The sequence below is a fragment of the Mesorhizobium sp. M0491 genome (genome assembly GCF_040321265.1).
Classification (GTDB): domain Bacteria; phylum Pseudomonadota; class Alphaproteobacteria; order Rhizobiales; family Rhizobiaceae; genus Mesorhizobium.
This window is the reverse complement of sequence record NZ_JAMYRE010000016.1, coordinates 56,897-113,029: the sequence shown is the minus strand read 5'-3', so window position 1 is coordinate 113,029 and position 56,133 is coordinate 56,897. Positions and strand designations below refer to the sequence as shown.

General features: G+C 63.3%; 53 protein-coding genes, 1 other RNA gene and 1 pseudogene (1 of these 55 running past the window's edge). 36 read left to right on the top strand and 19 right to left on the bottom strand.

All coding sequences use genetic code 11. The features are described from left to right. Positions 1-122 precede the first annotated feature (122 nt). Positions 123-1,406 carry a cystathionine gamma-synthase family protein gene (locus tag NKI69_RS21535; protein ID WP_352722496.1) on the top strand — a complete coding sequence of 428 codons (1,284 nt, stop codon included), beginning with the start codon at positions 123-125 and terminating at the stop codon, positions 1,404-1,406. Positions 1,407-1,553: 147 nt separating this feature from the next. Next, a complete protein-coding gene (locus NKI69_RS21530) occupies positions 1,554-1,997 on the top strand; it encodes a CHRD domain-containing protein (RefSeq protein WP_023813180.1) in 444 nt (147 codons plus the stop codon). Between the two features lie 51 nt (positions 1,998-2,048). Here the strand turns inward: NKI69_RS21530 and NKI69_RS21525 are convergent, their stop codons facing one another. The 3 genes from NKI69_RS21525 to NKI69_RS21515 all read right to left on the bottom strand — a co-directional run bounded on the left by NKI69_RS21525 (position 2,049) and on the right by NKI69_RS21515 (position 5,902). Further along, positions 2,049-3,698, bottom strand: coding sequence for a thiamine pyrophosphate-binding protein (locus NKI69_RS21525; RefSeq protein ID WP_352722495.1), 1,650 nt, complete (start codon positions 3,696-3,698; stop codon positions 2,049-2,051). Beyond that, positions 3,695-4,870, bottom strand: coding sequence for a CaiB/BaiF CoA transferase family protein (locus tag NKI69_RS21520; protein ID WP_023813178.1), 1,176 nt, complete (start codon positions 4,868-4,870; stop codon positions 3,695-3,697). Before NKI69_RS21520 ends, NKI69_RS21525 begins: the two co-directional genes overlap by 4 nt. Positions 4,871-4,969: 99 nt before the next feature. Next, the gene (locus NKI69_RS21515; RefSeq protein ID WP_352722494.1) at positions 4,970-5,902 is read right to left on the bottom strand and encodes an alpha/beta fold hydrolase; all 933 of its coding nucleotides are present in this window, start codon (positions 5,900-5,902) and stop codon (positions 4,970-4,972) included. A gap of 182 nt (positions 5,903-6,084) precedes the next feature. Here NKI69_RS21515 and NKI69_RS21510 point away from each other — a divergent pair, with 182 nt between their 5' ends. Further along, positions 6,085-7,092: a ribonuclease T2 family protein gene (locus NKI69_RS21510; RefSeq protein WP_023813176.1), complete on the top strand. Its 1,008-nt coding sequence runs from the start codon at positions 6,085-6,087 to the stop codon at positions 7,090-7,092. Positions 7,093-7,330: 238 nt separating this feature from the next. On the opposite strand, the gene NKI69_RS21505 is transcribed toward NKI69_RS21510, so the two are convergent. Next, a complete protein-coding gene (locus NKI69_RS21505; protein WP_352722493.1) occupies positions 7,331-7,495 on the bottom strand; it encodes a hypothetical protein in 165 nt (54 codons plus the stop codon). Between the two features lie 21 nt (positions 7,496-7,516). Between NKI69_RS21505 and NKI69_RS21500 the strand changes: the two genes are divergently transcribed. After that, positions 7,517-7,783, top strand: a complete 267-nt coding sequence (locus tag NKI69_RS21500) for a hypothetical protein (RefSeq protein WP_352722492.1) — start codon at positions 7,517-7,519, stop codon at positions 7,781-7,783. 4 nt (positions 7,784-7,787) lie between these two features. Here the strand turns inward: NKI69_RS21500 and NKI69_RS21495 are convergent, their stop codons facing one another. Continuing rightward, complete coding sequence (locus tag NKI69_RS21495; RefSeq protein WP_023813174.1) at positions 7,788-9,074, bottom strand: GGDEF domain-containing protein; 1,287 nt, start codon at positions 9,072-9,074, stop codon at positions 7,788-7,790. Positions 9,075-9,349: 275 nt separating this feature from the next. On the opposite strand from NKI69_RS21495, the gene ettA reads away from it, so the two are divergent. From ettA to NKI69_RS21480, 3 genes are all read left to right on the top strand, one after another. Further along, positions 9,350-10,999: an energy-dependent translational throttle protein EttA gene (ettA, locus tag NKI69_RS21490; RefSeq protein ID WP_013530923.1), complete on the top strand. Its 1,650-nt coding sequence runs from the start codon at positions 9,350-9,352 to the stop codon at positions 10,997-10,999. A gap of 46 nt (positions 11,000-11,045) precedes the next feature. After that, complete coding sequence (gene tam, locus NKI69_RS21485) at positions 11,046-11,813, top strand: trans-aconitate 2-methyltransferase (protein ID WP_128303466.1); 768 nt, start codon at positions 11,046-11,048, stop codon at positions 11,811-11,813. Positions 11,814-11,998: 185 nt separating this feature from the next. Then, a complete protein-coding gene (locus NKI69_RS21480; RefSeq protein WP_128303467.1) occupies positions 11,999-13,120 on the top strand; it encodes a beta-ketoacyl-ACP synthase III in 1,122 nt (373 codons plus the stop codon). A 13-nt stretch (positions 13,121-13,133) separates the two neighbouring features. Here the strand turns inward: NKI69_RS21480 and NKI69_RS21475 are convergent, their stop codons facing one another. Next, a complete protein-coding gene (locus NKI69_RS21475) occupies positions 13,134-13,313 on the bottom strand; it encodes a hypothetical protein (RefSeq protein ID WP_245486120.1) in 180 nt (59 codons plus the stop codon). Between the two features lie 260 nt (positions 13,314-13,573). Between NKI69_RS21475 and NKI69_RS21470 the strand changes: the two genes are divergently transcribed. After that, positions 13,574-14,191: an MOSC domain-containing protein gene (locus NKI69_RS21470; protein ID WP_128303468.1), complete on the top strand. Its 618-nt coding sequence runs from the start codon at positions 13,574-13,576 to the stop codon at positions 14,189-14,191. Between the two features lie 46 nt (positions 14,192-14,237). Here the strand turns inward: NKI69_RS21470 and NKI69_RS21465 are convergent, their stop codons facing one another. Both NKI69_RS21465 and NKI69_RS21460 read right to left on the bottom strand, forming a co-directional pair. After that, positions 14,238-15,077 carry an SDR family oxidoreductase gene (locus NKI69_RS21465; RefSeq protein ID WP_128303469.1) on the bottom strand — a complete coding sequence of 280 codons (840 nt, stop codon included), beginning with the start codon at positions 15,075-15,077 and terminating at the stop codon, positions 14,238-14,240. A 132-nt stretch (positions 15,078-15,209) separates the two neighbouring features. Continuing rightward, a complete protein-coding gene (locus NKI69_RS21460) occupies positions 15,210-16,172 on the bottom strand; it encodes a D-amino acid aminotransferase (RefSeq protein ID WP_128303470.1) in 963 nt (320 codons plus the stop codon). A 151-nt stretch (positions 16,173-16,323) separates the two neighbouring features. Here NKI69_RS21460 and NKI69_RS21455 point away from each other — a divergent pair, with 151 nt between their 5' ends. Then, positions 16,324-16,827 (top strand): hypothetical protein, encoded by a 504-nt coding sequence (locus NKI69_RS21455; protein ID WP_128303471.1) that lies wholly within the window; start codon positions 16,324-16,326, stop codon positions 16,825-16,827. A gap of 13 nt (positions 16,828-16,840) precedes the next feature. On the opposite strand, the gene NKI69_RS21450 is transcribed toward NKI69_RS21455, so the two are convergent. Continuing rightward, entirely contained in the window at positions 16,841-17,152 is a 312-nt protein-coding gene (locus NKI69_RS21450; protein WP_128303472.1) for a DUF2293 domain-containing protein, read from the bottom strand. Further along, positions 17,149-17,688: a tRNA (N6-threonylcarbamoyladenosine(37)-N6)-methyltransferase TrmO gene (tsaA, locus tag NKI69_RS21445; RefSeq protein ID WP_128303473.1), complete on the bottom strand. Its 540-nt coding sequence runs from the start codon at positions 17,686-17,688 to the stop codon at positions 17,149-17,151. The genes NKI69_RS21450 and tsaA overlap by 4 nt, the downstream gene beginning before the upstream one ends. Positions 17,689-17,810: 122 nt before the next feature. Between tsaA and NKI69_RS21440 the strand changes: the two genes are divergently transcribed. Together NKI69_RS21440 and metF are read left to right on the top strand one after the other, a co-directional pair. After that, a complete protein-coding gene (locus NKI69_RS21440) occupies positions 17,811-18,833 on the top strand; it encodes an ArsR/SmtB family transcription factor (protein ID WP_128303474.1) in 1,023 nt (340 codons plus the stop codon). After that, complete coding sequence (gene metF, locus NKI69_RS21435; RefSeq protein ID WP_352442219.1) at positions 18,830-19,747, top strand: methylenetetrahydrofolate reductase [NAD(P)H]; 918 nt, start codon at positions 18,830-18,832, stop codon at positions 19,745-19,747. Before NKI69_RS21440 ends, metF begins: the two co-directional genes overlap by 4 nt. Positions 19,748-20,218: 471 nt before the next feature. On the opposite strand, the gene NKI69_RS21430 is transcribed toward metF, so the two are convergent. Further along, the gene (locus NKI69_RS21430; RefSeq protein WP_352442220.1) at positions 20,219-21,136 is read right to left on the bottom strand and encodes a DMT family transporter; all 918 of its coding nucleotides are present in this window, start codon (positions 21,134-21,136) and stop codon (positions 20,219-20,221) included. A 209-nt stretch (positions 21,137-21,345) separates the two neighbouring features. Between NKI69_RS21430 and NKI69_RS21425 the strand changes: the two genes are divergently transcribed. Next, positions 21,346-22,566 carry an alanine racemase gene (locus NKI69_RS21425; protein WP_013530936.1) on the top strand — a complete coding sequence of 407 codons (1,221 nt, stop codon included), beginning with the start codon at positions 21,346-21,348 and terminating at the stop codon, positions 22,564-22,566. A gap of 123 nt (positions 22,567-22,689) precedes the next feature. Here the strand turns inward: NKI69_RS21425 and NKI69_RS21420 are convergent, their stop codons facing one another. Then, complete coding sequence (locus NKI69_RS21420; protein WP_128303477.1) at positions 22,690-23,871, bottom strand: lytic murein transglycosylase; 1,182 nt, start codon at positions 23,869-23,871, stop codon at positions 22,690-22,692. 123 nt (positions 23,872-23,994) lie between these two features. Next, positions 23,995-24,795 (bottom strand): glycoside hydrolase family 25 protein, encoded by an 801-nt coding sequence (locus NKI69_RS21415; protein ID WP_352722491.1) that lies wholly within the window; start codon positions 24,793-24,795, stop codon positions 23,995-23,997. Between the two features lie 229 nt (positions 24,796-25,024). On the opposite strand from NKI69_RS21415, the gene NKI69_RS21410 reads away from it, so the two are divergent. Beyond that, positions 25,025-26,404, top strand: a complete 1,380-nt coding sequence (locus NKI69_RS21410) for a serine hydrolase domain-containing protein (RefSeq protein WP_352630882.1) — start codon at positions 25,025-25,027, stop codon at positions 26,402-26,404. A 22-nt stretch (positions 26,405-26,426) separates the two neighbouring features. Here NKI69_RS21410 and NKI69_RS21405 read toward each other — a convergent pair whose 3' ends face one another. The 5 genes from NKI69_RS21405 to NKI69_RS21385 all read right to left on the bottom strand — a co-directional run bounded on the left by NKI69_RS21405 (position 26,427) and on the right by NKI69_RS21385 (position 32,991). Next, on the bottom strand, positions 26,427-26,735 hold the full coding sequence (locus NKI69_RS21405) for a HigA family addiction module antitoxin (RefSeq protein WP_023813159.1): 309 nt from the start codon (positions 26,733-26,735) through the stop codon (positions 26,427-26,429). Positions 26,736-26,744: 9 nt separating this feature from the next. Continuing rightward, on the bottom strand, positions 26,745-27,041 hold the full coding sequence (locus tag NKI69_RS21400; RefSeq protein ID WP_127267190.1) for a type II toxin-antitoxin system RelE/ParE family toxin: 297 nt from the start codon (positions 27,039-27,041) through the stop codon (positions 26,745-26,747). 110 nt (positions 27,042-27,151) lie between these two features. Next, the gene (locus NKI69_RS21395) at positions 27,152-27,835 is read right to left on the bottom strand and encodes a class I SAM-dependent methyltransferase (protein WP_352722490.1); all 684 of its coding nucleotides are present in this window, start codon (positions 27,833-27,835) and stop codon (positions 27,152-27,154) included. After that, positions 27,832-29,130 (bottom strand): BtaA family protein, encoded by a 1,299-nt coding sequence (locus tag NKI69_RS21390; protein WP_352611280.1) that lies wholly within the window; start codon positions 29,128-29,130, stop codon positions 27,832-27,834. Before NKI69_RS21390 ends, NKI69_RS21395 begins: the two co-directional genes overlap by 4 nt. A gap of 33 nt (positions 29,131-29,163) precedes the next feature. Next, a complete protein-coding gene (locus tag NKI69_RS21385; protein ID WP_023813156.1) occupies positions 29,164-32,991 on the bottom strand; it encodes a hydantoinase B/oxoprolinase family protein in 3,828 nt (1,275 codons plus the stop codon). 195 nt (positions 32,992-33,186) lie between these two features. Between NKI69_RS21385 and NKI69_RS21380 the strand changes: the two genes are divergently transcribed. From NKI69_RS21380 to NKI69_RS21350, 7 genes and pseudogenes are all read left to right on the top strand, one after another. Further along, entirely contained in the window at positions 33,187-33,447 is a 261-nt protein-coding gene (locus tag NKI69_RS21380; protein ID WP_081734943.1) for a hypothetical protein, read from the top strand. Between the two features lie 163 nt (positions 33,448-33,610). After that, positions 33,611-34,330 (top strand): J domain-containing protein, encoded by a 720-nt coding sequence (locus NKI69_RS21375; protein WP_023813154.1) that lies wholly within the window; start codon positions 33,611-33,613, stop codon positions 34,328-34,330. Next, positions 34,327-35,082, top strand: a complete 756-nt coding sequence (locus NKI69_RS21370; protein ID WP_128303484.1) for an N-acetylmuramoyl-L-alanine amidase — start codon at positions 34,327-34,329, stop codon at positions 35,080-35,082. Before NKI69_RS21375 ends, NKI69_RS21370 begins: the two co-directional genes overlap by 4 nt. 208 nt (positions 35,083-35,290) lie before the next feature. Further along, positions 35,291-36,016, top strand: a complete 726-nt coding sequence (locus tag NKI69_RS21365) for a lytic transglycosylase domain-containing protein (protein ID WP_023813152.1) — start codon at positions 35,291-35,293, stop codon at positions 36,014-36,016. Positions 36,017-36,066: 50 nt separating this feature from the next. Further along, positions 36,067-36,476: RNase P RNA component class A (gene rnpB / locus NKI69_RS21360), an RNA gene on the top strand. A 177-nt stretch (positions 36,477-36,653) separates the two neighbouring features. After that, positions 36,654-36,929: a type II toxin-antitoxin system ParD family antitoxin gene (locus NKI69_RS21355; RefSeq protein ID WP_023813151.1), complete on the top strand. Its 276-nt coding sequence runs from the start codon at positions 36,654-36,656 to the stop codon at positions 36,927-36,929. Beyond that, positions 36,926-37,226, top strand: a pseudogene (locus NKI69_RS21350) (type II toxin-antitoxin system RelE/ParE family toxin). Before NKI69_RS21355 ends, NKI69_RS21350 begins: the two are co-directional and overlap by 4 nt. Before the next feature lie 8 nt (positions 37,227-37,234). Here NKI69_RS21350 and NKI69_RS21345 read toward each other — a convergent pair. Then, positions 37,235-38,350, bottom strand: coding sequence for a cystathionine gamma-lyase (locus NKI69_RS21345; protein ID WP_023813150.1), 1,116 nt, complete (start codon positions 38,348-38,350; stop codon positions 37,235-37,237). Between the two features lie 410 nt (positions 38,351-38,760). Between NKI69_RS21345 and mraZ the strand changes: the two genes are divergently transcribed. The 16 genes from mraZ to ftsZ form a co-directional block, all read left to right on the top strand. Continuing rightward, complete coding sequence (mraZ, locus tag NKI69_RS21340; RefSeq protein WP_023813149.1) at positions 38,761-39,219, top strand: division/cell wall cluster transcriptional repressor MraZ; 459 nt, start codon at positions 38,761-38,763, stop codon at positions 39,217-39,219. After that, positions 39,216-40,250 (top strand): 16S rRNA (cytosine(1402)-N(4))-methyltransferase RsmH, encoded by a 1,035-nt coding sequence (rsmH, locus tag NKI69_RS21335; protein ID WP_023813148.1) that lies wholly within the window; start codon positions 39,216-39,218, stop codon positions 40,248-40,250. Before mraZ ends, rsmH begins: the two co-directional genes overlap by 4 nt. 3 nt (positions 40,251-40,253) lie before the next feature. Continuing rightward, entirely contained in the window at positions 40,254-40,649 is a 396-nt protein-coding gene (gene ftsL, locus NKI69_RS21330) for a cell division protein FtsL (RefSeq protein WP_023813147.1), read from the top strand. Next, the gene (locus NKI69_RS21325; protein ID WP_023813146.1) at positions 40,646-42,355 is read left to right on the top strand and encodes a peptidoglycan D,D-transpeptidase FtsI family protein; all 1,710 of its coding nucleotides are present in this window, start codon (positions 40,646-40,648) and stop codon (positions 42,353-42,355) included. The genes ftsL and NKI69_RS21325 overlap by 4 nt, the downstream gene beginning before the upstream one ends. 54 nt (positions 42,356-42,409) lie before the next feature. Beyond that, positions 42,410-43,864 (top strand): UDP-N-acetylmuramoyl-L-alanyl-D-glutamate--2,6-diaminopimelate ligase, encoded by a 1,455-nt coding sequence (locus NKI69_RS21320; RefSeq protein WP_352722489.1) that lies wholly within the window; start codon positions 42,410-42,412, stop codon positions 43,862-43,864. Continuing rightward, positions 43,861-45,318 (top strand): UDP-N-acetylmuramoylalanyl-D-glutamyl-2,6-diaminopimelate--D-alanyl-D-alanine ligase, encoded by a 1,458-nt coding sequence (locus NKI69_RS21315; protein ID WP_023813144.1) that lies wholly within the window; start codon positions 43,861-43,863, stop codon positions 45,316-45,318. The genes NKI69_RS21320 and NKI69_RS21315 overlap by 4 nt, the downstream gene beginning before the upstream one ends. A gap of 18 nt (positions 45,319-45,336) precedes the next feature. Beyond that, a complete protein-coding gene (gene mraY / locus NKI69_RS21310) occupies positions 45,337-46,419 on the top strand; it encodes a phospho-N-acetylmuramoyl-pentapeptide-transferase (protein WP_013530954.1) in 1,083 nt (360 codons plus the stop codon). Positions 46,420-46,427: 8 nt separating this feature from the next. Further along, a complete protein-coding gene (murD, locus tag NKI69_RS21305) occupies positions 46,428-47,828 on the top strand; it encodes a UDP-N-acetylmuramoyl-L-alanine--D-glutamate ligase (protein WP_023813143.1) in 1,401 nt (466 codons plus the stop codon). Beyond that, positions 47,828-48,979: a putative lipid II flippase FtsW gene (gene ftsW / locus NKI69_RS21300; protein ID WP_023813142.1), complete on the top strand. Its 1,152-nt coding sequence runs from the start codon at positions 47,828-47,830 to the stop codon at positions 48,977-48,979. Before murD ends, ftsW begins: the two co-directional genes overlap by 1 nt. A gap of 1 nt (position 48,980) precedes the next feature. Continuing rightward, entirely contained in the window at positions 48,981-50,108 is a 1,128-nt protein-coding gene (gene murG, locus NKI69_RS21295) for an undecaprenyldiphospho-muramoylpentapeptide beta-N-acetylglucosaminyltransferase (protein ID WP_023813141.1), read from the top strand. After that, positions 50,105-51,511 carry a UDP-N-acetylmuramate--L-alanine ligase gene (gene murC / locus NKI69_RS21290; RefSeq protein ID WP_023813140.1) on the top strand — a complete coding sequence of 469 codons (1,407 nt, stop codon included), beginning with the start codon at positions 50,105-50,107 and terminating at the stop codon, positions 51,509-51,511. The genes murG and murC overlap by 4 nt, the downstream gene beginning before the upstream one ends. Next, on the top strand, positions 51,508-52,473 hold the full coding sequence (murB, locus tag NKI69_RS21285; RefSeq protein ID WP_031213597.1) for a UDP-N-acetylmuramate dehydrogenase: 966 nt from the start codon (positions 51,508-51,510) through the stop codon (positions 52,471-52,473). The genes murC and murB overlap by 4 nt, the downstream gene beginning before the upstream one ends. A 313-nt stretch (positions 52,474-52,786) precedes the next feature. Then, complete coding sequence (locus NKI69_RS21280) at positions 52,787-53,713, top strand: D-alanine--D-alanine ligase (RefSeq protein WP_023813138.1); 927 nt, start codon at positions 52,787-52,789, stop codon at positions 53,711-53,713. Continuing rightward, positions 53,701-54,642 carry a cell division protein FtsQ/DivIB gene (locus NKI69_RS21275; RefSeq protein WP_023813137.1) on the top strand — a complete coding sequence of 314 codons (942 nt, stop codon included), beginning with the start codon at positions 53,701-53,703 and terminating at the stop codon, positions 54,640-54,642. Before NKI69_RS21280 ends, NKI69_RS21275 begins: the two co-directional genes overlap by 13 nt. Continuing rightward, on the top strand, positions 54,639-55,946 hold the full coding sequence (gene ftsA, locus NKI69_RS21270) for a cell division protein FtsA (protein WP_352722488.1): 1,308 nt from the start codon (positions 54,639-54,641) through the stop codon (positions 55,944-55,946). The genes NKI69_RS21275 and ftsA overlap by 4 nt, the downstream gene beginning before the upstream one ends. Positions 55,947-56,014: 68 nt before the next feature. Next, on the top strand, positions 56,015-56,133 hold the 5' portion of the coding sequence (gene ftsZ / locus NKI69_RS21265) for a cell division protein FtsZ (protein WP_023813135.1). It continues 1,561 nt past the right edge of the window; the window shows 119 of its 1,680 coding nt (coding positions 1-119); its start codon is at positions 56,015-56,017; its stop codon lies beyond the right edge, outside the window.

Below are 56,133 nucleotides of genomic sequence, written 5' to 3'. Positions count from 1 at the left end.
CGGTCTCTCCGGGCAATTTGTTGCGGGAATGCAGCCATGAGAGCCCAAAAATAGCAAGGACTGGTGGAGCAGGATCGCATAAATTGCCGTTCAATATTTCACTCGAACAGGCAGGAAAGATCATGACCGCGCCACGCCCGTCGAAAACCCATATCGGCAACCACAAGCTCCACCCGGAGACGCTGATGCTGAGCTATGGCTTCGATCCGCAGCTTTCGGAGGGCGCGGTCAAGCCGCCGGTGTTCCTGACCTCGACCTTCGTGTTCAAGTCGGCGGAAGAAGGACGCGACTTCTTCGATTACACCTCCGGCCGTAAGGAGCCGCCGAGCGGCACGGCGTCCGGCCTGGTCTATTCGCGCTTTAACCATCCCAACAGCGAGATCGTCGAGGACCGGCTGGCGATCTATGAGGGGACGGATGCCTGCATCCTGTTTTCATCAGGCATGTCGGCGATCGCCACGACACTGCTCGCCTATATCAGGCCGGGCGACGTCATCCTTCATTCGCAGCCGCTTTACGGCGGCACCGAGACGCTTTTGACGCGCACGCTCTCCGGTTTCGGCATCGGTGCTGTCGGTTTCGCGGACGGCGTCGACGAGACGGCGGTGCGCACGGCCTCCGACGCCGCCGTCGCGAAGGGCCGCGTGTCGGTCATCCTGATCGAGACGCCGTCAAATCCGACCAACAGCCTGGTCGATATCGCGCTGATGCGCAAGATCGCCGACGAGATCGGCGCGAGCCAGGGGTCGACGCCGATCGTCGTCTGCGACAACACGCTGCTCGGCCCGGTGTTCCAGCGGCCGATCGAACATGGCGCCGACGTGTCCGTCTATTCGCTGACCAAATATGTCGGCGGCCATTCCGACCTGATCGCGGGGGCCGCCATGGGCGGCAAGGCGGTCACCAAGCCGATCAAGGCGCTGCGCGGCGCGATCGGCACGCAGCTCGACCCGCATTCCTGCTGGATGCTCGGCCGCTCGCTGGAGACGCTGTCGATCCGCATGGAGCGGGCCAACGACAATGCGCGGCTGGTCGCCGAATTCCTGCGCGACCATGCCAAGGTCGAGAAGGTGCATTACCTGCCGTTCCTGGGCGAGGACACGCCGGCTGGTCGCACCTACAGGGCGCAATGCACTGGTGCCGGCTCGACCTTCTCCTTCGATATCAAGGGCAGAGAGAAGGCGGCTTTCGCCTTTCTCAACAACCTGCAGATCTTCAAGCTGGCGGTGAGCCTGGGCGGAACGGAATCCTTGGCCAGCCACCCCGCGGCCATGACGCATTCGGGCATACCCTTCGAGGTGCGCGAGCGCATCGGCGTGCTGGAGACCACGGTCAGGCTGTCGATCGGCGTGGAGCACCCGGACGATCTGATCGCCGACCTGACGCAGGCGCTGGCGGCGGTCTGACGCTCCCCGTATCCGGGGTATCGCGCGGTCCATTAGTTTGCACGTAAGTGTTACTCGCGCGCAGCCATTCGCTCTTATAAGCGTTGTGCCGATACATCCGCGCGCCGGGGAGCCGTGGCTGGATGTCATCAGCAAACGGAGATCCTCATGCGTATCCAATCCTTGGCGCCGATGCTTTCGGCACTGGCCATCTCGGCGTCCTTCCTTACGGCAGCGCCGGCCCTGGCCGAGACGGTGAAGCTGAAAGCGACGCTCGACGGCGCCCAGCAGAACCCGCCGGTGACCACAAAAGGCAAGGGCACCGCAGCTCTTACCTTCGACACGGCCACGAAGAAACTCAGCTGGAACGTCAAATATTCCGGCCTCAGCGGGTCGGCGACCGCCGGGCATATTCACGGCCCAGCCGCGATGGGTGAAAACGCCGGGGTGGCGATCCCGTTCAAGGGCAAGCTCAAGAGCCCGATCAAAGGGTCGGCCGTGCTGACCGACGCGCAGGCCGCCGACCTGATGGGCGGCAAGGACTATGTCAATTTGCACACGGCAGCCAACAAGGACGGCGAAATCCGCGGACAGATCGAGGCCGCGAAATAGCGCAAGCCGCATGACAAAAAGGGGCGGGCGACCGCCTCTTTTTTGTTTGGACTACGCCTTGTCGCGTATCTGCGTCATCGTCTTGGTCGGCGTGATCGCTTCGGGGTCGAGGCGGATTTCCACGATCGCCGGCTTGCCGCTGGCGCGGGCACGTTCGAAGGCGGGAGCGAAATCGGCGGTCTTGTCGACCGTTTCGCCATGGCCGCCATAGGCGCGGGCGAGAGCCGCGAAGTCGGGGTTCTTAAGATCGGTGGCGACGACGCGGCCGGGATATTCGCGCTCCTGATGCATGCGGATGGTGCCGTAGATGCCGTTGTTGACGACGACCACAATGATAGGCAGGTCATACTGCACGGCGGTGGCGAATTCCTGCCCGTTCATCAGGAAGCAGCCGTCGCCGGCAAAAGCGACCACGGTGCGCTCCGGAAACAGCTCTTTGGCAGCGACGGCCGCAGGCGTGCCATAGCCCATCGAGCCCGATGTCGGCGCACCTTGAGTGGCGAAGCGGCGGAAGCGGTGGAAGCGATGCACCCAGGTCGCGTAATTGCCGGCGCCGTTGGTGAGAATGGCGTCGTCGGGCAGCATCTTTTCGAGGTAGTTCATGATCGGGCCCATCTGGACCGAGCCGGGGCCGCCTTCAGGTGGCGTCGACCAGTCGAGATAGGCGGCATGCAGCTTTGGGGTCTCGGCTGCCCAGGTCGGCTCCGAGGCCGGCTTGCGCTTGGCGAAAGCGTCGATGAAGGCGGACGGCGAGGCGTTGATCGCCAGTGTCGGCCTGTAGACGCGGCCGAGCTCGCCTGCGTCGGCATGGACATGGACCAGCGTCTGGTCGGGGTAGGGGCTTTTCAGCAGCGTGTAGTCCGAGGACGGCATTTCGCCCATGCGGCCGCCGATCAGGAGCACGAGATCGGCCTGCTTGATCGCTGTGGCCAGCTTGGGGTTGATGCCGATGCCGACATCGCCGGCATAGTTCGGATGCAGATGATCGAACAGCATCTGCCGGCGGAAGGAACAACCGACCGGCAGCGACCACGCCTCGGCGATCGTGCGCATTTGCGCCACCGCCTCGGCGTTCCAGCGAGTGCCGCCAAGGATGACGAAAGGCCGCTTGGACTTGGCCAACAATTTCTCCAACGCATCGAGTTCGGCTTCGCCCGGCCGTGTCTCAACCGGCGTGTGCGGCAAGGCGATAGGTGCTTCGACGATGCTGGTCAGCATGTCTTCCGGCAGCGAGATCACCACCGGGCCGGGGCGGCCCGACGTCGCCACAGTGAAGGCGCGGGTGACGAATTCGGGGATGCGCGAGGCGTCGTCGATCTCGACCACCCATTTGGCGATATCGCCGAAGAACCTCTTATAATCAACCTCCTGGAACGCTTCACGCTCCTTGGCGTGGCTGGCGACCTGGCCGATGAACAGGATGACGGGTATAGAATCCTGCATGGCGATGTGGATGCCGGCCGAGGCGTTGGTGGCGCCGGGGCCGCGGGTGACGAAGCAGATGCCGGGCTTGCCGGTCAGGCGGCCGTGGCAATCGGCCATCATCGCGGCACCGCCTTCCTGGCGGCAGACGATGGTGCGGATCGCAGAATCGTGCAGCGCGTCGAGCACCGCCAGATAGGATTCACCCGGCACACAATAGATGCGGTCGGTGCCGTTGGCTTCGAGCGCGTCGACGATGAGTTGTCCGCCGGTCTTCATTGTCCAGACTTCTCCAGTTCGGCAAGGATTTCTTGCGTGTGCTCGCCCAGGCGCGGCGAGGGGCGCTCATAGACCAGCGGCGTGCCCGACATCACCATCGGCGCACGCACCGAAGGCAGAAGATTGCCATGGCCGTCGTCGAGATCAAGCCGCATGCCGCGCGCGATCGTCTGCGGATCGGCAAACATCTGGCCGATCGTGTTGATCGGGCTCGCCGGCACGCTGGCCGCTTCCAGCTTGGCCAGCAGCGGATCGCGGTCAAAAACCTTCAGCGCCTCGATCATGCGCTCATGCAATTTCACCCGGTTGGCGACCCGGGCGGGGTTGGTGGCGAAGTCGGGATTGGCAGGCAGGTCGCCCAGTCCGACAGCGGCGCAGAATTTGGCGAACTGGCCGTCATTGCCGACCGCCAGGATGATGTGCCCATCCCGGACCGGCACCACCTCGTAGGGGGCGATGTTCATATGCGCATTGCCCATCTGCACCGGCGATTTGCCGGAGACGAGATAGTTCAAATTCTGGTTGCCGAGCGCCGAGATCTGGGTGTCGAAGAGCGCCATGTCGACGTGCTGGCCTTCGCCGGTTTGTTCGGCATGGCGCAATGCTGCCTGGATGGCGATGACCGAATAGAGGCCGGTGAAGATGTCGGAGATGGCGACGCCCGCTTTTTGCGGCTCGCGGCCGACCTCGCCGGTGATCGACATCATGCCGGCCATGGCCTGGATGATGAAGTCGTAGCCGGCGCGCGGCGCATAGGGTCCGTCCTGGCCGAAGCCGGTGATCGAGCAATAGACGAGGCGCGGGTTGATCTTGCGCAGGCTGTCATAGTCGAGGTCGTATTTCTTCAGACCGCCGAGCTTGAAGTTCTCGATCAGCACGTCCGAGGTGGCGACCAGCCGGCGCACGGTCTCGGCCCCTTCCGGTGTCGAGAAATCGATGGCGATGGAGCGCTTGCCGCGATTGCAGGAATGGTAATAGGCGGCCGACAGGTTCTCGCCGTCCTTGCCCATGACGAAGGGTGGCCCCCATTTGCGGGTGTCGTCGCCGCCATCGGGGCTTTCGACCTTGATGACATCGGCGCCGAGATCGGCAAGCAACTGCCCGGCCCATGGCCCGGCAAGGATGCGGGCGAGTTCGACGACGCGGACGCCTTTCAGCGGGGGCTCAGCCATGGATCACCGTGGTTGCCGCAATCACCGTGACTGCTGCGAAAGCAGAGCCTCTATCAAGCCCTGCAACGGCTGTCACGGCTCTTGCAATGGGCCAATCCGTCACGCTTTGAGGACTTTGTCGGCCCAGGCGGCGAAATCATCCATGATGATGTCGCGATTCACCTCGTTCAGGCTTTCGTGGCGGGTGTCGGCGTAAACCTTTGAAACCAGATTCGAAAAGCCCATCGCGCGCATGCGGCTGGCAAGATGCGTGATCCCTTTGCCATAATCCGAGGCGGGATCTCTTTCGCCGCCGACGATGCTGATGGGCAGGTCGCGCCGGATGCCGGCAAAGCCGGCATCCTTGCCGCCGTTCAGCGCCATCGAGACCACATCGCGCCACATCGATACCGAGGCATCCCAGCCGCAGAGCGGATCGGCGATGTATTTCGCCACTTCCGCCTCGTCGCGCGACAGCCAGTCGAATAATGTGCGGTGATTGGGCACCGCCTTGCCCCAGGCCTGGAAGGTGAGCTTTGGCAGAAGGCGCGACGGCACGTCGGAGCCGAGCCGCATCCGTTCCCAGGCAAGGATGCCCAGCGCCGCCTGCCCGAGCAGGCCTTGCGAAAAATTGCCGTTCCAGATCGCGGCGGCATGAATGCGCGGCGAATGGCGCAACAGGTAGTTCAGCGCGACCGACGCACCCATCGAATGGCCAAACAGGATGACCGGTCTGTTTGGCTGTTCGCTGGCGATGAGATCATGGATGGCGCCGACGTCGGCTATCACCTTGGCCGGGCCGTCGCTGGCGGCGAACCTGCCGAGCGGCGCGTCGGGCGCCTTGGTCGCGCCATGGCCGCGATGATCGTGGACATAGACATCGAAGCCGCGGGAGCCAAGAAAATCGGCAAAGCGGGCATAGCGCGCTGCGTGCTCGGCCAGGCCATGATTGATCTGGACGACGGCGCGTGCCCGGCCATCGGCCTGCCTGACGAAAAGATTGAGCTCGGCACCGGTTGGGGAGCGAACCACGCGCTGCTGGCTGAATGACATGCCGCTCGGTCCCGCCCTTGCATTATCGTCGTTGGCTTTGTTTGCGCCGGCCCACATTATGCGTCAATCCAGCAAACCCGCTTTTCGCGACGATGTTTCTTGCGTTTGGCCAGCAAAATATCGCAATTCTGACATGGAGACAGCTTCAGTCTGTCGCCCACTTGTCCAGCCGAGGATTTTCCATGCGCATTGGTGTCGTTTTCGGATTGGCCATGCTGGCCGCGTCGCTGGCCGGTGCCGCGCGTGCCGACGTCAAGATGAGCGGCTCCTTTGTGGCCGACGCTGCCTGTCCGGCAACGCAAGCCATCAAGAACGGCAAGAACCCCGGCAATGTCTCGACCGATGCCGGGCAGAGCTATCAGCTGCTTGCCGGCAACAAGGATACGCCGACGCATTATCTCATCCTGGTGCCGGGCGCCGATCCGGAGCGCCGCTGGGTGAAGGTCAGCTGCGGCCACGTTTCCGGCAGCAGCGCGGCGACCGTGCCGGCCGCACCTGACGGGCAAGGCAAGCCGGCGGCATCGGGGAAACCCGAATACGTCTTCGCGCTGAGCTGGCAGCCGGCGTTTTGCGAGACAAAGTCGAACAAGACCGAATGCAGGGCGCAGAGTGCTGGTGATTTCGACGCCACGCATTTCACCTTGCACGGTCTCTGGCCGCAGCCGAACGGCAATTTCTATTGCCAGGCGACGGCGAGCGACAAGGCCAACGACAATCCGGCCCACTGGAAAGACCTGCCGCCGGTCAATCTTGACGCCAACACCCGCACGGAACTCGATCAGGTGATGCCTGGCACGGCCTCCCACCTCGATCGGCATGAATGGATCAAGCACGGCACCTGCTACGGCAAGAGCCAGCAGGACTATTTCTCCGATGCGCTCAACCTGATGCGCGCGGTGAACAGCTCGCCGGTGCGCGAACTCTTTGCCAAGAACATCGGCGGCAAGCTGACGGCGGACCAGATCCGCGGCGCTTTCGACACTGCCTTCGGAGCGGGAGCAGGGGATCGCGTGCGCGTTTCCTGCGTCATCGATCCGTCGAGCGGCAGGCGGCTGATCGGCGAACTGACGCTCGGCCTCGCGGGTCCGATCGGGCCCAACAGCTCGCTTAAGGATCTGCTGCTAGCTTCGGTGCCGACCAACAAGGCCGGCTGCCCGACAGGCAATGTCGACGCGATCGGCTTCCAGTAACTCTCAACAGAGATACCGGACTGTCGCGCTGCCGCGCCCTGGTGCTATGCTGCGAGCGCATCATTCTGGCGGGGGCGGCAATGGATGGCATGACGAGCAGCGCGCTGGCGCGGCTGGCTTTCTGGGCCAAGGGCATGGTCTCGATAAACGATGCCCGCATGGAATGGCCGGGCTTTTCGTATACCGACGCCGAGTGGGCACGCATGCGGACGCTCTCCGAACCGATCGGCGTCGGCACCTACCAGCTGTTCACGATCGTCAATGCGGCGATCTTCATCACGATCGCGGCGATCGGCATTTTCGGTGTCTTCCTGCCGCTGGCGACGCTGCTGTTTCCCATAGCGGCGGAAACCAGCGCGCTGAAGTTTTCGCTCCTGCTGGCCGCTTGCGCTTTCCTGATCATCGGCTCGGTCTGCCGATCTCGATGCACCTTTCGGCCATGCTGGTGGGCGGCAAGACGGTGCGGGCGGTGCTGGTTCCAGCACTCGGCGACGAGGCGTTGGCGTCAAAAGTGTCCTGGCAGATCAACCGCATCATGCTGGTCATGTGCGGCTTGCTGGTGCCGGGCATCCTGCTGTTCATTGCCTACGATATCCAGGCCGGGCCGATCATCACGGTGCTGAAATGGCTGGCGATCGCGCTGATGGCGGTTTCGACCGTGACGGGCTTTCGACGGCAGAGGAATTCGTAACGAACTAGATCTGTGCGGATTTGGTCCGCGCAGCGGCTGTGTCGGCTTCTTGGCCGCCCGGCTCGCCGACGACGCGATCGCGGCCGGTCGACTTCGCCTTGTAGAGACGCTGGTCGGCAAGCGCGAACAGGTCGGCAAGGCAGCGCGTGGTTTCGCTGACGCTGGAAACGCCAGCGCTGACGGTGAGCTCGAAGCGACTGGTGGCGGCCGAGCCCTTGACCGCGTGGCGAATGCTTTCGCCGAACAGCCTGGCGACCGAGTGCGGACGCGAACTGAGGATGGCGAATTCCTCGCCGCCGATGCGGAACACCTGGTCCTCGGCGCTTGCCGTCTCGCCAAGCAGGGCCGCGACCGCCTTCAACACCTTGTCGCCTTCGGCATGGCCGAAACGGTCATTGATCGATTTGAAATGGTCGACATCGATGATCAGCAGGCTGAGCGGCCTGGCGGTGCGCAGGCTGGCCTGGACGGCGGCTTCACCGTCGGCGTCGAAGCGCCCGCGGTGCAGCAGGCCGGTCAGGCCGTCCCGCCCGACATGTTCGACCAGCGCTTCGTAGCGTTCGCGATAGGTCAGCGTATCGAAGATATCGGTCAATCCGCGCGGCGCGGTGACTTGGCGCTCCTCGAACCATTTGAGATAGGCGACGAGCATGGTGCTGAACGTCACCGCCGCCGCCATCTTGGCGAACCAGCCGCCGAAAAAGACGGCTATCGGCGCGCCGGCAACGAAATGCAGGGCGGTGAAAAACCCGGCCTGGTCGAATGTCAGCACGCAAGCGACCGAAATCAGGATGCGCGCGAACGGCGCCTTGCGCAGATAACGCCCGAGCTTTTCATAAAGCAGGATGATCAGGATGGCATCGACGAACAGCAGCGTCGTGCCCCACACCATCAGCCAGCCCATCTGGTCGATGAAGCCGATGTCTGGGAGCCTGCCGTCGGGAAGTGCCGCGATGACGTGCAGGCGCAGCAGCAGCACCAGCCCGATCATCAGCGCATTGCCGAGCAGCAGGCCGTAGATCGGCTGACGCACAGTTGCAGCGTCCTCTTTCATATAGAGCAGCAAAAGCATCACCAGCTTGCCGGAAAACAGCACCGCCGAGCCAGGCGAGACCATGCCGAACGGCAAGGCGACATAAAAAACGCTGGCGAGGTAGGTCTCGAGGAAGTGCATGACACCGAGCGCGCAGATGAACACGCCGAGGCCGATGCGCCTCCGGAAGCGGAAAAGCGTCACCATGACGCTGAAATAGACGACCGCTTCGGCAAGGAGCAGGAAACTGTTCAGCAATGCCGTCGACCCGATCTCTTTCTCGAAATCGCGAATAGCGAGCGATTCCACTCCGATCCTGTTTTGACGCCGAAGAGTTAACCGGAGATTTCAGCACGCTTCGTGCTGGTGGAAAACTTCGGCGGTTGGCGGACACTTCCGCGTGTGACCGGGCAGATATGGCAAAAGCGATTGCCGTTCGCCGCCGCATCGCCTACATAGCGGCCAACCTCCACTCAATTCGACAGATCCAGTCAGTTTTCTGGGCCAGTCAGTTTTTTTCAGGGAAAGCGCGCGTGGCACGCCAGTTCATCTATCACATGGCCGGCCTCAACAAGGCCTATGGCACCAAGAAGGTGCTCGAGAATGTCCATCTCTCCTTCTATCCCGACGCCAAGATCGGCATCCTCGGCCCCAACGGTTCGGGCAAGTCGACGATCCTCAAGATCATGGCCGGGCTCGACAAGGAGTGGAACGGCGAAGCCTGGCTGGCCGAAGGCGCAACCGTCGGCTACCTGGCGCAGGAGCCGGCGCTCGATCCGGACAAGACCGTGTTCGAAAACATCATGGAAGGCGTCGCCGCCAAGACCGCGATCATCGAACGCTATAACGAATTGATGATGAACTACTCCGACGAGACGGCCGACGAGTCGGCCAAGCTTCAGGACGAGATGGACCGGCTCAACCTGTGGGATCTCGAACAGCAGGTCGAGATGGCGATGGAAGCGCTGGGCTGCCCGCCCAAGGATTCGGAAGTCACCAAGCTTTCGGGCGGCGAGCGGCGCCGCGTCGCGCTTTGCCAACTCTTGCTGCGCCAGCCCGACCTTTTGCTGCTCGACGAACCGACCAACCATCTCGACGCCGAAACCACGGCGTGGCTGGAAAAGCATTTGCGTGCCTATCCGGGCGCCGTGATGATCATCACCCACGATCGCTACTTCCTCGACAACGTCACCGGCTGGATCCTCGAACTCGATCGCGGCCGCGGCATTCCCTATGAGGGCAACTACACCAAATACCTCGAAGCCAAGGCCAAGCGGCTCAAGCAGGAAGGCCGCGAGGACGATGCCCGCCAGCGCGCCATCGGCCGCGAGCGCGAATGGATCCAGTCGAGCCCGAAGGCCCGCCAGACGAAGTCCAAGGCGCGTATCCAGGCGTTCCAGGATCTTTTGGATGCAGCCGACAAGCGGCGTCCGAGCGATACGCAGATCGTCATCCCGCATGGCGAGCGGCTCGGCAATGTGGTGATCGAGGCGGAAGGCCTGTCGAAGGGCTTTGGCGACACGCTTTTGATCGACGGCCTGGAATTCAAGCTGCCGCCCGGCGGCATCGTCGGCGTCATCGGCCCGAACGGCGCCGGCAAGACGACGCTGTTTCGTATGATCACCGGCCAGGAAAAGCCGGATGCGGGCTCAGTGCGCGTCGGCGAAACGGTGAAGCTCGGCTATGTCGACCAGAGCCGCGATGCGCTCGATCCGTCAAAGACGGTGTGGGAAGAGATTTCCGGCGGCGCCGAAGTGGTCAAGCTCGGCAAGTTCGAGGCCAACACGCGTGCCTATTGCGCGTCGTTCAACTTCCGCGGCGGCGACCAGCAGCAGAAGGTCGGCAATCTGTCCGGCGGTCAGCGCAACCGCGTGCATCTGGCCAAGATGCTGAAGACCGGCGGCAATGTGCTGCTGCTCGACGAACCGACCAACGATCTCGACACCGAAACGCTGGCGGCACTCGAAGACGCGCTGGAAAACTTCGGCGGCTGCGCCGTCATCATCTCGCACGATCGTATGTTCCTCGATCGCCTGGCGACGCACATCCTTGCCTTCGAGGGCGACAGCCATGTTGAATGGTTCGAAGGCAATTTCGAGGATTACGAGCAGGACAAGATCCGCCGCCTCGGGCCGGATGCCGTCAACCCGCACCGCATGACCTACAAGAGGCTGACGCGGTAGGGGGTTTTCCGGGCGGCGAATTCTCAAGAAGACGTGAGGAGTTCACATGGCTGATTGGTCCGCCGCCCAATATCTGAAATTCGAGGACGAGCGCACGCGGCCCGCGCGAGACCTGGTGGCACAGGTGCCAGTGGACTTCCCGCGCCGGGTCGTCGACATCGGCTGCGGGCCGGGCAACTCGACCGAGCTGCTCGTCGAGCGCTGGCCGGATGCGCAGGTGAGCGGCTTCGACACTTCGCCCGACATGATCGAGAAGGCGAGGGCGCGTCTGCCCGAGGTCACCTTTGATCTGGCCGATGCCTCCAAATGGCAGCCGGCGGAGCCGGTCGACGTGATCTTCGCCAATGCGGTGTTCCAGTGGCTGCCCGAGCATCCCGCTGTGTTCCAGCGGCTGATGGGTTTTCTTGCGCCAGGCGGCGCGCTGGCCATCCAGATGCCCGACAATATGGGCGAGGACTCGCACCGCCTGATGCGTGAAACCGCCGCCGAAATGCCGTTTGCCGAAAAGCTCAAGGGCGCGGCACGCGGCCCGCTGCAGCCGGTGTCGTTCTATTATGACCTGCTGTCGCCGCTCAGCGATCGGCTGGATATCTGGCACACCATCTACAACCACCCGCTTGCCGATGCGCAGGCGATCGTCGAATGGGTGAAATCGACGGGCTTGAAACCGTTCCTCGATCCGCTGGGCGCCGACGAGCGGACGATGTTCCTCGACAGCTACACGGCCAGGATCGCCAAGGCCTATCCGAAGACGGCAAGCGGCAAGGTGCTTTTGCGCTTTCCGCGCATTTTCATTGTCGCAAAACGAGCTTGATTATCCGTGTTGCGCGGCGTCTTAGGGCCGCTTGGCTTTGCCTGTGGCCATGTCGAGGATCGGCTTAAGTCGGCCCAGATCTTTGGTTTAAGCCGGCGTAAACCGCCTCGGTGAGAAAACTGTTGCGTCGGAGCATTCCGGCGCCCACATGAAGCCGCAGCGCCTGCGGATGGGACGGACTGGACATGCATCGCGTCATCATCAGCGGCATCGGCGTTGAAATCCCCGAGCCCACAATCACCAATGAAGAACTGGTCGCCAGCTTCAATGCCTGGGTCGACCTGGAAAACGCGCGTCGCCTGGATACTGGCGAGCCGCCGCTGCCGAAATCGGACAGCGACTTCATCGTCCACGCCTCGGGCGTGCGCACCCGCCATGTCATCGAGCGCGAGGGCATTCTCGATCCGACCCGGATGGCGCCGCGCATTCCGGCGCGGCCCGACGACGCGCTGTCGCTGGAGGCGGAGTTCGGCATCGCCTCGGCGAAGAAGGCCCTCGACCACGCCGGGCTGCAGCCGTCGGATATCGACCTGGTGATCTGCTCGGCCTCGCATCACCAGCGGCCCTATCCGGCGATCGCCATTGAAATGCAGGAGGCGTTGGGGACGAAGGGCGCCGGCTTCGACATGGGGCTTGGCTGTTCCTCGGCCGCGGCCGCCTTGCACGTTGCCGTCAACCTGGTGCGGTCGGGCGCGCACAAACGCATCCTGGTGACGACGCCGGAGATCATCACCGGGCATCTCAATTTCCGCGACCGGCAGACGCATTTCATCTTCGGCGACGCTTCGGTGTCGATGGTGGTCGAAGGCCTGGCCAAGGGCGACAAGCGGCCGGGGCGCTTCGAGGTGCTCGACACGCGCGTCTGGACGCAGATGTCGAACAACATCCGCACCAATCTGGGCTATCACACCCGCACCGCCCAGGAAGATCCTTACATGATCAACCTGGAAGGCAATCTGATCAAGCAGGTCGGCAACAAGGTGTTCAAGGAAGTCACCGTCGCCGGGCAAAAATTCATCGTCGAATTCCTCGCCGAGCACGGGCTGACGCCGCAGGCGATCAGGCGCTTCTGGCTGCATCAGGCCAATGCGCGCATGAATGCGATGATCCTGAAACTGTCGTTCGGCCACGAAGTCGACCACGACCGCGCGCCGATGGTGCTGGAGCGGCTGGGCAACACGGCGGGCGCCGGCGCCATCGTCGCGCTGTCGGAGAACCACGCCGACATGAAGCCCGGCGATTTCGGCCTGATCTGCGCCTTTGGCGCGGGGTATTCGATAGGCGGCGCGCTTCTCAGGATGCTGTAGAGAGCTATTCGTGTCAGACCGGTGCGAACGGCACCAGCATCGGCACCCGTCTGATATAGTCGTCATAGGCGCTGCCCAACTCGTCGTGCAGGAAACTCTCTTCCAGTCTTGCCTTCGTCACGATGCCGATGATGAGCGATGCGAGACCTCGATACCGGGCCTCCGCCCTTGAATCCGGCGCGCTGCTGGGCATGGGCGGACCATATGGCGGCGGACCAGACACCATCCAACCAAAGCAACGTGATTGCCGTCACGGGTCGCATGATCGGCCTCCGTGAATTGTCTGGACGTCACCATGAACGGCACGTCGGTAATGCGCCATCACATCGATGACAGGTAAGAAATGCGTGATCGCCATCATATCGATGGTGTTGATCGGACAATCAGTACTTTCGACTGGACGCCTCGAAGTCCGCCCGGCTACTTCGCTGGATGACGAAAGGAAAGGACGCCATGTTGGATCTCTTCCCCGAGGCAGAAAAGCCGGTTGAAATCATCCCCGCGCGAAAGCTTGCCGCCAGGGCGGCAGCGCTTTACGTGGCGCCGGCGGATCATTTTCAGACCCGCCCGGTGGACGAATTGCGGCTGGGTTTCGACGGCATTTCAGGCGACTTCCATGCCGGACCGACACGGCGCTCGGGCGGGCGCGAGCCCTGGTATCCGCGCGGCACGGAAATACGCAACGAACGGCAATTGTCCATCGTGGCGGCGGACGAGCTGGCGGTTGTCGCCGAACGCATGGGCCTGGCCGAGATCAGGCCGGAGTGGATCGGCGCCAATCTTGTGATCGAAGGGGTGCCGAACCTCTCGATGCTGCCGGCCGGCACGCTGCTGTTCTTCAAGGGGGGCGTCACCATCAAGGTCGACGCACAGAACGGCCCGTGCCGCATCGCCGGCCGGTCGATCGCCGAAAACGCCGGATTGGCCGACGTCGAAGCCGGCGCGCTACTGTTCCCAAAAATGGCGAAGCGGCTGCGCGGCGTCGTCGCCTGGGTCGAGAAGCCGGGAACGGTCAAGACCGGCGAAGAGATTTCGGTGCGCGTGCCGGAACAGTGGATCTATAAAGCCTGAGGCGAGCTACGCCGCCCATGGAGCGGCGTAGCAAGAGTGCTGGACTTCAGCCCTTGCGGTTCTTCTTGGCGCCTTGCGCCATGATGGAGACGTCGTCCCACTTCTCCCAGCTGGCGATGCGGTTGGCGTATTCCTGTTTGATCATCGGCAGGCCGCCGTCGCCGAAGAACACCCTGAGCGGCGGCTCGGCGGCATCGACAATGGCCAGCATGGCCGGCCCGGTGGCCTCTGGATCGCCGGCGACTGAATTGGCGCGGCGCTCCGTCATCTTGGCACGGGCCGGTGCATAGGCCTCGATCGGTTGGGACACCTTGGCCGACGGGCCGGCCCAGTCGGTGGAGAAACCGCCGGGTTCGACCAGCGTCACATGGATGCCGAATTCCGCGACCTCGATGCTCAGCGACTGGCTGAAGGCCTCCAGCGCCCATTTCGAGGCGTGGTAGAGGCCGAGCGAGGCAAAGGCATTGACGCCGCCGATCGACGAGATCTGGATGATGTGGCCGAAATGCTGTGCCCGCATGATCGGCAGTGCGGCCTGAGTGACCCACAGCGCGCCGAAGACATTGGTTTCGATCTGGTCGCGTGCTTCCTGTTCGCTGACCTCCTCGATGGCGCCGAAATGGCCGTAGCCGGCATTGTTGATGACGACGTCGAGCCGGCCAAAACGCTTGTGCGCTTCGGCGACAGCGGCATCGACGGCTTTCTTGTCTGTGACGTCGAGCTTTATCGCGGCAATCCTGTCGCCGTATTTCTGGACGAGATCGGCGAGCGTGCCGGCGTCGCGGGCAGTCGCCGCGACGCTGTCGCCACGCGCGAGTGCCGCCTCGGCCCAGACGCGGCCAAAGCCCTTCGACGATCCGGTGATGAACCAAACCTTGTTTGTCATGATCTTGGAGTCCTTGCCCCTGCGGGCGTGATTTTTGGGTGAAAGCGGAGGCTTCTCCGCTTTCGGGCATATACGGTCGATCCTCTGATTTTCCAGAGCCGACGGGAATGTTTTGAAAAGACCCCTGAATTATCAGGGATAATTCACCTGGGACGACCAGGCCGCGTCATCGTGCTTTTGCCAGTAGCGCGCCATCAGCCGGCTGGTGATCGCGCCGACCTTGCCGTCGGCGATCCGAACACCGTCGATCTCCATCACCGGCATGATGCCGCCTGCGGTCGAGGTGATGAAAACCTCGTCTGCCTCGTGCAATGCGGCAACGCTGACATCGGTGGCGGTGGCTGCAAGACCTTCTTCGGCGCACAGATCAAAGACAGTGCGGCGGGTGATGCCGGGCAGCACACCGATGGAAGGCGTCGACAGTTTGCCATCCTTGACGCAGAAGACGTTGAAGCCCGGGCCTTCGGCGACATTGCCGTTGAAGTCCAGAAGCAACGCAGTCTCGGCGCCGCGATCATAGGCATCGTAGAGGCCGCGCACCAGATCGAGCCAGTGGTAGTTCTTGATCGCCGGGTCGATCGAGGCCGGTGGAATGCGCACCTTGTCGCTGATGGCGACACGCAGGCCGCGCTGCAATTGCTCGGCATTGGCGACCGAGCCGAAAGGCACGGCGAACGCCATGAAGCGGTTGACCGCCTGGCGCGGGTCGCGGCTGAAGGTCGGCGAGGCGCCGCGCGTGCACAGCATTTCGACATAGGCGGCGCGATGACCGGACAGCGCCACACAATTGTGCAGGATTTCGGTCACGCCGTCGCGATCGAAGGGGATGGTCATGCGCAGCTTGTCCAGCCCGCCGAAGAAGCGGTCGAGATGCAGGTCGAGGCGGAAGAAGCGACCGTTCCAGACATGCACGGTGTCGTAAGTGGCATCGGAATGCAGAAAACCCCAGTCCAGCACCGAGACCTTGGCTTGCGACATCGGCAGGTATTGGTCGTCGAGGAAAGCGACGCCCTCGGGGTAGGAGTGCGGGTCGACATGGCGGTCGCCAACCAGGGGCAGTTGCTTCTCGTCCTGTGTTGCCATCGTCCGGCTCATTGGGGCCTCCTGTCGCGCAAGGCGAGAGGCTAGCGGCGCCAGACAGAAGGCATAGAGCCACCCGCCCGACGCTGTTCGGCCTCCATCATGATCTGGCCGATACATTCGATCGCAATTGCCCTATCATTCCGGGTCTGAACGGGAGGGGAAGATGGGCAGGCTCGGGGCCGTCATAGCAGCCATGATGATGTTCGCCGCCGCGGGCGAAGCCAGCGCCCAGTGCGCGCGCGAAGGCGAGGAACTGTGCCAGAGCGGCCAGACCTATCGCTGCGGGAAAACCGGCAGCGAATTGACGCCGATCTTCCAGAACTTGCCCTGCGCGGTGAATGTGCCGTCGCTGAGCGGCACCTGGGTCGGCAGCGGCCACCAGAGCCCGGCCGGCGATGCCGGAGCTGATTGGGCGATCGCCATGACGATCAACGATGGCGGTGCGTCGATCGACTATCCGTCGCTCGGCTGCGGCGGATCCCTGTCGCAGACATCAAGGGACGACACATCGGCGGAATACCACGAGAGCATCACTTACGGGCAGGATAAGTGCATCGACGGCGGCAACATCACCGTCAGGTTTTACAAGGGCAATCTGTCCTGGACGTGGGTCGGCCAGGCCGATGGCCAGCCCTACAATGCAGTCGCCGTTCTGAAGCGGCAATAACGGTTCTGCCGCCTCATTCCTCGTCGTCGGCGTCGAGCAGGCGTGTCGCGCGCCAGCGGGTGAGCACGATGTTGGTCTGCTCGATGACGAAGAAACGCGCCGAGTCGCGATCGTAACCTTCACTCAGCAGCTTTTCGTAGTCGGTATGCATGTGGCGGATATGGGCAATGGTCGCCAGCCATACGGCGATGCCCGGCGGCAGGGTCTTCATGTGAACCGCGCCGGCGTCGGTGCGGATCTTCTCCATATCGGCATAGGGCGCCAGCGGCAGAAGTGCGGTCAGCGCCTTGGCGATGGCGCGGCGGCGGCCGGTCGGCGCTGTCATCGCCGGATCCCATTGGGCTCGTCGCGCCCTTCGATGGTCGCCTCTGATATGGCGTCGGTCGAGGCGAAATAGGGTTTTAGGTCGATGACCGGCGTGCCGTCGAGCACGTCGATGGCGTCGAGATCGATGCGGCCGGTTTCGATGTTGACGGCAATCAGCCTGGCGATGTGCAGCCCGATGGGGTTCGGGCGGGCAGGGGAGCGCAGCGCAAATACACCTTTCGCTTCAACAGCATGGCGCGGTTTCTGCACAATCAGAGTCCGCGGCGCATGATGCAGCCAGGATAGGATGATGACGTGGCTGGCGCGCTCCAGCCCCTGCAGGCCCCTTCGGTAGGGCGCGTCGATGGTCAGCACCGCCTTCTGTCCGGTCTCGCGCGCGACGCGCATGTTCTTCGGGCAGGTTTCGCGCGTCGTCCACGGCGAGGCAATGCGGCCGATGAAGACGATGCCGCCATCAGGCGGCATCAGGGCCGGATCGTTTTCCAGCCTCTGCTCCCCTTCGCGCGCCTCGAACATCTCACGCGTTTCAGTCATGGCCCGCGTCTCTTAAAACGCCACACGAGCGGCATTTTCTGGTCCGGAAGCGACATAGCGCTTGCAAGGTTTCGAAAACCGACATAAACATATGTTTATATCTTTTCAAAGAGAATACGCTGATGCATGTCTCGCTCGACACCATGGTTGACACATTGAAGGCGGCGGCCGAATCCAGCCGATTGCGCATACTGGCACTTCTGTCGCGCGGCGACCTCACGGTTTCCGATCTTACCGAAATTCTCGGCCAGTCGCAGCCGCGCGTTTCGCGTCACCTGAAGCTCTTGCTGGAGGCCGGGCTGATCGGCCGCTACCAGGAAGGGTCCTGGGCCTTCTTCCGTCTGTCGGATGCGGATTCAGCGCGTGACTTCGTCATGGGACTGGTTTCCGGCATTCGCGGCGCCGATCCGCAGGTCGAGCGCGATCTTGAGCGTCTGGCCTCGGTCAAGCGCAAGCGGCAGGACCGCGCGGTCGCGTATTTTTCGGTGAATGCGGCAAGCTGGGACCATATCCGCTCGCTGCATGTGCCGGACCGCGCCGTCGAAGCCGCAATGTTGAAGCTGGTGGGCAAGCGGCCGTTCCAGTCGATGCTGGATCTCGGCACCGGCACCGGGCGGCTGCTTGAAATCTTCTCGCCGCTTTATCGGCGCGGTGTCGGCATCGACATGTCGCGCGAGATGCTGACCGTGGCGCGCGCCAATCTCGACAAGGCCGGGGTTTCGAACGCACAGGTTCGGCAGGGCGACATCTTCGCACCGCCGGTCGAGCGCGATGCCTTCGATCTCGTCACCATCCATCAGGTGCTGCACTATCTCGACGATCCCGCCCGCGCCATCCACGAGGCGGCGCGGCTTTTGCGTCCGGCCGGACGCCTTGTCATCGTCGATTTCGCGCCGCATGCGCTGGAATTCCTGCGCGAGGAGCACGCGCATATGCGGCTCGGTTTTTCCGACCGGCAGATCGCCGACTGGTTTTCGGAAGCCGGCCTCGATCTTGAAGACAGTCAGGAATTCGAGCCGCGCGGCGGCAACGAGGCTAGGCTCACCGTAAAACTCTGGCTTGGCCGCGACCGGCGCCTCTTGATCGCCGATCCTTCCAACGACACAAGGCAGGCCAAAGCGAACTCGATAGGGGAAATCGCATGAACCAGTTCCGCTTTTCCCGCCGCCCCGACATTGGCGACAAGGTCAGGGTTTCCTTCGAATTCTTCCCGCCGAAGACGGACGAGATGGAAGCGAGGCTGTGGGAGACGGTAACAAAGTTGGAGCCGCTGAAGCCGAAATTCGTCTCGGTGACCTACGGCGCCGGCGGCTCGACGCGGGAGCGTACCGCGCGCACTGTAAAGCGCATCCTGACGGAAACCGGTATTCCTGCAGCGGCGCATCTGACCTGCGTCGGTGCAACACGCGACGAGGTCGACGCGGTCATCCAGGATTACAGGTCGATCGGCATCAACCGGTTCGTGGCGCTGCGCGGCGACCCGGCCTCCGGCGTCGGCGAACCGTATCGGCCGCATCCCGGTGGCTACGAGAACGGCGCGGAGCTGGTCGCCGGGCTCAAGGCAATCGCGGACTTCGACATCTCCGTCGCGGCTTATCCGGAAAAGCATCCGCAAAGTCCCGATTTCGCCACCGACATCGAGATGCTGAAGCGCAAGGTCGACAATGGCGCGACGCGCGCCATCACCCAGTTCTTCTTCGACAATGATCTCTACGAGCGCTATGTCGAGCGCGTCCGCCGCGCCGGCATCTACATCCCGATCGTGCCGGGAATCCAGCCGGTTCACAGTTTCAGGCAGGTCGCGAACTTTTCCGCCAGGGCGGGCGCGCATGTGCCCGGCTGGCTGGCGGAGCGTTTCGAAGGCCTTGACCGGGACCCGCAGACGCATGCGCTGGTGGCGTCGGCGGTGGCAGCCGAACAGGTGATGGATCTGGTCGAGCGCGGTGTCGGCGATTTCCACTTCTACACCATGAACCGCGCCGATCTGGTCTTTGCCATCTGCCATATGATCGGCATCCGCTCGCACGAGGCGGCGGCGGCCGGATCAGCCGCGGCTTGAGGTCGGGTTCAAACAAAAGGCCGGGAAAAACCCGGCCTTTTGAATTGGTTGGACTATTTGGGTGCTGGTCTTCCCCGCTTTGGCGGTCAGGGAAGGAAGCCCATAATAAGGGCTCCGATAAAGGCGAACGCAGCACAGATCATCAATGCGTTGATAGGCCTCGTAAGTCCCATGACATAGCCTCCTCTTAAAGAGCTATGTCATGGAGTCTAGGTTCATTTGTGCCACAGGCAAGCGGAAAATGTGCTGCATTGCGACGTGATTGTGAAATCCGCGACATGTCTTTTGCCGTTAGGCTTTGAAACTCCTAGGCAAAAACCGGCTTCAGACCTGTGAATAAAATGTGGCCCGCTCGTGTCGCTGCTGTGTCATGGCAGCGCTACCCCCGCGAAAGCCGAATTCGGCTTTCGCGATGCGGGGGCAATTAGGCGGTTAGAGCATTCTTTGCGCGTCCAGTGGACGCGCGGCGCTCTAACGTCGGCCGAACAACCGCCCGTCAATGGTGACGAGGCCGAGCGCGATCAGGACCACGCCGCCGATTTCGAACAGCTCCAGCCGCTCGCCAAGGAACAGGAAGCCGAGCAGCATGGCGCTGGCCGGCACGACAAGCGTGACCAGCGAGGCGTTGGTCGCGCCGGCCGAGGCGACGAGGTTGAAATAGAGGATGTAGGCGAAGGCGGTGGACAGAAGCGCCAGCGCCAGCACCGCCGCCCAGACCGGGGGCGAGGCCGAGAACAGGCCGGATGGACCGTAGGTGAAGAGCACGATCGGGATCATGATGATGGTCGACGCCGTCAACTGTCCGGTGGCGATGACCGGTGAGGGCACGCCCTTGAAGAGGCGGGCGACCATCAGCGCAATACCATAGGACAGCGAAGCACCGATCAGCGCGAACTTGGCCCAGACCGGGCCGCCGAGCCCGGTAAGCAGGCCGGGGCCGATCATGACGGCCGTACCGGCGATGCCGAGCGCAATGCCGGCGAGCTTGTTCCAGGAGAGCTTTTCGTCGGATGTCAGCGCGTTGGCGAGGATCAGCGTCCAGAATGGCGTCGTCGCGTTGAGCACCGAGGCGATGCCGGCGCCAAGCTCCGTCTGGCCGGCGAAGATCAGCGAGAAGGGCACGACATTGTTGGTGAGCGCCAGCAGGAAGAACAGGCCTGCATGCGGAAGCGCGAGGCGGAAGGACGGACCGCGCAGGCCGAGATAGATCTGCAGTGCGATCGCGGCGATGGCGACGCGAAACAGCACCAGCACCAGCGGGGGGAGTTCCGCCACCGCGATGCGCGCAAAGAAGAACGAGCCGCCCCAGATCGCGCCGAGCAGCAGGAGTTGCCCCCAATCCTTGAGCACCATCGGCCCGCGTGGTGCGGATGTCGCGGCCATTGCCATGTGAGTCGCCCTCCCAGACTGCCTGAATGCCAGTCACTCAGGCAGAAGCCATATCGGCGCCAGTGACAAGGGCCACCCGAAACCTGATCGCTGGCAAACGTTGCTGGCAAAGACCTAGCGCCGCTGCGTCAGCCGCACGAGACACAGAATTGTTTTCATTAGCCGCTAGCTTGGATTAATTGTGCGCAGGCTAGGTCAAGGATTCGTCGATGCAGCGATTCGAAAATGCCCGCGAGGCGGCACTGGCGCTTCGTCCGGACGATCCGGTCTATTGCTTCCGCCCGCAAGTGCTGATGGCGGATGCCAGGCAGTTCATGGGCATGTTCCCCGGCAAGACCGCCTATGCGGTCAAGACCAATGGCGAGCAGATCGTGCTGAAGACCCTGGTCGAAGCCGGTGTCAAGGCTTTCGACGTCGCTTCGCCGGGCGAGTTCGCCGCCGTGCGCGCGGTCTCTCCGGATGCCGAGATGCTCTACATGCATCCGGTCAAGGCGCAGTCGGACATCAAGCTGGCGCTGGAGAAATACGCCATCCGCGTCATTTCGCTGGATCACGAGGACGAGATCACCAAGCTGACGCGAGTGGTGCGGGCGCTCGACATCGATCCGGGCTCGATCAGCGTGTTCGTGCGGGTGCAGACCAAGGGGCATGCCGCCTACGAATTGTCGAAGAAGTTCGGCGCCGGGCCGGCCTATGCGGTCGAACTGGCCGAGCGGCTCAACCGCACCGGCTACAAGGTTGGTCTGTGTTTCCATGTCGGCAGTCAGATCGAGGATCCCGACACCTATGAGCGGGCGCTGGCTTCCGCCGATTGGGTGCGCAACCGGCTGACCTTCGATATTGCAGGGCTCGACGTCGGCGGCGGTTTCCCCGCCGAATACGGCCACGATCCCAACCGCAAGCAGATCGAGATGCCGTCGCTCGGCCAGATCATGTCGCGGCTTTCGGGCGATCTGAAAGAGTATCAGTTCGACCAGATGCCGCTGGTGGCCGAGCCGGGCAGGGTGATCGTGGCGCGCTGCCTGTCGCTGATCGTGCGGGTGCTGCTGCGCAAGGGCAAGCGGCTTTACATCAATGACGGCATCTGGGCGTCGCTGTCGGATTCATGGACCGGCAAGATCACGCTGCCGGCCCGCTTCATTCCCGATCCTGCGATCCGCTCGCGCAATGGCGAGGAGAAGAACATCGTGCCGTTCAAGGTCTGCGGCGCGACCTGCGATTCCGTCGACATCCTGTCGCGGCCATTCTGGCTGCCGGAAACGGTCGATACCGGCGACTGGATCGAGATCGGCCATATCGGCGCCTATTCGCTGTCGCTGAGGACCCGATTCAACGGGTTTTACCCCGACACCTTCGTCGAGGTGACGACGCCGTTCGACGAGGGCGACGCGCCGCAGGGGTTTGCGAGTCTGGAGACGATGGCGGATTAGGGAATAGGGAATAGGGAATAGGGAATAGGGAATAGGGGTGGCAGGCACGGCTTTCGGAGTAATTTTCTACTGCCTACTGCCTACTGCCTACTGCCTACTGCCTACTGCCTACTGCCTACTGCCCTAAAATTTCCCCAATAGCTCCGGCGTCGGCCAGCCATCCACCGGCAGGCCTAGCCGCATCTGCTCCTTGCGGATCGCCTCGCGGGTGTTGGTACCCAAAATGCCGTCGACAGTGCCGACATCGTAGCCCCTGGCTTCCAGCTTGGTCTGCAACGCCTTCATCTGCTCGTTGTTGAGGCCGGTTTCGGGATTGCGCGGGTCGAGCGGCGGCGCGCCTGCGAGTCGTGCGGCAAGGTTGGCTGCCGTCAGCGCATAGGTGAAGGACTGGTTCCATTCGAGATAGACGTCGAAATTGTCGTAGGTGAGGAAGGCAGGCCCCTTGCGGCCCATCGGCAGCGCCAGGCCTGCTTTCAGGCCGTTGTCGACCAGCGGCGCGCCGCTAGGGTAGGTGACGCCCCATTGCGCCCACTGCGACAGCGGCAGCTTGTTGGTGCGGCCGGTCTGGTCCCACGGCATGTCTTCGGGCGCGCGGACTTCCTGGATCCAGGGCTGGTCGCGTTTCCAGCCGCGCGACAGCACTTTGTTGGCGGTGGTCATGATCACATCGGGCACGCTGCCGCGCAGGTCGATCTTGCCGTCGCCGTCGCCGTCGACGCCGCGTGCCAGATAGTCGGAGGGCAGGATCTGCGTCTGGCCGATCTCGCCGGCCCAGGCGCCCCTGACATCGGCCGGCAGCACGCCGCGATCGATCAGCTCCAGAAGCGGCACCAGCTGCTGCCGGAAGAGCTGCGGCCGGCGGCAATCATGGGAAAGCGTCACCAGGGCGCTCAGCGTGTGGAAGTCGCCCTGCACGGCGCCGAAATCGGTCTCCAGCGCCCAGAAAGCGGCGATGATCGGCGCCTGGACGCCGAACTGCTGGTCGGCGCGGGCGAAGACGTCGGCGTATTTCTTCAGGTTTGCCGCACCTTGCTTCAGGCGATAGGCCGAGATCATGCGGTTGGAAAACTCGACAAAGGTTTGGGTGAAGACGCCCTGGGCGCGGTCGCGTGCCAACACCTTGTCGTCGAAGGTTGCCGCTCCAAGGGCGTCGAGACCCGCTGTACCTACGCCAGCCGCCTTGGCTTCCGCAGCGACGCCCTGCTTCCAGGATTCGAAGTCGCCGCCGCATTCCTGCGCCATCGCCGGCAAGGCCGTGGCGCACAGGGTCAGCGCAGCCGCGAGGACTTTGGAACGCAGTCGCATCAGCTTCCTCTCGAAACGAATAGCGGGCAGTTGTTGTGCTCCCCGGAAGCCCAACGCCCTGAATTACTGGCGGTTGCACTTTTCACCGCTGGCTGTGTCGAAAAGCAGGCGGCAGGCCCGGTGTCAACGGGTGTTCTGCCGCAGCCACTTGTTCCAGGCGGCTTCACTGCCGTTGAAGACGTTGATGTCGGACTTGCCGCTTACGCCCGGAACGATGCCGGTTCCCGTGTATTGCCAGAAGGTGAAGGGGTGGCTGCCGTATTTCTCACGCGGATGGCCGGCGACGGAGCGCAGCCAATAGGGATAGCCGCGAAAGCTCGACAACTCGTTATCGTCGAAGAAGTCGATCGAGGTGTAGATGATCGGCTTCTTGCCGTAGTGCCGTTCGACGATTTCAAGGAAGGTAGTCATCTCCGCGCGCACCGTGGCAGCGTCGGGACGCAGCCTGCAGGTCGGCGATTGCGGGTTCCATTCCATGTCGAGGACCGGCGGCAGCGCCGAGCGGTCGACGGGGACGTTGCGGATGAACCAGCGCGCCTGCACGGCAGCCGGGGTGCAGAAATAGTAGAAGTGATAGGCGGCTCGCGGAACGCTGGCAGCTTTCGTGCGGGTCCAATGCTCGTTGAAATACTCATCGAAGCGATCGCCGCCCTCGGTCGCCTTGATGAAGGCGAAGGAAATGCCGCCGGCCCTGGCCGCCGTCCAGTCGACCGAGGTCTGGTATTTGGAGACGTCGGTGCCGTGAACGGCATAGTTCCATGGCGCTCCGCTTTCCCATTCATGCGGCTTGGAATCGGCAAAGCGCGGCGCGCGCACGGCAACCGTCGGGCTGCTCGACGCGGACGGCGACAGCGGCGAGAGATCGTCCACGGTCGAGCAGGCGCCAAGCAGCGTCAGCATGATGAGGCCCGCAAGACGGCGCATCGCAATTCCCGAGCCGGATTCAGCCGGTCGCTGATGGGTCTATACACTGATGGCCGGTTTTGTGATCGGGGCCCCTCCGAGCGATCGCCCCACAGCATCGCTCAGCATATCCTGTGATCGCCGATCATGGTTGATAATCCGTTGATGGCGCTCGACAAGCATTGTGATTTGCGGAAGCAATGGCGGCAAATCGATGACATAAGGGTCGCGCAGGGCCCGGAGGAAATAAATGCGGATCGTGGTCAAGATCGTCAAATGGCTGCTTGGCCTGATCGTTCTGGCGATCGCCGCCCTTTTTGCCTGGCTTTATATCGCGCCGCCGGAGTTGATCAGGGTCGGCTCGGGCTACTCGGCCAAGATCGTCTGTTCGAACGTCTTCATTGCCGGCCGCGATCCCAATGAGGTGCTTGCCGTCGACGTGCAGGCGCCCGGGCATCCCCTGCTGCGGCTAATGCGGGTTTCGGTGGACAAGAACAGGGGAACGGTGTCGGCGGGCCTGTTCGGCTTCCTCGGCAAGAGCATCGCCGTCGCCCGTGACGGGCTGGGCTGCGCTTCGGTTCCGGACGGCGATGTAGGCAAGGCGCGGCGGACCGCGATCCAAGCGGAGCCGTCGGCGGCCACCATGGGCGACCTGTGGCCGCAAGGCGAGCGCGTCGAGGCATCACAGGATCCGGTGATTGCCAAGCTGCTGGACGATGCGGCGCTGGCCGGCACCGGCATGCGCGCGGTGGTGGTGGTCAAGAATGGCCGCGTCGTCGGCGAGCGCTACGGCGATGGCTTTTCCGCCAAGACGCCGCTGCTCGGCTGGTCGATGACCAAGACGGTGAACGCCGCCATCGTCGGCACGCTGGTCAAGGACGGCAAGATGGCTTTCGACGACAAAAACCTGTTTGCGCCGTGGAAGGCGGACGGCCGCACTGCCATCCGCCTCGCCGACATGATGGCGATGTCGAGCGGGCTGGAGTTCAACGAGGATTATGGCGACGTCGCCGACGTCACGCGCATGCTCTATCTCGAACCTGACATGGCGGGCTTCGCCGAATCCAAGCCGCTGGCTGCAGAGGTCAGCAAACAGTTTTCCTATTCGAGCGGCACGGCGGTGATGCTGTCGCGCCTCTGGCAGGACGCGATCGGCGACAAGGCCAAGGCGCTGACGTGGCCTCGCACGGCGCTGTTCGAGCCGCTCGGCATGCACAGTGCGGTGCTCGAGACCGACGAGCAAGGCACCTTCGTCGGCTCATCCTATCTCTACGCGACTGCCCATGACTGGGCGCGCTTCGGCCAGTTCCTGCTGCAAAGCGGGGTGTGGAACGGCAACCAGATCCTGCCGGCCGGCTTCGTCGACTGGATGCGGGAGCCGGCAGCTGCCTCGAAAGTCTACGGCAAGGGCCAGTTGTGGATCGAGGCCCCTGGCGATGAGGAAAACCCCGGCGCCGGCGTCGCCGCAGGCCTGCCCAAGGACACCTACTGGATGGAAGGTCATGACGGGCAGACGGTAGCCATCATTCCCTCGGAGCAACTGGTGGTCGTGCGGCTGGGGCTAACGCCGGCCAAGCTCGGCTACCGGCCGCAGACGATGGTGGCGGCGTTAATCAAGGCGTTACATTAGACTAGCGCGCCGTAACTCTTGTCTATGCAGCTGTCGCCAAAGGCTTGGCGCGATCAACCCGCGCCCGCTCGTCGGGCGAGTTCATGACCTGCCAAAGATCGCTGCGGCGCTGTACGTTCAACCAGAAATCCGGGCTGTTGCCGAACACCCGTGCCAGAATGAGCGCGGTCGCCGCCGTCACGTTGCGGCGGTCGTTGCACAATTCGTTCACATGTTTGCGCTGGACCCCCATCGCCTCGGCCAAAGCTGCCTGCGTAAGGCCAAGCGGTTGCATGAATTCTTCCGTGAGAATTTCGCCAACCGTTGCTGGCTTGCGTGCGGTCATCAACATGTTCTCACCTCATCTATAGCTGTGGTCGTCGAGATAGATGTCCGACGCCTCACCGCGGCCGCCGTCCCAGCGGAAGATCAGCCGCCATTGCTTGTTGACGCGTATTGAATGGAAGCCTTCGAGAATGCCACGCAGCTTCTCGAAATGATTGCTGGGCGGCACACGCAAATCCTGATCGATCATCGCGTCGTCAATCATCTGGAGCTTGCGGAACAAACGGCTTTCGAGATCGGACGGAATGTTGCGAGAATGGGTGTCTTCCACGAAGAAGGCCCGCAGCCATTCATCCCTGAAGCCGATGATCACCACATGCTTCCATGCATGTGAGATAGTGTACCGCTCTCGGGGTCATAAGGCAACGTTGATCCAACGGATCGTGGCTGCTTCGCCTTTATGTGCCTTTCCCACGGCAATATTCAGGAAGTGATCTTGATAACCGCCAGCCAGGCATAGCCGCGATAAAGCGTGCGGAAACGGAAGCTTGCGCTGGTTCGCCGCGATTCCGATTCCAGCACTTCGCGCAACGATTCACGCGGCGCGACGTGGAATTTTTTCAGCCAGCCGCGCAGCAAGGTCCGGAACCAGCCGGGCAGGCCTTCCTGCTGGCCGAAATCGACGATGTGCAGCGAACCGTTCGGTAACAGCGCGGCCAGCGCTGCCGACACAGTTTTTTCCCAGCCGGGGATCATCGACAGCGAATAGGACACGAAGACGCGATCGAAGCCGTTGCGCCCGAACAGCGCCTTGGCATCGAATCCCGTGGCGTCGCCCTGGGCGAGCGTGACACGATCGACCAGGCCCTCGCGGGCAATCGCGGCGCTGGCCGTCTCCAGCATTTCGGCTGAAATGTCGAGGCCGAAGAAGCCGGCGTCGTGGTAGCGACGCGCGGCCAGGATGATGTTGCGGCCGGTGCCGCAGCCGAGCTCCAGCACGGTGCCACCGACAGGCACGTCGAGCCCCGAGATCATTAGGTCGCGGCCGAGCAGGTAGTATTTGCGGGTCAGGTCGTAGATATGGCGCTGCCAGCGGTAGACGCGGTCCATCAGTTCGGCATGGTTGGCCTTGAATTCGGGGCTGGCCGGCAACTCGCTGGTGCTCATGCCGCACGCTTCACGTAGAGGTGGAAGCCGCCATAGATGGCCGAGCGGTCGCGGGCCAAAAATTCGCGCGAAGCCTGGTCCTGATAGTCCCACTGGTCGAGCAGCGAGCTGGAGACTCGGCCCGGCAACAGGCTGGGTTCGGCGGCGGTGCGGAAGATGACGCGGGCGTCGGCCGATGCGGTGCGGGTGATTTCCGCCCACAGCGCGTTGAGCTGATCGTCGGTCATCCAGTCCTGCGCATCGAGCAAGACGAAACGGTCGACCGCGCCGGCGTCCTTGCCGGTGAGAAATTCGATCAGATTGGCGTGGTGGATGGCGACGCGGTCGACATTGCCGCGGATGGTCTGGTAATTCTGTTTTTCGAGATAGGCGGGCAGGGCGGCCTCGCCGGGGTTCGGATAGCGCCGAGCGAAGGCCTGCCAGGCGAAGTAGTTGTTCTCCAGCGGAAAATCGCAAGCGAGCTTTTCCAGCCGGGCTTTCAGCACGCTGGCCATGGTGCCGTCGCCAGAAGTGATCAGCGAATCGTACTGCGCCGGTGGAATGCCGAGGCCGAACAGCGAAGCCTTGCGCGACGTCGCCCATTTCAAAAGCTTCTTGTCGAAGACCGGCGCCAGTTCCTCGTTGAAGAAGCGGCGCTGCTCGCCGATGTTGCGGGCCTGCATGATGCCGGCGGGGTCGACGCCGAAGAATTTTGCCGTGCGGTGGCCCATGGCGATGAACAGGCCGAGCAGGCCGGTCTGGTAGAAATTGCGGTCGAACACAGTGATGCGACGGCGGCCACGCCAGTTGCGGCGCTCCCAGTAGTGACGGCTTACCGGATCGAGATGCGGTGCGATGAAGCGGTCGTAGGCCGCCGAATTGTGGCTGGTGTCGGCGGCACCGAAGAAGCGGAACAGGTCGCCCTGTGAAGGCAAATGGCGCACCGCCTCCAGCTTCATGCGGTTCAGCGCGATGTGCGCGGCGTTGAGATCGACGGCGTCGACCCGGGCCGGCGAGCGCGTGAGGTAGGCCAGGATGTTGCAGCCGCCGGAGGCGATGGTGACGACGCGGTGGCCCTGGCCAAGCTGCATCGCCTCCATGTCGACATCGGGGTCCTCCCAGATCTGCGGATAGACGAGGCCGGAAAACAGGAAGGCGAACAGCCGCTCCGAAATGCCTGCCTTCGACAGCGGGCGGTTCTGGTAGACGGCCTTTCCAACTTCCTTGCCGCGGCGAAAAACCAGATCAGCGGAAACGTCCGTCATGGCAAGATGATTCCCCATTTGCTTTGCCGCAAGCGGGTAGCTCAGGGTCATGACAGGCCGGTGACAGCCTGTTGACGCATCTTTTCACGGCTTGCCAAATCCGCCCGGCGTCGGCGTCGTCAGGATGACGGCGTCGCCGGCCTGCAGCACTGTCTGGTCGCAGGCTTTCAGCATGTCGATCGTGCCATCCTTGCGGCGGACCTTGGTCGAGCCGACCTCGCCATCGCCGCCACCATCCAGCCCTTGCGGCGGGCGGTTGCGGTGCGAGGACAGGATCGCGCATTCCATCTTTTCGAGGAAGCGGATGGTGCGTTTGGTGCCGTCGCCGGCGCTCCATTTGCCCTTGCCGCCGGAGTTTTCCCGAATGTGGAAATCCTCGAGCAGCACGGGAAAGCGCAATTCCAGCACTTCCGGGTCGGTGAGGCGCGAGTTGGTCATGTGGGTATGGACGCCGGAGGTGCCGGCAAAGCCGCGGCCCGAGTTCATCTGGCCGGCGGGCGAGCCGGAACAGATCGTCTCGTAGTATTGGTAGGTCTTGTTGCCGAAGGTCAGGTTGTTCATCGTGCCTTGCGCGTTGGCCATGGCGCCCATGGCGCCGAACAGCGCATTGGTGACATGCTGCGAGGTCTCCACATTGCCGGCGACGACGGCGGCGGGGTAGGCGGGTTTCAGCATGCAGCCGTCGGGAATGATGATGTTGATTGGCCGCAGACAGCCGGCATTCATCGGGATCATGTCCTCGACCATGACGCGGAAAGCATAGAGCACGGCCGCTCGGGCGACGGGTTCGGGCGCGTTGAAATTGTTCTTCATGACCGGCGACGTGCCGGTGAAGTCAACGGTCGCCTCGCGCTTTTGCCGGTTGACCGTGATCTTCACCTTGATGATTTGGCCGGTGTCGGTCGGGTATTCGTACTGCGAACTATCGGGCAGCCGCTCCAGCACGCGGCGCACGCTTTCAGCCGCATTGTCCTGGACATGGCCCATATAGGCCTCGACGACATCGAGGCCGAAATGCGCGACCATCTTGCGCAGTTCCGCGACGCCCTTCTCGTTGGCGGCGATCTGCGCTTTGAGGTCGGCGATGTTCTGGTGCGGATTGCGGGCCGGGTAGCGGTGGTCGGTGAGCAGCGTTTCCAGCTCCTTCTCGCGGAATTTTCCACGATCGACGATGCGGAAATTGTCGAACAGCACGCCTTCCTCGTCGACCGTGGTGGCAAGCGGCGTCATCGAGCCGGGTGCCGTGCCACCGATATCCGCATGATGGCCGCGAGAGGCTGCCCAGAACAGGATTTCGCGTTGGGCGTCGTCGAACACCGGCGTCACCACGGTGATGTCGGGCAGATGCGTGCCGCCATTGTAGGGCGCGTTGAGGGCAAAGACGTCGCCGGGGTGGATGTCGCCGGAATTCAGCCGGATGATGGTTTCGACCGAGCGGTCCATCGAGCCCAGATGCACCGGCATATGCGGCGCATTGGCGACCAGCGCGCCAGTGCGATCGAAGACGGCACAGGAGAAATCCAGCCGTTCCTTGATGTTGACCGAATAGGCGGTGTTCTGCAGCGTCACGCCCATCTGCTCGGCGATCGACATGAAGAGGTTGTTGAAGACCTCCAGCATGACCGGATCGGCCTCGGTGCCGAGCGCTGCCTGCCGGCGCTTTTTCTCGACACGGCGCAGGAGCACATGGTTCCTGGCGGTGATTTCGGCCTGCCAGCCCGGCTCGATGACGATTGTCTGGTTCGGCTCGATAATCAAGGCAGGTCCCGCAACCCTGTTTCCCGGCTTCAGCGCCTCGCGGCGGAAGATGGGTGAAGTGTGCCACTCTCCTTCGGTGAAGATTTCGCGGGTTTGCGAAGGGCTTACGGCAAGGTCTTCGGTTCGCGATTCAGTTTCGTCGCGCCCGGTGCCGCCGGTGTCCGCGCCTTCGACGCCGACGGTCTCGACGATCATCGGCTTGTCGTCATAAACGAAACCGAACTGCGCCTTGTGGGCGATTTCAAAATCGCGCCTGGCCTGGAAAATCGAATCCGCCTCGAAATTCACCGGCAGTGTCGTGTCGGTGCCGTCATAGCGAATGTGCAGCACCGGCTTCGTGGCGACCGTATCCTCGCCGATGCCTTGCGCCGCGAGTTCGGCGATGACGGCTTCTCTCAAGATGGCAATGAGGCTGCCGATCTCTGTTCTGGACTCTTCGGCAAGCGGCTTTAGCAGCGCCTGCTGGCGCGAGGCAAAGACCGAGGACAGGCCGATGCCATAGGCCGACAGCAGGCCAGAGAAGGGATGGATCAGCACCGCCTCCATGCCGAGCGCGTCGGCGACCAGGCAAGCGTGCTGGCCGCCGGCGCCACCGAAGCAGTTCAGGAGATACTCGGTGACGTCGTAGCCGCGCTGCACGGAGATCTTCTTGATGGCATTGGCCATGTTCTCCACGGCAATGGTGACGAACCCTTCGGCGACAGTCTCGGGCGACCGGCCATCGCCGATTTCGGCGGCGAGTGTTGCAAATTTTGCTCGCACCGTCTCGACGTCGAGCGGTTCGTCCTGGCCGGGTCCGAATATTGCCGGAAAGAAATCGGGCTGCAGCTTGCCCAGCATGACGTTGGCGTCGGTGACGGCGAGCGGGCCGCCGCGCCGGTAGGCTGCCGGGCCGGGATTGGCGCCGGCCGAGTCAGGTCCGGCGCGAAAACGGCCGGCCTCATAGTGCAGAATCGAGCCGCCGCCGGCGGCGACGGTATGGATGCGCATCATCGGCGCGCGGATGCGCACGCCGGCGACCTCGGTGTCGAAGGCGCGCTCATATTCGCCGTCATAATGGGCGACGTCGGTGGAGGTGCCGCCCATGTCGAAGCCGATGACCTTGTCGAAGCCGGCGAGCCTGGCCGTCTCGACCATGCCGACGACGCCACCGGCGGGCCCCGACAGCAGTGCGTCCTTGCCCTGGAACATGTCGGCGGCGGTGAGACCGCCCGACGACATCATGAACATGAGGCGAGGCGATTGGCCGATCTCCCCCCTTGTGGGGGAGATGCCCGGCAGGGCAAAGGGGGGCGTGACAGAATAAGGCGTTGGCGGGACAGCGCCCCCCTCTGTCGGCTTCGCCGACTGCCCTTCGCTATGGCTCCGGGCGTTCGTCGCTGAAAAAGCCAAATCGTTGGTTTTTTCTCGGCCTTCGGCCGATCGCTCCTCACCTCCCACAAGGGGGGAGATTGGCGCCACGCCCAGCTCGCCCGCCACCCTTTGCACATAGCGCGACAGGATCGGCGACAGATAGGCGTCGACCACGGTGGTGTCGCCTCGGCCGACCAGCTTGATCAGCGGCGAGACCTCATGGCTGACCGAAACCTGGCTGAAACCAAGCTTTCGGCAGACCTTTGCCACGGCCTTCTCGTGGTCGGGGTATTTCCACGCATGCATGAAGACGATGGCGACGGCGTCGATGCCGTCGGCCCTGGCCTGTTCGATCGCCGGCCGGCAGGCGGCGATGTCGAGCAATTGTTCGACGCGGCCATCGGCGCGCACACGCTCGTTGATTTCGATGACGCGCTCGTAGAGCTGTTCGGGAAGGACGATCTCCTTGGCGAAGATGTCGGGGCGCGCCTGGTAGGCGATCTTCAGCGCATCGCGAAAGCCCTTGGTGATGAGCAAAAGCACGCGGTCGCCCTTGCGCTCCAGCAGCGCATTGGTGGCGACCGTGGTGCCCATCTTGATGTCGCCGATCAGGCCGCTTGGGATCGTGTCTCCGGACGACAAGCCAAGGAGGTCGCGAATGCCCTGGATGGCGGCATCGTTATAGGCTTCGGGATTTTCGGAGAGAAGCTTGCGCGGGTGCAGCCCGCCTTCCGGATCTCGGCCGATGATATCGGTGAATGTGCCGCCGCGGTCGATCCAGAAATCCCATTTTTCGGTCATGACAGCCCCTGTCGCTCTTCTGTTCGATCGGTGGTTCGGCACATTCTGTTAGTTGGCCACGGCCCGAGCGGCAATCGCAAATGAACCAGACGATGTTACATGCGGAAACGCAACGTTACGAAACTCATGGTCGTCTGACGCATTTGTCCTTCGACCGCTCACGGCAACGTGAGCGTGTGTTGAAGGAGAGACAAAATGAAAAAGCTCATTCTCGCGTCCGTTTCCGCTCTGGCCTTGCTTGGCGTCGCCGCCTGCAGTGACAGCGGTACGGACAATACCACCACCCAGAGCACCAATCCGCCGGCCGCCGAGGAACCGATGAAGCCGGCTACCCCGGAAGCCACGCCGCCGGCCGCGACGCCTCCGGCAACGGATAATTCGACCACGAAGAGCATCACACCCGAGAAGCCTGCCGAGCCGGCTCCGGCAACACCAGCTCCTGCGCCCGCGCAGTAGTGAGCAAGCAGTACTTCGTGTGATGAATGAGAAAGGCCGGCTCGCGCCGGCCTTTTTCATATTGTCCGAGCGCCGTGGCGTTCGAGTCCGATCTATTTGCGCGCAAAGCCTGCGGCACTGTCCCGGCTTGATAGGAGCGGGCGGTGGCTCTAAGAAGCAGGCCATGTCGATTTGGGATCGCCTCGGCGAATTCATCACCCGCGTTTCATCCTCAGCCTCGTCGGGTGTCGCCGACGTGGTCGAGGCCGTGCGCACGGTTTTCGCCGGCGATGCGGATTTGCGCCGGCGTGTCGCCTTTTCGGTGGCGATGATCGCGCTGTCGGCCAAGATGGCCAAGGCCGATGGCATCGTCACCCAGGACGAGGTGCGCGCGTTCCAGGAAATCTTCGAAGTGCCGCCGAAGGAGACGCGCAATGTGGCGCGTCTGTTCGATCTCGCCCAACGCGACGTGGCCGGTTTCGAGACCTATGCCGAGCGGATGGCGCAGATGTGCGGTTCCGGGCATTCCAATTGCGTGATGCTGGAAGACATACTCGACGGTCTGTTCCACATCGCCAAGGCCGACGGGCTGGTGCACGAGCGCGAAGGCCACTTCCTGCACCGCATCGCCGAGATTTTCCGCATCGACGAAGCGCATTACGAGGCCATCATGGCGCGGCACGTCAATCTCGGCGCCGGGGATCCCTATGTCGTGCTTGGCATCGAGCGCGGCAAGCCGTTCGAAGAGGTCAGGAAACGCTATCGCAAGCTGGTTTCCGACAATCATCCGGACCGGCTGATCGCGCGCGGCCTGCCTCAGGAATTCATCAAGATCGCGACCACCAGGGTGGCGGCGATCAACGCCGCCTACGAGATGATCGAGCGGGGCCTGCGCCACGCATGAGCGGCTTTCTGCCCGACGAGCCACGTGCCGAAGTCAGGGTATCGCCGAATTTCGGCCCGCGGCGCGAGACGCCCAGGCCTGACATGATCGTGCTGCACTACACCGGTATGGCGACCGGCGCCGGGGCCGAGGCTTGGCTTTGCGACCCGGCCAGCGAGGTCTCGTCGCATTATCTCGTCCACGAGAATGGCCATATCGTGCAGATGGTCAGGGAAAGCGACCGCGCCTGGCATGCCGGCAAGAGTTCGTGGTTCGGACGGGCCGACATCAATTCCTGTTCGGTCGGCATCGAGATCGTCAATCCGGGGCATTCGCTGGGTTATCCCGGTTTTCCCCGGCGGCAGATCGATGCGGTGATCGGGCTGTGCCGTGGGATCGCCGGTCGGCATTCGATCGCCGCCGAGCGGGTACTCGCGCATTCCGATATTGCGCCGGGGCGCAAGATCGATCCCGGCGAGAGGTTTCCGTGGCGGACGCTGTTCGAAGCCGGTGTCGGTCATCTCGTGGCGGCCGCACCCGTCAGGCGAGGCGCCACTCTGACAACCGGCGACACCGGCGGCGACGTCGAAGCGTTGCAGTCGATGCTGGCGCTCTACGGTTATGGCGTTGAAATATCCGGCGTTTTCGACCGGCAGACCGAGGCGGTGGTCGAGGCCTTCCAGCGTCATTTCCGGCCGCGCAAGGTGGACGGCGTTGCCGACGGCTCGACGCTGCGGACGCTGCAAAGGCTGCTTGCTTCCGTGAGGCGCTGACCCCCGGGAAGCCTCTTCCAAGCAATTCTTTCCAATCCTTAAGTTACAAGCTGTCACTCAAAGTGACTTGCCTGGCCTTGTTTGACACCAATTCGGGCGTCAAACGGCTGACGTGTAGATGTCGGACCCCAAGCCCCCGGGTTGTTCCGACGTTGGTTAGGCGTTGCTGCGCGAACATCTTCGCGCGGTTCAGACAGAACAGGATCACATGCAGAAATTTACCGTTTTAACGGCAGCTCTTGCTGCCGGCGTAATGACTTTTGCCTTCAGTGCCGCAGATGCCGCGCCCCTCAGCCCGCGAGCCGATCAAGGGCCTGTCGTGGCATCCGCGAAAGGCGGCAAGGCCCCACAGGCCAGAAGCGGCAAGGCAGGCCAGGACGCCAAGGCGACGAAGCGGGCTTCCGCGAAAATGGAAAAAGCAAGCTGGTCCAAGCCGAAGAAGTCCGCCAGAAAGCAGACGAAGCGTGGCCGAAAAACCGTCGACATGACGGCAACGGCGTCGATCGGTGTCCGGAACGCGGCAGCCTCGGCGGCCACGGTGGCCAGCAGCGGGCAGTATTCCGCAATCGTTGCCCGCTATGCGGCGATCGAAGGCGTTCCGGTATCGCTCGCCTCGGCGGTTATCCAGATCGAAAGCAACTATCGGCCCAACATCGTCGGCGGCGCCGGCGAGATCGGCCTGATGCAGATCAAGCCGGCCACGGCTCGGATGATGGGCTATAGCGGCTCCGCCAAGGGTCTGTTCGATCCCGACACCAACATCAAATACGGGATGAAATACCTTGCCATGGCGCGGAGCCTCGGCGGCGGCACGACCTGCGGCACGATTTTGAAATACAATGCCGGCCACGCCGCAACGCGGATGAACCCGGTGTCGGCAGCCTATTGCGGCAAGGTGAAGGTGCAGATGGCTGCGCTGGGATCGCCCGCATAAGTCTGCTTTTTCGTTTGCGTTTTCGGGCGTGAACCCCTTTATACGCTCTGCCAGCTGGCTGGGCGGCCGCACCCGCAAACGCCGAAAGGTCGTGGGTGAGGAAAGTCCGGGCTCCATGGAAACACGGTGCCGGTTAATGGCCGGCGGGGGCGACCCCAGGGAAAGTGCCACAGAAAGCAAACCGCCACGATCCGGCTTGCCGGATTCGGGGTAAGGGTGAAAGGGTGGGGTAAGAGCCCACCGCGCGACTGGCAACAGGAGCGGCACGGTAAACCCCACCGGGAGCAAGACCGAATAGGGGCGGTGCGAGGGGAAACTCTCGAGGGCTGTTTCCGGCTCACCGTCCGGGTAGGTTGCGTGAGGCGCATGGCAACATGCGCCCAAGATGAATGGCCGCCACGTTCTCGCCTCGCAAGGGGCGAGGGCCATACAGAACCCGGCTTACAGGCCAGCTGGCAATTTTTTCTCCCGCGATATCGAAGAGAAGTCTCTTGATATCAACAGGTTGCGCCCTCGGGCGCGCCTGTTGATTCAAGCCTGTTCGTCCGCCCATCTATGCGAGGGAGGGCAGACCAGTGCTTGAAGCCGGTGCGATTAAATCGTACCGTACGTCGCCAAGGAGCATCGGGAGCTTCTCATGGGACAGGTCGACAAACGCAGCATCACGCTGTCGCCGGAACTGGCGGCGGCGGTGGACGATGTAGTCGCCGCCGGCGAATATGCATCGGCCAGCGAAGTGATCCGCGACGCGCTCAGACAGTGGAAAGACCGGCGCGACCTGCATGGCTACACGGTCGAGGAATTGCGCAAGCTGGTGCAGGAAGGGATCGACAGCGGGCCTGGTCGATTTGCGTCAATGGATGACATCAAGGCTGAAGCGAGGAGACGCCTGCGATCTGACGACGCGGCATGAATCTGCTGCCCATCGTCCGGAATGCGCGCGCAGAAGACGATTTGATCGCGATCTGGCTTCATGTTGCACGCGACAGCGAGGCTGCGGCCGATCGGTTGCTCGATCGCATCGAGGCGCGGTGGCGGCAACTGCACCTATCCCTTCTTAGGCGCACCGCGCGACGACATCGCGCCAGGCATCCGTCATCTGGTCGTTGGCGACTATCTCACCTTGTACCGGGTCGATGACGATGCGATCGAAATAATCCGCGTGCTGCATGGCAAGCGCAACATCGAGGCCGATGACGTCGGCGCGTAGCCGTTTCGTCAGCCGCCGATCTTGTCCAGTGACGCCTCGATCGCCTTCCAGAGCTCGTCCACCGGCTCGCAGCCGACCGAGAGGCGAACGAAGCCGGCGGCAACGGCATCGCCTCGCTTCAAGCGCCGCTCGGCGGAGGTGTGGACGCCGCCGAAGGATGTCGCGGCCTGCATCAAGGCGCAATTGTTGATGAAATCCTCGGCCTTGTCCTCCGAGGCGAGCTCGAAAGAAATGAGAAAGCCAAAGCGCTCCATCTGGGCGCGGGCAAGGTTGTGCGACGGATCGCCTTCCAGTCCGGGATAACGCAGACCGCTGATTGCCCGATGGCCCTGCAGCCGCCGCGCGATGACTTCCGCCGAGGAACACATGCGATCGAAGCGCACATCCAGTGTCTCCAGGCCGCGGTGCACCAGCCAGGCTTCGAATGGTCCGGGAATGCTGCCGGAAACTTCGCGCCAGCCGGTCACGGCGGCGATGATATCGGCATTGCGGCTGGCCACATGGCCGAACAGCACGTCGGAGTGGCCATTGGGTGCCTTGGTGTCGGCGGCAACGACGATATCGGCGCCATGGTCGAGCGGCCGCTGGCCGAAGGGTGTCATGGTCGTGTTGTCGACGACAAGGATCGCGCCGGCTTTGTGAACAGCATCGGCAACGGCGGCGATATCGCAGATATCCAGCCCCGGATTGGCAGGGGTTTCGACAAACGCCAGCCGATAGCCATCGAAGCCGCCATCGAGGAAGGTCGAGGTCGGCCTGACATCGTAGGTGATGCCGAGCGGCTTGAGGAAGCGATCGGCCAAAGCCCGCGTCGTGTGATAGCCGTCTGAAGGCAGCAGGATACGGTCGCCGGCCTTGAGCATGGCAAAAAACGCCGCCGAGATTGCCGCCATTCCTGAAGGGAAGGCAACGCACGGCGCACTCTCCAGATGAGCCAGCATATGTTCGACCGCGTCCCAGGTCGGGTTGCTGAAGCGGCCATACTGGTTGAAGCCGGTGGCGTCGCCGGGCGCATGAAAAATGGCGGCCATGGTCAGGGGCAGGGGAATGGAATCGCCCATGGCAAGCCCGCTGCGACGCAGATGAGGAAGTGCTGCAGCGCGTGACTTTGCTGTTTCAGACATCGAATTTCCAACCCTGTTTGCGACCGACGAGATGTGGCGAGACGCTATGCCCGGCAGCGGCGCGCGGCAAGGCGCGTCCGGTTGGGCCAAGCGGCTCTAAACGCTTCGTTAGGCTTAATAGACGATAAAGACGAGACGTGTCGTCGAGGCTGTTCTCATTGGTCGCGGCGCGCGTGTTTGTGAAGCCTATTCCCGTTGACGCCCATAGTGCCCCATGATATCCCATCCAGACATCAAAGCCTTCGTTCCGCGTCAGGGTAAAGCGTACGCCAATCGGGCAGCCGCGGCGGCTGCGCGTTTGCCGGTTTTTGCCCGTGCGGACGAGACTGATACGGGCCAGGGAAGGCGCCGCGGCGGCGCCGGCGACAAGATGGAGAGGGGTGCGGCGGCGCAAGCGGCCGTAGCGTGTAATGGACCGGTTTCTGTCAAACTCGGTGAGCAGGATCGATGCGAAGGGGCGGGTGTCCGTTCCCGCGCATTTCCGTGCCGTCGTGCAGAAACGCGGCTATTCGGAACTCTATGCGCTACGCTGCCTGGATCTGCCGGCGATGGATGTCGGCGGGCTCGATCTGCTCGACCGCTACGAGCAGCGCATCGCGCTCGAGGATCCCTTCCTGCAGACCGCGGACGATATGTCGTTCTTCTGCCATGGCGACGGAACCTTCTTGAAACTCGACCAGGACGGCCGCATCACGATGAGCGATTTCATTCGCGAACACACCGGCATTTCGGCGGAAGTGGCCTTTGTCGGGCGCGGCAATTTCTTTCAGATCTGGGAGCCGGGACGGCTTGCCGCCTATGGGGCGCAGGCGCGGGCACGGCTTTTGCAGCTTCGGCAGGGGACGAAGCCTGGGGAGCGACCGGAATGACGGCAGGCCACGGCGATGACCTTCCTCACGCCGTCGATGGGCACGCCGTTGGCGGATCGGCCCGCCACATTCCGGTCCTCCTTGCCGAAGTGCTCGAAGCACTGGCGCCGGCGCAGGGCGACCTCATCATCGATGGCACGTTCGGCGCCGGCGGCTACACCAGGGCCATTCTGGCGACGGGCGCCTCGGTTGTGGCGATCGATCGCGATCCGGATGCAATCGATGCCGGGCGCGATCTGGAAGCGCAGTCCGGCGGCCGGCTGCGGCTGGTGCAGGCGCCGTTCTCGACGCTGGACGAACATGTCGAGAGCGCCGAGGGTGTCGTGCTCGACATCGGCGTGTCCTCGATGCAGCTCGACCAGGCCGAGCGCGGGTTTTCGTTCCGCGCCGACGGGCCACTCGACATGCGCATGGCGCAATCGGGTCTCAGCGCTGCCGATGTCGTCAATTCCTTCAAGCCGGGCGATCTTGCCCGCATCTTCGGCTTCCTCGGCGAGGAGCGTCATGCCGGGCGCATCGCCCGCATGATCGAGGCTCGCCGCGAAAAGCGCCCGTTCGAGCGCACGCTGGAACTGGCCGATGCCATCGAGACGCATATCGGCCGGGCGCCGAAGGACAAGATCCATCCGGCTACGCGCGTGTTCCAGGCGCTGCGCATCTTCGTCAATGACGAGCTTGGCGAACTGGCCAAGGCCCTGTTCGCGGCCGAACGCGCGCTGAAGCCGGGCGGTCGGCTCGCCGTGGTGACGTTCCATTCGCTGGAAGACCGCATCGTCAAGCGCTTCATCGCCGACCGGGCCGATGTTGCGACCGGCTCACGTCACCTGCCCGAGGCTCATGCGCGCACCGCGACGTTCCGCAAGGCGGGCGGCGGCGTGACTGCCGGCGACGCCGAGGTGGCGGCCAATCCGCGCGCCCGTTCGGCCAGGCTGCGCGCGGCGATCCGCACCGAGGCGCCGGCGCGCGGCAGTGATTTTTCGATTTTCGGCCTTCCAAAGCTTCCCGGTATCGACCGGCCGGGGGAGAGGTAACACGTGTTTCGTACCAGCGACATTGTCCTGATCGCCGTCATGGTTGCGGTCGCGGCCCTTACCTACAAGGCCAAGCGCGAGGCCGAGGAACAATTGGCTTCGGTGCAGAAGATCCATGCGCAGATACGCTATGAGGAGGACACGATCGACCTGCTCAAGGCCGACTGGAGCCTGCTTACCCAGCCGTCGCGGCTGCAGAAGCTGGCTGAACTCTACAAGTCGCAGCTCGAACTCGAGCCGGTCAGCGCTCGTCAGATCGGCGGCATCGGCGACCTGCCGGCCAAATCCCTTGACATCCAGGACATCCTGTCGGGACGCCAGGGCGGCATGGCCGACAATTCCGACCAAGCGCCTTCGGACAGTAAGGATCCCGTCGTGACCGGAGGCATCGCCCAATGATCGGCAAACTGCTGAAGCGTCGCGCCAGGACGAGTGAGGATGGATCGATCGTGGTCGAGGGCGCCCGCAAGGCGACCGGCGGCAAGGGCAGGACGCGCATCGTCATGACGATGGCGGTGTTCTTCGGCATCTTCTCGACCATATCAGGGCGGCTGGTCTATCTCGGCTTCCAGACCCCCGATATGTCGGGCGGTCCGCAGAGCCGGGTGACGGCGTCGCGGCCCGACATCGTCGACCGCAACGGCGAAGTGCTGGCCACCGATATCAAGACGGCGTCGCTGTTTGCAGAACCGCGCCGCATTGTCGACGCCGACGAGGCGATCGAGAAGCTGTCGACGGTGCTTCCGGACATCGACTATGAGCAGACCTACCATAAGCTGAAGAGCGGCGCCGGTTTCGTCTGGCTGCAGCGGCAGCTGACGCCCAAGCAACAGTCCGACATCATGCAGCTCGGCATTCCCGGTTTCGGCTTCCGCACCGAAAAGCGCCGCTTCTATCCGAGCGGCGAGACCTCGTCCTACATTGTCGGCCTCACCAACATCGACAACCAGGGCATCTCCGGAATGGAGAAATATGTGGACGAGCAAGGCTTGAGCGACTTGCAGGCATCGGGCCTTGCCATTGCCAAGGATCTCAAGCCGGTAAAGCTTTCGATCGATCTGCGCGTGCAGCATGTGGTGCGCGACGAGATCGCCGCCGGCCTTGAGCGCTATCGTGCCATGGGGGCCGGCGCCGTCGTGCTCAACGTCAAGACCGGCGAAGTGGTGGCCATGGCTTCCGTGCCGGATTTTGATCCGAACAATCCCTACAATGCACAGGACAAGGACCGGCTGAATCGCATGTCGGCGGGCCTCTACGAGATGGGCTCGACCTTCAAGAGCTTCACATCCGCCATGGCGCTCGATTCCGGCAAGGCGACGATGGCGAGCCGCTTCGATGCTTCGCATCCAATCCGGGTCGGCCATCAGGCCATTCACGATTTCCACGGCAAGAACCGTGTGCTGTCGTTGCCGGAGGTGTTCCTCTATTCGTCCAATATCGGGTCGGCCAGGGAAGCCGAGATGGTCGGCATCGAGGGGCATCGCGAATTCCTGCACCGCCTTGGCATTCTGGACAGGATGCAGACCGAATTGCCGGAGACTGCCCGTCCGACTGAACCGAAGGTCTGGAAACAGGTCAATTCATTCACCATCGCCTTCGGCCATGGCGTGTCGACGACGCCGCTGCAAGCGGCTGTGGGCTGCGCGGCGTTGATGAATGGCGGCTTCCTGATGAACCCCACCTTTCTGGTGCGGACGCAGGCGGAAGCGATGGCCACCGCCAAGAGAGTGGTGAGCGAAAAGACCGTCGAAGGCATGCGCTACCTCTATTCGCTCAATGCCGAAAAGGGCTCTGCCAGAAACGCCAGAGTCCCCGGCTACCGCGTTGGTGGCAAGACCGGAACGGCCGAGAAGGTCGTCAATGGCCGTTACTCCAAGGACTTGAATTTCAACACTTTCGTCGCCGCCTTCCCGATGGACGATCCGCAGTATCTGGTGTTTACCATTGCCGATGCCCCGCACCCGGAAAAGCCTGGCATGACGGATGTCGCGGCCGCAAATGCGGGGGTCATGGCCGGCAATATCATCAGGCGTTCAGCTGCCATGCTTGGCGTGAAGCCAGATTTCAGCCATGAAAATGGTGCAACGCTGGTTTCCTATCAGTGATTCTTAGGGCGCGCCGGCAACAGCGCGCTATTTTGTTGCGGTGAACGGGACTCGATGAAGCTCAGAGATCTAGCCGGTATCCTGCCCGTCGAGGGAATAGCTTCCGTCGATCTGGAGGTTACAGGGATTTCTTCGGATTCCCGCCAGGTAAAACCGGGCGTTGTCTTTTTTGCGCTCGCCGGAACCAAGGCCGACGGCGCCGTTTATGCCGCCGACGCCGCCTCGCGCGGTGCTGCCGCGATCGTGGCGGGCAAGGGCAGCACCATTGCCGGGCTGTCGTTTCCGGTGCTGGCGGTCGACGATCCGCGCCTGGCGCTGGCGCTGAGTGCGGCACGCTATTCCGGCAAGCAGCCTGAGATCATGGTCGCGGTGACCGGCACCAGCGGCAAGACCTCGGTCGCCGCCTTCACCAGGCAGATCTGGGAGCAGGCCGGTTATGCCGCCGCTTCGATCGGCACCACCGGCGTGGTGGCGCCTGGACGCAACGACTATGGCTCGCTGACGACACCCGATCCGGTCGCCCTGCACCAATTGCTGCGGGAATTGGCGGATGCCGGCGTCACCCACGCTTCGATGGAAGCCTCCAGCCATGGGCTCGACCAGCGCCGCCTCGACGGCGTGAAGCTGGCCGCCGGCGGCTTCACCAATCTCGGCCGCGACCATATGGACTATCATCCGACCATCGAGGACTATCACCGCGCCAAACTGCGTCTGTTCGACACGCTGCTGCCGAAGGGCGCACCGGCCGTGATCTTCGCCGACGATCCATGGTCGGCGCCGACGATCGAGGCCGCACAGGCTGCCGGGCTCAATGTGCTGACGGTCGGCCGCCATGGCGATTTCCTCAGGCTGAAGCGGGTCGAGCACGAGCGCCACCGCCAACGCGCCGAAGTCGAGGCCGATGGCGTGCTCTACGAGATCGACCTGCCGTTGGCCGGTGATTTCCAGATTTCGAACGCGCTGGTTTCGGCGGGTCTTGCCATCTCCACGGGAACACCTGTCGCCAAGGCCTTGATGGCGTTGGAGAAACTGAAGGGCGCGCCGGGCCGGCTCGACCTCGTCGGCACCACCGCCAGCGGCGCGCCGGTCTATGTCGATTATGCCCACAAGCCGGACGCGCTGGAAAACGTTCTGGCCTCGGTCCGGCCGTTCACCACCGGCCGCGTCATCGTCGTGTTCGGCTGCGGCGGCGACCGCGACCGCGGCAAGCGACCGATCATGGGCGAGATTGCGACGCGACTTGCAGATGTCGTCATCGTCACCGACGACAATCCGCGCTCCGAAGTGCCGGAAACGATCCGCGCCGCTATTTTGTCCGCCGCTCCCGGTGCCATCGAGATCGGCGACCGGCGCCAGGCGATTCATGAGGCGGTCGCCATGCTGCATGCCGGCGACACGCTGATCGTGGCCGGCAAGGGGCACGAGGAGGGCCAGACGATCGGCTCCGAGACCTTGCATTTTTCCGATCACGAGGAGGTTCGCGCGGCACTCACGGAGCGTGCCGCATGAGCTTGCTGTGGACCTCCGAGGCGCTGGTTGCCGCCATGGACGGGCGGCCGCTCGGGCCGATGCCGGACGGCATTTCAGGCATTTCGATCGACAGCCGCAGCCTGCAGCCGGGCGATGCCTTCTTCGCTATCAAGGGCGAGGCGATGGACGGCCATGACTTCGCAACCGCCGCCATCAAGGCTGGCGCCGGCGTGCTGGTGGTGGCCGAAGGCAAGCTGCCGTCGCTCGGCCGGCTGACGGCGCCGATCATCGTCGTCGAGGACGTGCTGGTCGCACTGGAAAAGCTTGGAGTTGCGTCGCGCGCCCGCTCGAGCGCGAAAATCATCGCTGTGACCGGTTCGGCCGGCAAGACCACCACCAAGGAAGCCCTGCGCCATGTGCTGCAAGCCGCCGGCAAGGTGCATGCCTCGGCGCAGTCCTTCAACAATCACTGGGGCGTGCCGCTGACTTTGGCACGCATGCCCGATGATTGCGACTATGCCGTGTTCGAGATCGGCATGAACCATCCCGACGAGATCCGTCCGCTGGTCAAGATGGTGAGGCCGCATGTCGCCATCGTCACCATGATCGCGGCCGCCCACCTAGGTTTCTTCCGGAATCTGGACGAGATCGCCAAGGCCAAGGCCGAGATTTTCGAGGGGCTGGAGCCCGAGGGGGCCGCCGTCCTCAACCGCGACGATACGCGCTTCAAGCTGCTCGACAAGATGGCCCGTGCCGCCGGTGTCGAGCACGTATACGGCTTCGGCGAGAATGCGCGCTCCACCTTCAAGCTCACCAAATGCGAACTGCATGCGGATCATTCCGACATCATCGCCAGGATCGGCGGCCACGAAGTGTCGGCGCGGATCGGCGCGCCCGGCCGCCATATGGTGCAGAACGTGCTGGCGGTGCTGGGTGCGGTGCATCTGGTCGGCGCCGATCTCGACCAGGCGGCACTCGCACTGGCCGATCTCTCCGCCGAGCGCGGGCGCGGCAAGCGCCATGTGCTGCGCCATCCCGGTGGCTCGACTTCGAGCCACCCAGGTGGACCGATCACGCTGATCGACGAAAGCTACAACGCCAATCCGGCGTCGATGGCTGCTGCCATGGCATTGCTCAACGCGACGCCTGTGACGGGCGAGGGCCGCCGCATTGCCGTGCTCGGCGACATGCTCGAACTCGGCGACCATTCGGCCAAGCTGCATGCAGCCCTTGCCGAACTCATCGTCGGCACCGGGACACAGACCGTCTTCCTCGGCGGCCCGGAAATGCGGGCGCTGGCCGAAGCGCTGCCGGCTGAGATCAAGACGGAATACCGCGCTGGTGTCGAGGAGCTGAAGCCGGTGCTGCTTGCCGCGCTTAAGCCGGGTGACGTGGTGATGATCAAATCGTCGAAGGGCATCGGTTTTGCAAAATTGGTCGATGCGCTGCTGGGCAAATTCCCGGCTGAATCGACAGCCAGAAAACAGACCTAGGTCGGGGGACGAAAACGCATGTTTACACTGCTCGTCGATTTTGCGGACAAGGTCTCGGTCTTCAATGTCTTCCGCTACATCACCTTCCGCACCGGCGGGGCGCTGATCACGTCGGCGCTGATCGTCTTCATCTTCGGACCGACCATCATCAATTCGCTGCGGCTGCGGCAAGGCAAGGGGCAGCCGATCCGCGCCGATGGGCCGCAGACACATTTCAAGAAGGCCGGCACGCCGACCATGGGCGGCCTGATGATCCTGTCGGGCATCATCGGCTCGTCGCTTTTGTGGGCGAACCTGTCGAGCATCTATGTCTGGGTGGTGCTGCTGGTGACGCTGGGCTTCGGCTCGATTGGCTTCTACGACGACTATCTCAAGGTAACCAAGCAGTCGCATCTCGGCTTTTCCGGCAAGGCACGCCTTGCGCTTGAATTTGTCATTGCCGGCATCGCCGCCTGGGTGATCATGCACAACGGCCAGGCGCCGTTCTCTTCGTCGCTGACATTTCCCTTCGCCAAGGAATTCATCGTCAATCTCGGCTGGTTCTTCATTCCGTTCTCCTGCTTCGTCATCGTCGGCGCCGGCAATGCTGTGAACCTCACCGACGGCCTGGACGGACTGGCGATCGTGCCGATCATGATCGCGGCTGCCTCCTTCGGCGTCATCGCGTATCTCTCGGGCAATGCGGTGTTCGCTGAATATCTGCAGATTCATTTCGTGCCCGGCACCGGTGAACTGGCGGTCGTGCTCGGCGCGGTCATCGGCGCTGGTCTGGGCTTCCTCTGGTTCAATGCGCCGCCTGCGGCGATCTTCATGGGCGACACCGGCTCGCTGGCCATGGGCGGCCTGATCGGCACCGTTGCGGTCGCCACCAAGCACGAGATCGTTCTGGTCATCGTCGGCGGATTGTTCGTCGTGGAAATCCTGTCGGTCATCATCCAGGTCGGCTACTTCAAGATGACCGGCAAGCGGGTGTTCCTGATGGCGCCGATCCACCATCATTTCGAAAAGCTCGGCTGGACCGAAAGCCAGGTGGTGATCCGCTTCTGGATCATCGCCGTCATCCTGGCGCTGGTCGGCCTGTCGACCCTCAAGCTGAGATAGGAAGCCCTTTGATCCCCGCCGCATCCTTTTCAGGCAAGCGCGTTTCGCTCTTCGGGCTCGGTGGCTCGGGGATCGCGACGGCGCGCGCGCTGATCGAAGGCGGCGCGGACGTGCTGGCCTGGGACGACAATCCCGAAAGCGTTGCCAAGGCCGCCGTTGCCGGTATCGCGACCGCTGATCTGCGCGGCGCCGACTGGGCGAAATTCTCGGCTTTCGTGCTGTCGCCGGGCGTCCCGCTGACGCATCCCAAGCCGCATTGGACGGTGGAACTCGCGCGCGGTTCAGGCGTCGAGATCATCGGCGACGTCGAGCTTTTCTGCCGCGAGCGGATGCTGAGCGCGCCGACATCGCCTTTCATCGCCATCACCGGCACCAACGGCAAGTCGACGACGACCGCGCTGACCGCGCACATCCTGAAGGCCGCGGGACGCGACACCCAGATGGGCGGCAATATCGGCCGCGCGGTGATGACGCTCGATCCGCCCGAGCCCGATCGGCACTATGTCGTCGAATGCTCGTCTTACCAGATCGACCTCGCGCCCTCGATCAATCCGACGGCAGGCATCCTGCTTAACCTGACGCCCGATCATCTCGACCGCCACGGCACCATGCAGCACTACGCCGCGATCAAGGAGCGGCTGGTGGCCGGCAGCGAGACGGCGATCGTCGGCATCGACGATTCTTGGTGCGCGCAGATCGCCGAGCGGCTGGAGCGGGCGGGGCGGCACGTCATCCGCATTTCCAAGCGCCTGCCGCTGACCGATGGCTATTTCGCCGACGGCAGCAATTTGATGGAAGCGGTGCACGGCCGTTACAGCCGTGTCGCCTTCCTCGAAGGCATCGGCTCGCTGCGCGGCCAGCACAATGCCCAGAACGCTCTGGCAGCGGTCGCCGCTTGCCTCAAGGTCGGGCTGGAGCTTGGCGAGATCCAGTCGGGGCTGGAAAGCTTTCCCGGCCTCGCGCACCGCATGGAGCAGGTCGGCCGCAAGGATCATGTGCTGTTCATCAACGATTCCAAGGCGACCAATGCCGATGCTGCGGCGCCGGCGCTGTCCAGCTTCCCGCGCATCTACTGGATCGCAGGCGGCCTGCCCAAGGAAGGCGGCATCGAGCCCTTGCGCGGCTTCTTCCCGCGCATTGCCAAGGCCTATCTGATCGGCGAGGCGGCGCCGGCTTTTTCGGCGACGCTGGGCGAGGCAGTTCCCTACGAGATCTCAGGCACGCTGGCCGCGGCGGTCGAGCACGCCGCGCATGATGCGGCTAAGGACGACAGCGGCGAGGCGGTGGTGCTGCTGTCGCCGGCCTGCGCCAGTTTCGACCAGTTCAAGAATTTCGAAGTCCGCGGCGAAGCCTTCAGGCAAGCTGCGAATGCTATCGAGGGTGTGAAACCCATCGGAGGGGCACGATAATGCAGAGCCGTCTCGACAAAAGTCCGGTTGCGACCTGGTGGTGGACGATCGATCGCTGGTTCCTGGCGGCTTTCCTGTCGCTGATGGGGCTTGGCATCGTCTTGTCCTTCGCCGCCAGCCCGGCGGTGGCCGAACGCATCGGCCTCGACAGTTTCCACTTTGCCACCAGGCAGATCATCTTCACCGTGCCGGCGCTCGGCGTAATGCTGGCCGTTTCCTTCCTCGATTCCAGGCAGATCCGGCGCATGGCGCTGGTCATTCTGTGCCTGATGCTGGTGCTGATGGTGGCGGTGCTCTATATCGGCGTCGAGGTGAAGGGCGCGCGCCGCTGGGTGTCGCTTGCCGGCCTGTCGATCCAGCCCTCGGAATTCCTGAAGCCCGCCTTCGTCATCATGTGCGCCTGGCTGTTCGCCGAGCACAAGCGCCAGCCTGACATCCCGGGCAATCTGTTCGCCATGCTGCTGCTGGTGCTGGTCGTATCGCTGCTGGTGGCGCAACCGGACCTCGGCCAGACCATGCTGACGACCGGCACCTGGGGCATCATGTTCTTCATGGCCGGGCTGCCCTGGCTGTGGATCGTCGCGCTCGGCGCGGCCGGCGTCGGCGGCGTTTTTGCCGCCTATACGGTGTTCCCGCACGTTGCCTTGCGCATCGACAAGTTCCTCACCGGCGAGGGCGACACGTTCCAGGTCGACATGGGGCGCGAAGCGCTGATCAATGGCGGCTGGTTCGGTGTCGGACCGGGCGAGGGCACCGTCAAGCGGGTCATTCCCGACAGCCATGCCGACTTCGTCTTCTCGGTCGCGGGCGAAGAGTTCGGGCTGATCATGTGCTTCTTCATCATGTCGATCTTCGCCTTCATCGTTCTGCGCGGCCTCAACACGGCGCTGAAGGAGCATGACGATTTCACCCGCTATGCGGTCGGCGGTCTCGTCACCGTGTTCGGCCTGCAGGCGGTCATCAACATGTGCGTCAACCTCCAGCTCGTGCCGGCCAAGGGCATGACGCTGCCGTTCATCTCCTATGGCGGCTCCTCGCAGATCGCCATCGCCATCTCGATGGGCATGGTGCTGGCGCTGACACGCAAGCGGCCGGAAAAGCGCAAGCAGATGGGCTTTGGCCTGTCGCAACGCGCCGTGCCGGCGGAGTGATATGGCCAGAGGCGTCATCCTTCTCGCGGCAGGCGGCACCGGTGGGCATCTTTTCCCGGCCGAGGCGCTGGCGCATGAATTGAACGAGCGCGGCTGGTCGGTGCATCTGGCGACCGACGACCGTGCCGAGCGTTTTGCCGGCCATTTTCCGGCCGCCGCCGTCCACCCGATCCAGTCGGCGACGATGGGCTCGAAAAACCCTTTTGCCCTGCTTGGTGCCTTCTGGAAAATTTGGCGCGGCGTGCGCCAGGCCTCCGCCGTCATCGGCAGGATCAAGCCTGATGCCGTCGTCGGCTTCGGTGGCTATCCGACCTTGCCGCCGCTCTACGCGGCGACACGGCGCAAGGTGCCGACGCTGATCCATGAGCAGAACGCGGTGATGGGGCGCGCCAACCGGGCGCTGGCCGGCCGTGTCGATGCCATCGCCGGCGGCTTCCTGCCGCAGGACACCAGTGCTGCCGGTGTGAAGACAGTGACGACAGGCAATCCGGTCAGGCCGGCCGTGCTGGAAGCGGCCAGGACGAATTATGCGGCATCGACCGGGGAACAGCCGTTTCGCCTGCTGGTGTTCGGCGGCAGCCAGGGCGCTCAGTTCTTTTCCGATGCCGTGCCGGGGGCGATCGCGCTGCTTTCCGATGCTCAGCGCAAGCGGCTGGTCATTACCCAACAAGCTCGCGCCGATGATGTGGCGCGGGTCAAGGCGGCCTATGCGGCACTGGGCGTTGCTGCCGAGGTCTCACCCTTCTTCACCGACATGGCGCAGCGCATGGCGGCTGCGCACCTGGTGATCTCGCGCTCCGGCGCCTCGACCGTTTCGGAGATCGCCGTCATCGGCCGGCCGGCGCTCCTGGTGCCTTACCCCTACGCGCTCGACCACGACCAGGCGGCGAACGCGGCGGCCCTTGCCGCTGCCGGCGGCGGCGAAGTGCATCCGCAATCCTCGCTCTCGCCCGAACGCATCGCAGCGCTCATTGGCGAGCTGATGGACGACCCCGATCGGCTTGTGGCGATGGCGGCGGGCGCGAAATCGGCCGGCCGGCCGAACGCGGCACGGTTGCTCGCTGATCTTACAGAGGCTATTGCGTCCAAAAAAACCATTTCGGATTTCAGGAAGGGGACGCAAGCATGAAGATGCCGCAGACCATCGGCCTTGTGCATTTCATCGGCATTGGCGGCATCGGCATGAGCGGCATTGCCGAAGTGCTGCACAATCTCGGCTACAAGGTGCAAGGGTCCGATCAGGCCGAAAGCGCCAATGTGCAGCGGCTGCGCGACAAGGGCATCGAATGCTTCGTCGGCCATAGGGCCGAGAATCTCGGCGATGCCGAGGTTGTCGTCGTCTCGACGGCGATCAAGAAATCCAACCCTGAGCTCAAGGCCGCGCGCGAAAAGCTGCTGCCGATCGTGCGCCGGGCCGAAATGCTGGCCGAGCTGATGCGCTTTCGCCAGGCGGTGGCGATCGGCGGCACGCATGGCAAGACGACCACGACCTCGATGGTGGCGACCTTGCTCGATGCCGGTGGGCTCGATCCGACCGTCATCAATGGCGGCATCATCAATGCCTACGGCACCAATGCGCGCATGGGCGACGGCGAATGGATGGTGGTCGAGGCCGACGAAAGCGACGGCACTTTCCTGAAACTGCCGGCCGAGATCGCGGTCGTCACCAACATCGATCCCGAGCATCTCGATCACTATGGCAGCTTCGACAAGGTGCGGGAGGCGTTCCGCCAGTTTGTCGAGAACGTGCCGTTCTACGGTTTTGGCGTGATGTGCACCGACCATCCCGAGGTGCAGGCGCTGGTCAGCCGCATCGAGGACCGCCGGGTCATCACCTATGGCGAGAATGCGCAGGCCGACGTGCGCTTTACCAATCACCGCATGGCAGGTGCCATTTCGGAATTCGACGTGGTGATCCGCGACCGCAAGACAGGCGGCCAGACTGTCATAGCAGGCCTGCGCCTGCCGATGCCCGGCCGCCACAACGTCTCCAACGCGACGGCAGCGATCGCGGTCGCGCATGAGCTCGGCCTGTCGGCCGAGGCGATCAAGAAGGGCCTGTCGTCCTTCGCCGGCGTCAAGCGCCGCTTCACCCATACCGGTTCGTGGGACGGCGTCGAAATATTCGATGATTACGGCCACCATCCGGTCGAGATCTCGGCGGTGCTGAAGGCGGCGCGCAGCGCCACCCAGGGTCGCGTCATCGCCATTGCCCAGCCGCATCGCTTCACCCGGCTGCATGATCTGTTCAACGAGTTTTCCACTTGCTTCAACGACGCCGACACAGTGATGGTGGCGCCGGTCTACGCGGCCGGCGAAGAGCCGATCGACGGCGTCAGCTCGGACGCGCTGGTGTCGCGCATCCGCGCCGGCGGCCATCGCGACGCGCGCTACATCGAGGGTCCGGCGGCGATCGCGCCCGTCATCCGTGATCTGGCCAAGCCGGGTGACTTCGTCGTCTTCCTGGGCGCCGGCAACATCACCCAATGGGCCTATGCGTTGCCCAAGGAGCTTGGCGGGACCGTCTCATGATGCACGGCCAGGCCCTGATCGACAGACTTGGCGACCGGCTTGCCGGCCTGCGCGGCCGCCTCACGCCGAACGCCGAGATGGACAAGATCACCTGGTTCCGTGCCGGGGGCCTGGCTGAAGCGTTGTTCCAGCCGGCTGATGAGGAGGATCTTGCGGTGTTCCTCAAAGCCGTTCCTGAAGAAATACCTCTTACCGTCGTTGGCGTCGGCTCGAACCTTTTGGTCCGCGACGGCGGCATCGAGGGCTTTGTCATCCGCCTTTCGGCCAAGGGCTTCGGCGAGGCCGAGGTGATTTCGCCGATCAGGATCAAGGCGGGAGCTGCGACCCCCGACAAGCGTGTCGCAGCGGTGGCGCTCGAGGCCGGCATTGGCGGCTTTCATTTCTACCACGGCATTCCGGGTGCAATCGGCGGTGCGCTGCGGATGAATGCCGGCGCCAATGGTGTCGAGACGCGCGAGCGCGTCGTCGAAGTGCGGGCGCTCGACCGCAAGGGCAATGTGCAGACGCTGAGCAATGCCGATATGGGATACGCCTATCGCCATTCAGCGGCGCCCTCCGGGCTGATCTTCACCTCGGCCGTGTTCGAAGGCTTTGCCGAGGAGAAAACGGCGATCAAGGCGGCGATGGAGGCCGTGCAGAACCATCGCGAGACCGTGCAGCCGATCCGCGAGAAGACCGGTGGCTCGACCTTCAAGAATCCGGAAGGCACGTCGGCCTGGAAGGAGATCGACAGAGCGGGCTGCCGCGGCCTGATGATCGGCGGGGCCCAGATGTCGCCGATGCATTGCAACTTCATGATCAACACGGGAACCGCGACCGGCTACGACCTTGAATATCTCGGCGAGACGGTGCGCACGCGGGTGCTGGAGAATTCCGGTATCCGGTTGCAATGGGAAATCAAGCGAATCGGCAATTTCCGGCCGGGGCATGCCGTGCAGGAGTTTCTCGGGCAGCTCCTTTAAGGTGCACTTTGGCGCGCGTTGAAGTTCATATGATGCATGAACTTCAACGAGGCCGAAACGGTCCGCGACCGTTGCCGCAAAGACTCAACGACACGCTTTTCGCATCCATTTTCTCAGAAAGTGAATCTCTCGGAATCGTAAGCACTTGCCAGTGAATCAACTCTCTGATTCTCTGCTCGAAAGCGTTTCCTGATTTGAGTCGTTCGACGCGTTTTCAGCGTTTTCCGTCTGGGTGGCAACCTGCCGGGAGACTCTGACTCAATGTTGCGGAAAATCTGGTTTTGGTCCGCCGTGAGAGAGGGGATGCCGGGGAATGAAAAACAAGCATGTGGCCGTCCTGCTGGGTGGTTTTTCGTCCGAGCGGCCCGTGTCTCTTTCGTCGGGAAGGGCTTGTGCCGATGAGCTCGAGAAGGAAGGCTACCAGGTCACCCGTGTCGATGTCGGGCGCGATGTCGGCTCCGTGCTTGCCGAGCTCAAGCCGGATGTCGCCTTCAATGCGCTGCACGGCCCTTTTGGCGAGGACGGCACCATTCAGGGCATCCTTGAATATCTCGGCATTCCCTACACCCATTCTGGCGTGCTCGCCTCGGCTCTGGCCATGAACAAGGAGCAGGCCAAGCGGGTTGCCAAGTCGGTCGGCATCGTGGTCGCCGAATCGAAGGTCGCCAGCCGCTTTGCCATCCAGAACAAGCATCCGATGAAGCCGCCCTATGTGGTCAAGCCGGTCAATGAGGGTTCGAGCTTCGGTGTCGTCATCGTGCATGAGGGCCAGTCGCATCCGCCGCAGGTTCTTGGCTCGTCGGAGTGGAAATATGGCGATACCGTCATGGTCGAGCGCTACATCCACGGCAGGGAGCTGACCTGCGCGGTGATGGGCGATGTGGCGCTGGGGGTCTGCGAGATCATCCCGACCGGCCATTCCTTCTACGACTATGATTCAAAATATGTCGCCGGGGGATCAAAGCACGAATGCCCCGCAAAAGTTTCACCGAATATTTACCAAAAAATACAAACACTGGCGCTCAAGGCTCACCAAGCGATCGGCTGTCGAGGCGTTTCCCGTTCGGACTTCCGTTATGACGATCGTCATTCCGAAAACGGCGAGATTGTCTGGCTCGAGGTCAACACCCAGCCGGGTATGACGCCGACGTCTTTGGTGCCTGAAATCGCCGCCCATGCCGGGCACTCGTTTGGCGATTTGTTGAGTTGGATGGTGGAGGACGCTTCGTGTCTGCGTTGAAATGGGGACAAGGTAGGGAGAGGGGCGCGGCCGGGCCGGCGCTGTTCGGCCTGTCATTGTCGTTGGACCATTTCGTACTGCCGCGCATGCTTCGCCGCCCGGTGCGCATTCTGGCGCGCCTGGGCGTTGGGGAATTCCAGGCGCCGCGCTTTTCCGCGGCCATGATGTCGGCCGTGCTGATTTTCTCGAGCAGTGCCTATGGCGCCTATCTCGGTGGTCACGTCGACGGTATCGTGCAGAGCATCACCGCCCGTACCGGCTTTGCCGTCGATCAGGTCAAGGTGGTCGGCAATCGCCAGACCTCGGAAATCGATATACTCGACAGGCTTGAACTTGATGGCTGGACGTCGCTGATCGGCTTTAATGCCGAGGCAGCGCGCGAACGGATCTCCGGCCTGCCGTGGATCGAGGTTGCGGCGGTGCGCAAGGTCTACCCGCATACGCTGGAAGTACGTGTCGAGGAGCGCGAGGCTTTCGCGCTCTGGCAGCAGGGCGACGAGCTTTCGGTCATCGAGAGGAATGGTGCCATGATCGCGCCGTTCTCGGGCGGCAAGCAGGTGCTTCTGCCGCTGCTGATCGGCACCGGCGCGCCGGCGAGCGCGCCCGATTTCCTGGCCAAGGTCGAAAAATATCCCGAGCTCGCGAGCCGGATCAAAGGTTATATCCGCGTCGGCGAGCGGCGCTGGGACCTGAAGCTGGACAATGGCATCACCGTCAAGCTTCCCGAGGACGACGAGGATCAGGCGCTCGCCGAACTCGTGAAGATGGATCATGACAGCGGCTTGCTGTCGCGTGACATCGCCGCCGTCGACATGCGCCTGACGGACCGGCTGGTCGTGCAGTTGACGGCGGAAGCGGCGACGCAGCGCGAAGCCGCCCTCAACGAGAAACCCAAGAGCCTGAAGCGCAAGCCGGAGACGAAGATATGAACTGGCTTGGCGGTCCTGGCGATGCCGCGTCGCGCCGGTCCGGCACCCTGACGGTGCTGGATGTCGGTTCGAGCAAGATCTGCTGCATGGTGGCCAAGCTGAAGCCGTGCGATGACGGCAAGCTGCTGCGCGGCCGCTCGCACCGGATCCAGGTGATCGGCATCGGTCACCAGAAGTCGCAAGGCGTGAAGTCGGGTGTCATCGTCGATCTCGACCGCGCCGAGCACGCCATCCGCCTTTCCGTCGACGCGGCCGAGCGCATGGCCGGGCTGACGGTCGATTCGCTCATCGTCAACATGACGGCCGGCCGGCTCAAGAGCGAAGCCTTCTCCGCCACCATCAATCTTGGCGGCCATGAGGCCGACGAGGCCGACATCAAGCGCGTTCTCGGTGCTGGCGCCAAGCAGGCGCTGAAGGCCGAGCGCGAGGTGATCCATTCGCTTCCCGTCGGCTTCTCGCTGGATGCCGAACGCGGCGTGCGCGATCCGCGCGGCATGGTCGGTGACGCACTCGGCGTCGACATGCATGTGCTGACCGGCGACGCCGCGCCGATGCGCAATCTGGAGCTTTCCATCAACCGTTCGCATCTGTCGGTCGAGCGCATGGTGGCGACGCCCTATGCCAGCGGTTTGGCGGCCCTGGTCGACGACGAGCTGGAAATGGGTGCGGCCTGCATCGACATGGGCGGCGGCACGACAACGATTTCGGTGTTTTCGGAAGGCAAGTTCGTCCATGGCGACGCCATCGCCATCGGCGGCAACCACGTCACGCTGGACATGGCCAAGGGGCTGTCGACCTCGCTCGATGCCGCGGAACGGCTGAAGGTGATGCATGGCTCGGCGCTGCCGGGCAGCGCAGACGACCGCGACCTGGTCTCGATCCAGCCGATCGGCGACGATGGCGACGTGCCCTTGCAGATCCCGCGCTCGGTGATGACGCGCATCGTGCGTGCCCGTATCGACGAGACGCTCGAACTGCTGCGCGACCGGCTCAACAGGTCCGGCTACGGCAATGCGGTGGGCAAGCGTGTGGTGCTCACCGGCGGCGCCAGCCAGCTTGCCGGCCTGCCGGAGGCGGCGCGCCGCATCCTGGGACGCAATGTGCGCATCGGCCGCCCGCTCGGCGTGGCCGGCCTGCCGGAAGCGGCGAAGGGGCCGGCCTTCTCGGCCGCGGTGGGGCTTCTGATCTATCCGCAGATGGCGAGCTTCGAGAGCCATCCTGCGAAAGGAATTTCCGGTCTCAAAATGACCGGAACGGGCGGAAAACTGCATCGCATGAGTCAGTGGTTGAGAGACAGTTTCTAAAATTGACGGGGACAGCCCCATAGGCGGCCGCGGCGGCGAAGCGGCGTGAAAGGCAAAGGACGGAGACAATGACCATCAATCTGCAGAAGCCGGACATCACCGAGCTTAAGCCGCGCATCACCGTGTTCGGTGTCGGCGGCGGCGGCGGCAATGCCGTCAACAACATGATCACCGCCGGTTTGCGCGG

Bases quoted from the DNA above. Each gene is read 5' to 3' on its own strand.
- NKI69_RS21535 (WP_352722496.1), top strand. From the start codon at position 123: ATGACCGCGCCACGCCCGTCGAAAACCCATATCGGCAACCACAAGCTC.
- NKI69_RS21530 (WP_023813180.1), top strand. From the start codon at position 1,554: ATGCGTATCCAATCCTTGGCGCCGATGCTTTCGGCACTGGCCATCTCG.
- NKI69_RS21525 (WP_352722495.1), bottom strand. From the start codon at position 3,698: ATGAAGACCGGCGGACAACTCATCGTCGACGCGCTCGAAGCCAACGGC.
- NKI69_RS21520 (WP_023813178.1), bottom strand. From the start codon at position 4,870: ATGGCTGAGCCCCCGCTGAAAGGCGTCCGCGTCGTCGAACTCGCCCGC.
- NKI69_RS21515 (WP_352722494.1), bottom strand. From the start codon at position 5,902: ATGTCATTCAGCCAGCAGCGCGTGGTTCGCTCCCCAACCGGTGCCGAG.
- NKI69_RS21510 (WP_023813176.1), top strand. From the start codon at position 6,085: ATGCGCATTGGTGTCGTTTTCGGATTGGCCATGCTGGCCGCGTCGCTG.
- NKI69_RS21505 (WP_352722493.1), bottom strand. From the start codon at position 7,495: ATGATCAGGAAAGCGCAAGCGGCCAGCAGGAGCGAAAACTTCAGCGCG.
- NKI69_RS21500 (WP_352722492.1), top strand. From the start codon at position 7,517: ATGCACCTTTCGGCCATGCTGGTGGGCGGCAAGACGGTGCGGGCGGTG.
- tam (WP_128303466.1), top strand. From the start codon at position 11,046: ATGGCTGATTGGTCCGCCGCCCAATATCTGAAATTCGAGGACGAGCGC.
- NKI69_RS21480 (WP_128303467.1), top strand. From the start codon at position 11,999: ATGCATCGCGTCATCATCAGCGGCATCGGCGTTGAAATCCCCGAGCCC.
- NKI69_RS21475 (WP_245486120.1), bottom strand. From the start codon at position 13,313: ATGCCCAGCAGCGCGCCGGATTCAAGGGCGGAGGCCCGGTATCGAGGT.
- NKI69_RS21470 (WP_128303468.1), top strand. From the start codon at position 13,574: ATGTTGGATCTCTTCCCCGAGGCAGAAAAGCCGGTTGAAATCATCCCC.
- NKI69_RS21465 (WP_128303469.1), bottom strand. From the start codon at position 15,077: ATGACAAACAAGGTTTGGTTCATCACCGGATCGTCGAAGGGCTTTGGC.
- NKI69_RS21460 (WP_128303470.1), bottom strand. From the start codon at position 16,172: ATGAGCCGGACGATGGCAACACAGGACGAGAAGCAACTGCCCCTGGTT.
- NKI69_RS21455 (WP_128303471.1), top strand. From the start codon at position 16,324: ATGGGCAGGCTCGGGGCCGTCATAGCAGCCATGATGATGTTCGCCGCC.
- NKI69_RS21450 (WP_128303472.1), bottom strand. From the start codon at position 17,152: ATGACAGCGCCGACCGGCCGCCGCCGCGCCATCGCCAAGGCGCTGACC.
- tsaA (WP_128303473.1), bottom strand. From the start codon at position 17,688: ATGACTGAAACGCGTGAGATGTTCGAGGCGCGCGAAGGGGAGCAGAGG.
- NKI69_RS21440 (WP_128303474.1), top strand. From the start codon at position 17,811: ATGCATGTCTCGCTCGACACCATGGTTGACACATTGAAGGCGGCGGCC.
- metF (WP_352442219.1), top strand. From the start codon at position 18,830: ATGAACCAGTTCCGCTTTTCCCGCCGCCCCGACATTGGCGACAAGGTC.
- NKI69_RS21430 (WP_352442220.1), bottom strand. From the start codon at position 21,136: ATGGCAATGGCCGCGACATCCGCACCACGCGGGCCGATGGTGCTCAAG.
- NKI69_RS21425 (WP_013530936.1), top strand. From the start codon at position 21,346: ATGCAGCGATTCGAAAATGCCCGCGAGGCGGCACTGGCGCTTCGTCCG.
- NKI69_RS21420 (WP_128303477.1), bottom strand. From the start codon at position 23,871: ATGCGACTGCGTTCCAAAGTCCTCGCGGCTGCGCTGACCCTGTGCGCC.
- NKI69_RS21415 (WP_352722491.1), bottom strand. From the start codon at position 24,795: ATGCGCCGTCTTGCGGGCCTCATCATGCTGACGCTGCTTGGCGCCTGC.
- NKI69_RS21410 (WP_352630882.1), top strand. From the start codon at position 25,025: ATGCGGATCGTGGTCAAGATCGTCAAATGGCTGCTTGGCCTGATCGTT.
- NKI69_RS21405 (WP_023813159.1), bottom strand. From the start codon at position 26,735: ATGTTGATGACCGCACGCAAGCCAGCAACGGTTGGCGAAATTCTCACG.
- NKI69_RS21395 (WP_352722490.1), bottom strand. From the start codon at position 27,835: ATGAGCACCAGCGAGTTGCCGGCCAGCCCCGAATTCAAGGCCAACCAT.
- NKI69_RS21390 (WP_352611280.1), bottom strand. From the start codon at position 29,130: ATGACCCTGAGCTACCCGCTTGCGGCAAAGCAAATGGGGAATCATCTT.
- NKI69_RS21385 (WP_023813156.1), bottom strand. From the start codon at position 32,991: ATGACCGAAAAATGGGATTTCTGGATCGACCGCGGCGGCACATTCACC.
- NKI69_RS21380 (WP_081734943.1), top strand. From the start codon at position 33,187: ATGAAAAAGCTCATTCTCGCGTCCGTTTCCGCTCTGGCCTTGCTTGGC.
- NKI69_RS21375 (WP_023813154.1), top strand. From the start codon at position 33,611: ATGTCGATTTGGGATCGCCTCGGCGAATTCATCACCCGCGTTTCATCC.
- NKI69_RS21370 (WP_128303484.1), top strand. From the start codon at position 34,327: ATGAGCGGCTTTCTGCCCGACGAGCCACGTGCCGAAGTCAGGGTATCG.
- NKI69_RS21365 (WP_023813152.1), top strand. From the start codon at position 35,291: ATGCAGAAATTTACCGTTTTAACGGCAGCTCTTGCTGCCGGCGTAATG.
- NKI69_RS21355 (WP_023813151.1), top strand. From the start codon at position 36,654: ATGGGACAGGTCGACAAACGCAGCATCACGCTGTCGCCGGAACTGGCG.
- NKI69_RS21345 (WP_023813150.1), bottom strand. From the start codon at position 38,350: ATGTCTGAAACAGCAAAGTCACGCGCTGCAGCACTTCCTCATCTGCGT.
- mraZ (WP_023813149.1), top strand. From the start codon at position 38,761: ATGGACCGGTTTCTGTCAAACTCGGTGAGCAGGATCGATGCGAAGGGG.
- rsmH (WP_023813148.1), top strand. From the start codon at position 39,216: ATGACGGCAGGCCACGGCGATGACCTTCCTCACGCCGTCGATGGGCAC.
- NKI69_RS21325 (WP_023813146.1), top strand. From the start codon at position 40,646: ATGATCGGCAAACTGCTGAAGCGTCGCGCCAGGACGAGTGAGGATGGA.
- NKI69_RS21320 (WP_352722489.1), top strand. From the start codon at position 42,410: ATGAAGCTCAGAGATCTAGCCGGTATCCTGCCCGTCGAGGGAATAGCT.
- NKI69_RS21315 (WP_023813144.1), top strand. From the start codon at position 43,861: ATGAGCTTGCTGTGGACCTCCGAGGCGCTGGTTGCCGCCATGGACGGG.
- mraY (WP_013530954.1), top strand. From the start codon at position 45,337: ATGTTTACACTGCTCGTCGATTTTGCGGACAAGGTCTCGGTCTTCAAT.
- ftsW (WP_023813142.1), top strand. From the start codon at position 47,828: ATGCAGAGCCGTCTCGACAAAAGTCCGGTTGCGACCTGGTGGTGGACG.
- murG (WP_023813141.1), top strand. From the start codon at position 48,981: ATGGCCAGAGGCGTCATCCTTCTCGCGGCAGGCGGCACCGGTGGGCAT.
- murC (WP_023813140.1), top strand. From the start codon at position 50,105: ATGAAGATGCCGCAGACCATCGGCCTTGTGCATTTCATCGGCATTGGC.
- murB (WP_031213597.1), top strand. From the start codon at position 51,508: ATGATGCACGGCCAGGCCCTGATCGACAGACTTGGCGACCGGCTTGCC.
- NKI69_RS21280 (WP_023813138.1), top strand. From the start codon at position 52,787: ATGAAAAACAAGCATGTGGCCGTCCTGCTGGGTGGTTTTTCGTCCGAG.
- ftsA (WP_352722488.1), top strand. From the start codon at position 54,639: ATGAACTGGCTTGGCGGTCCTGGCGATGCCGCGTCGCGCCGGTCCGGC.